The 55792-nt window shown below is 63.5% G+C and carries 58 protein-coding genes (1 of these 58 cut by a window edge); 30 read left to right on the top strand and 28 right to left on the bottom strand.

The features are described 5' to 3' along the window. Together QRN52_RS21865 and QRN52_RS21860 are read left to right on the top strand one after the other, a co-directional pair. Positions 1–975 carry the 3' portion of a serine hydrolase domain-containing protein gene (locus QRN52_RS21865; protein WP_284755786.1) on the top strand. 165 nt of this gene lie to the left of the window's left edge, so the window shows 975 of its 1140 coding nt (coding positions 166–1140); the start codon falls outside the window, past its left edge; its stop codon occupies positions 973–975. A gap of 20 nt (positions 976–995) precedes the next feature. Beyond that, complete coding sequence (locus QRN52_RS21860) at positions 996–1496, top strand: HD domain-containing protein (RefSeq protein ID WP_284755791.1); 501 nt, start codon at positions 996–998, stop codon at positions 1494–1496. Between the two features lie 27 nt (positions 1497–1523). On the opposite strand, the gene QRN52_RS21855 is transcribed toward QRN52_RS21860, so the two are convergent. The 4 genes from QRN52_RS21855 to QRN52_RS21840 all read right to left on the bottom strand — a co-directional run bounded on the left by QRN52_RS21855 (position 1524) and on the right by QRN52_RS21840 (position 3905). Continuing rightward, positions 1524–2066, bottom strand: coding sequence for a DUF1003 domain-containing protein (locus QRN52_RS21855; protein WP_284755785.1), 543 nt, complete (start codon positions 2064–2066; stop codon positions 1524–1526). Positions 2067–2161: 95 nt separating this feature from the next. Further along, positions 2162–2308 carry a lmo0937 family membrane protein gene (locus tag QRN52_RS21850; protein ID WP_284755784.1) on the bottom strand — a complete coding sequence of 49 codons (147 nt, stop codon included), beginning with the start codon at positions 2306–2308 and terminating at the stop codon, positions 2162–2164. 173 nt (positions 2309–2481) lie between these two features. After that, entirely contained in the window at positions 2482–3675 is a 1194-nt protein-coding gene (locus QRN52_RS21845) for a type II toxin-antitoxin system HipA family toxin (RefSeq protein ID WP_284755783.1), read from the bottom strand. Next, entirely contained in the window at positions 3672–3905 is a 234-nt protein-coding gene (locus QRN52_RS21840) for a helix-turn-helix transcriptional regulator (RefSeq protein ID WP_284755782.1), read from the bottom strand. Before QRN52_RS21840 ends, QRN52_RS21845 begins: the two co-directional genes overlap by 4 nt. Positions 3906–4952: 1047 nt before the next feature. Here QRN52_RS21840 and QRN52_RS21835 point away from each other — a divergent pair. Beyond that, entirely contained in the window at positions 4953–5159 is a 207-nt protein-coding gene (locus QRN52_RS21835; RefSeq protein ID WP_284755781.1) for a DUF7336 domain-containing protein, read from the top strand. Positions 5160–5673: 514 nt separating this feature from the next. On the opposite strand, the gene QRN52_RS21830 is transcribed toward QRN52_RS21835, so the two are convergent. From QRN52_RS21830 to QRN52_RS21810, 5 genes are all read right to left on the bottom strand, one after another. Next, positions 5674–6921, bottom strand: a complete 1248-nt coding sequence (locus QRN52_RS21830; RefSeq protein ID WP_284755780.1) for a low temperature requirement protein A — start codon at positions 6919–6921, stop codon at positions 5674–5676. 3 nt (positions 6922–6924) lie between these two features. Then, entirely contained in the window at positions 6925–7584 is a 660-nt protein-coding gene (locus QRN52_RS21825) for a transmembrane-type terpene cyclase (RefSeq protein WP_284755779.1), read from the bottom strand. Between the two features lie 79 nt (positions 7585–7663). Then, positions 7664–8983 (bottom strand): ATP-binding protein, encoded by a 1320-nt coding sequence (locus QRN52_RS21820; RefSeq protein WP_284755778.1) that lies wholly within the window; start codon positions 8981–8983, stop codon positions 7664–7666. Between the two features lie 94 nt (positions 8984–9077). Next, the gene (locus QRN52_RS21815; RefSeq protein WP_284755777.1) at positions 9078–9827 is read right to left on the bottom strand and encodes an SDR family NAD(P)-dependent oxidoreductase; all 750 of its coding nucleotides are present in this window, start codon (positions 9825–9827) and stop codon (positions 9078–9080) included. Further along, entirely contained in the window at positions 9824–10735 is a 912-nt protein-coding gene (locus QRN52_RS21810; protein WP_284755776.1) for a fumarylacetoacetate hydrolase family protein, read from the bottom strand. Before QRN52_RS21810 ends, QRN52_RS21815 begins: the two co-directional genes overlap by 4 nt. A gap of 144 nt (positions 10736–10879) precedes the next feature. On the opposite strand from QRN52_RS21810, the gene QRN52_RS21805 reads away from it, so the two are divergent. From QRN52_RS21805 to QRN52_RS21770, 8 genes are all read left to right on the top strand, one after another. After that, positions 10880–12205: an L-fuconate dehydratase gene (locus QRN52_RS21805; protein ID WP_284755775.1), complete on the top strand. Its 1326-nt coding sequence runs from the start codon at positions 10880–10882 to the stop codon at positions 12203–12205. Positions 12206–12250: 45 nt separating this feature from the next. Then, positions 12251–13501 carry an ABC transporter substrate-binding protein gene (locus QRN52_RS21800; protein ID WP_284755774.1) on the top strand — a complete coding sequence of 417 codons (1251 nt, stop codon included), beginning with the start codon at positions 12251–12253 and terminating at the stop codon, positions 13499–13501. A gap of 73 nt (positions 13502–13574) precedes the next feature. Then, positions 13575–14534, top strand: a complete 960-nt coding sequence (locus QRN52_RS21795) for a carbohydrate ABC transporter permease (protein ID WP_284755773.1) — start codon at positions 13575–13577, stop codon at positions 14532–14534. A 97-nt stretch (positions 14535–14631) separates the two neighbouring features. Next, positions 14632–15426: a carbohydrate ABC transporter permease gene (locus tag QRN52_RS21790; RefSeq protein ID WP_269996623.1), complete on the top strand. Its 795-nt coding sequence runs from the start codon at positions 14632–14634 to the stop codon at positions 15424–15426. Between the two features lie 77 nt (positions 15427–15503). Beyond that, positions 15504–16787 (top strand): alpha-L-fucosidase, encoded by a 1284-nt coding sequence (locus tag QRN52_RS21785; RefSeq protein ID WP_284755771.1) that lies wholly within the window; start codon positions 15504–15506, stop codon positions 16785–16787. Between the two features lies 1 nt (position 16788). Continuing rightward, positions 16789–17103 (top strand): L-rhamnose mutarotase, encoded by a 315-nt coding sequence (locus QRN52_RS21780; protein WP_284755769.1) that lies wholly within the window; start codon positions 16789–16791, stop codon positions 17101–17103. After that, on the top strand, positions 17100–18053 hold the full coding sequence (locus QRN52_RS21775; RefSeq protein WP_284755768.1) for an aldo/keto reductase: 954 nt from the start codon (positions 17100–17102) through the stop codon (positions 18051–18053). The genes QRN52_RS21780 and QRN52_RS21775 overlap by 4 nt, the downstream gene beginning before the upstream one ends. After that, positions 18050–18901 carry an amidohydrolase family protein gene (locus tag QRN52_RS21770; RefSeq protein WP_284755767.1) on the top strand — a complete coding sequence of 284 codons (852 nt, stop codon included), beginning with the start codon at positions 18050–18052 and terminating at the stop codon, positions 18899–18901. The genes QRN52_RS21775 and QRN52_RS21770 overlap by 4 nt, the downstream gene beginning before the upstream one ends. Here QRN52_RS21770 and QRN52_RS21765 read toward each other — a convergent pair. The 5 genes from QRN52_RS21765 to QRN52_RS21745 all read right to left on the bottom strand — a co-directional run bounded on the left by QRN52_RS21765 (position 18898) and on the right by QRN52_RS21745 (position 24661). Next, a complete protein-coding gene (locus QRN52_RS21765; RefSeq protein ID WP_284755765.1) occupies positions 18898–19569 on the bottom strand; it encodes a FadR/GntR family transcriptional regulator in 672 nt (223 codons plus the stop codon). The genes QRN52_RS21770 and QRN52_RS21765 overlap by 4 nt on opposite strands. 117 nt (positions 19570–19686) lie before the next feature. Continuing rightward, positions 19687–21204 (bottom strand): amino acid permease, encoded by a 1518-nt coding sequence (locus tag QRN52_RS21760; protein WP_284755763.1) that lies wholly within the window; start codon positions 21202–21204, stop codon positions 19687–19689. A gap of 123 nt (positions 21205–21327) precedes the next feature. After that, a complete protein-coding gene (gene aspA / locus QRN52_RS21755) occupies positions 21328–22752 on the bottom strand; it encodes an aspartate ammonia-lyase (protein WP_284755762.1) in 1425 nt (474 codons plus the stop codon). 56 nt (positions 22753–22808) lie between these two features. Beyond that, the gene (locus QRN52_RS21750) at positions 22809–23834 is read right to left on the bottom strand and encodes an asparaginase (protein ID WP_502869742.1); all 1026 of its coding nucleotides are present in this window, start codon (positions 23832–23834) and stop codon (positions 22809–22811) included. Between the two features lie 20 nt (positions 23835–23854). Continuing rightward, positions 23855–24661 carry a FadR/GntR family transcriptional regulator gene (locus tag QRN52_RS21745; protein ID WP_459342693.1) on the bottom strand — a complete coding sequence of 269 codons (807 nt, stop codon included), beginning with the start codon at positions 24659–24661 and terminating at the stop codon, positions 23855–23857. Between the two features lie 191 nt (positions 24662–24852). On the opposite strand from QRN52_RS21745, the gene QRN52_RS21740 reads away from it, so the two are divergent. Further along, positions 24853–25917 carry a Fic family protein gene (locus QRN52_RS21740; RefSeq protein ID WP_284755761.1) on the top strand — a complete coding sequence of 355 codons (1065 nt, stop codon included), beginning with the start codon at positions 24853–24855 and terminating at the stop codon, positions 25915–25917. Here QRN52_RS21740 and QRN52_RS21735 read toward each other — a convergent pair. Then, the gene (locus QRN52_RS21735; protein WP_284755760.1) at positions 25905–26165 is read right to left on the bottom strand and encodes a Txe/YoeB family addiction module toxin; all 261 of its coding nucleotides are present in this window, start codon (positions 26163–26165) and stop codon (positions 25905–25907) included. The two genes, QRN52_RS21740 and QRN52_RS21735, sit on opposite strands and share 13 nt — an antisense overlap. Beyond that, positions 26059–26616, bottom strand: coding sequence for a hypothetical protein (locus QRN52_RS21730; RefSeq protein WP_284755792.1), 558 nt, complete (start codon positions 26614–26616; stop codon positions 26059–26061). Before QRN52_RS21730 ends, QRN52_RS21735 begins: the two co-directional genes overlap by 107 nt. 135 nt (positions 26617–26751) lie before the next feature. Between QRN52_RS21730 and QRN52_RS21725 the strand changes: the two genes are divergently transcribed. Then, a complete protein-coding gene (locus QRN52_RS21725) occupies positions 26752–27768 on the top strand; it encodes a glycosyltransferase family 4 protein (protein ID WP_284755758.1) in 1017 nt (338 codons plus the stop codon). A 12-nt stretch (positions 27769–27780) separates the two neighbouring features. Here QRN52_RS21725 and QRN52_RS21720 read toward each other — a convergent pair whose 3' ends face one another. The 3 genes from QRN52_RS21720 to QRN52_RS21710 all read right to left on the bottom strand — a co-directional run bounded on the left by QRN52_RS21720 (position 27781) and on the right by QRN52_RS21710 (position 30024). Then, positions 27781–28398: a uracil-DNA glycosylase family protein gene (locus tag QRN52_RS21720; RefSeq protein ID WP_059388685.1), complete on the bottom strand. Its 618-nt coding sequence runs from the start codon at positions 28396–28398 to the stop codon at positions 27781–27783. Between the two features lie 141 nt (positions 28399–28539). Next, complete coding sequence (locus QRN52_RS21715; RefSeq protein WP_284755756.1) at positions 28540–28935, bottom strand: RNA-binding S4 domain-containing protein; 396 nt, start codon at positions 28933–28935, stop codon at positions 28540–28542. Positions 28936–28989: 54 nt separating this feature from the next. After that, positions 28990–30024 (bottom strand): aldo/keto reductase, encoded by a 1035-nt coding sequence (locus tag QRN52_RS21710; RefSeq protein WP_284755754.1) that lies wholly within the window; start codon positions 30022–30024, stop codon positions 28990–28992. A gap of 245 nt (positions 30025–30269) precedes the next feature. On the opposite strand from QRN52_RS21710, the gene QRN52_RS21705 reads away from it, so the two are divergent. Next, positions 30270–30761: a flavin reductase family protein gene (locus QRN52_RS21705; RefSeq protein WP_284755752.1), complete on the top strand. Its 492-nt coding sequence runs from the start codon at positions 30270–30272 to the stop codon at positions 30759–30761. A 122-nt stretch (positions 30762–30883) separates the two neighbouring features. Here the strand turns inward: QRN52_RS21705 and QRN52_RS21700 are convergent, their stop codons facing one another. Beyond that, positions 30884–31636, bottom strand: a complete 753-nt coding sequence (locus QRN52_RS21700; protein ID WP_284755751.1) for a hypothetical protein — start codon at positions 31634–31636, stop codon at positions 30884–30886. A 192-nt stretch (positions 31637–31828) separates the two neighbouring features. Here QRN52_RS21700 and QRN52_RS21695 point away from each other — a divergent pair, with 192 nt between their 5' ends. Next, the gene (locus QRN52_RS21695; protein ID WP_284755748.1) at positions 31829–32233 is read left to right on the top strand and encodes a YchJ family protein; all 405 of its coding nucleotides are present in this window, start codon (positions 31829–31831) and stop codon (positions 32231–32233) included. Here the strand turns inward: QRN52_RS21695 and QRN52_RS21690 are convergent. Beyond that, a complete protein-coding gene (locus tag QRN52_RS21690; protein ID WP_284755746.1) occupies positions 32230–34182 on the bottom strand; it encodes an acyl-CoA dehydrogenase family protein in 1953 nt (650 codons plus the stop codon). The two genes, QRN52_RS21695 and QRN52_RS21690, sit on opposite strands and share 4 nt — an antisense overlap. Positions 34183–34246: 64 nt before the next feature. Beyond that, complete coding sequence (locus tag QRN52_RS21685; protein WP_284755745.1) at positions 34247–34549, bottom strand: hypothetical protein; 303 nt, start codon at positions 34547–34549, stop codon at positions 34247–34249. 245 nt (positions 34550–34794) lie between these two features. Between QRN52_RS21685 and QRN52_RS21680 the strand changes: the two genes are divergently transcribed. From QRN52_RS21680 to QRN52_RS21670, 3 genes are read left to right on the top strand one after another with little or no spacing between them, the layout of a single operon-like run. Further along, positions 34795–36252: a DUF3375 family protein gene (locus QRN52_RS21680; protein ID WP_284755744.1), complete on the top strand. Its 1458-nt coding sequence runs from the start codon at positions 34795–34797 to the stop codon at positions 36250–36252. Next, positions 36245–37195, top strand: coding sequence for a DUF4194 domain-containing protein (locus QRN52_RS21675; RefSeq protein ID WP_284755742.1), 951 nt, complete (start codon positions 36245–36247; stop codon positions 37193–37195). Before QRN52_RS21680 ends, QRN52_RS21675 begins: the two co-directional genes overlap by 8 nt. Then, positions 37192–40668 (top strand): ATP-binding protein, encoded by a 3477-nt coding sequence (locus QRN52_RS21670; protein ID WP_284755741.1) that lies wholly within the window; start codon positions 37192–37194, stop codon positions 40666–40668. Before QRN52_RS21675 ends, QRN52_RS21670 begins: the two co-directional genes overlap by 4 nt. Positions 40669–40807: 139 nt before the next feature. Here the strand turns inward: QRN52_RS21670 and QRN52_RS21665 are convergent, their stop codons facing one another. Continuing rightward, positions 40808–41302, bottom strand: coding sequence for an FBP domain-containing protein (locus tag QRN52_RS21665; protein ID WP_284755740.1), 495 nt, complete (start codon positions 41300–41302; stop codon positions 40808–40810). Positions 41303–41848: 546 nt separating this feature from the next. Here QRN52_RS21665 and QRN52_RS21660 point away from each other — a divergent pair. The 7 genes from QRN52_RS21660 to QRN52_RS21630 all read left to right on the top strand — a co-directional run bounded on the left by QRN52_RS21660 (position 41849) and on the right by QRN52_RS21630 (position 48920). Then, positions 41849–42919 carry an iron-siderophore ABC transporter substrate-binding protein gene (locus tag QRN52_RS21660; protein ID WP_284755739.1) on the top strand — a complete coding sequence of 357 codons (1071 nt, stop codon included), beginning with the start codon at positions 41849–41851 and terminating at the stop codon, positions 42917–42919. A gap of 13 nt (positions 42920–42932) precedes the next feature. Further along, the gene (locus tag QRN52_RS21655) at positions 42933–44069 is read left to right on the top strand and encodes a FecCD family ABC transporter permease (RefSeq protein ID WP_284755738.1); all 1137 of its coding nucleotides are present in this window, start codon (positions 42933–42935) and stop codon (positions 44067–44069) included. Continuing rightward, positions 44066–45085, top strand: a complete 1020-nt coding sequence (locus QRN52_RS21650) for a FecCD family ABC transporter permease (RefSeq protein WP_284755737.1) — start codon at positions 44066–44068, stop codon at positions 45083–45085. The genes QRN52_RS21655 and QRN52_RS21650 overlap by 4 nt, the downstream gene beginning before the upstream one ends. Before the next feature lies 1 nt (position 45086). Then, positions 45087–45926: an ABC transporter ATP-binding protein gene (locus QRN52_RS21645; RefSeq protein WP_284755736.1), complete on the top strand. Its 840-nt coding sequence runs from the start codon at positions 45087–45089 to the stop codon at positions 45924–45926. Beyond that, the gene (locus tag QRN52_RS21640; protein ID WP_284755734.1) at positions 45923–47050 is read left to right on the top strand and encodes a siderophore-interacting protein; all 1128 of its coding nucleotides are present in this window, start codon (positions 45923–45925) and stop codon (positions 47048–47050) included. The genes QRN52_RS21645 and QRN52_RS21640 overlap by 4 nt, the downstream gene beginning before the upstream one ends. A gap of 158 nt (positions 47051–47208) precedes the next feature. Then, positions 47209–48105, top strand: a complete 897-nt coding sequence (locus QRN52_RS21635; RefSeq protein WP_284755733.1) for an SGNH/GDSL hydrolase family protein — start codon at positions 47209–47211, stop codon at positions 48103–48105. Between the two features lie 2 nt (positions 48106–48107). Further along, on the top strand, positions 48108–48920 hold the full coding sequence (locus QRN52_RS21630) for an SGNH/GDSL hydrolase family protein (protein ID WP_350225173.1): 813 nt from the start codon (positions 48108–48110) through the stop codon (positions 48918–48920). Between the two features lie 73 nt (positions 48921–48993). On the opposite strand, the gene QRN52_RS21625 is transcribed toward QRN52_RS21630, so the two are convergent. Together QRN52_RS21625 and QRN52_RS21620 are read right to left on the bottom strand one after the other, a co-directional pair. Beyond that, positions 48994–49278 (bottom strand): YciI family protein, encoded by a 285-nt coding sequence (locus QRN52_RS21625; protein ID WP_284755731.1) that lies wholly within the window; start codon positions 49276–49278, stop codon positions 48994–48996. A gap of 61 nt (positions 49279–49339) precedes the next feature. Further along, complete coding sequence (locus tag QRN52_RS21620; RefSeq protein ID WP_284755729.1) at positions 49340–49972, bottom strand: NADPH-dependent F420 reductase; 633 nt, start codon at positions 49970–49972, stop codon at positions 49340–49342. Positions 49973–50093: 121 nt separating this feature from the next. On the opposite strand from QRN52_RS21620, the gene QRN52_RS21615 reads away from it, so the two are divergent. Both QRN52_RS21615 and QRN52_RS21610 read left to right on the top strand, forming a co-directional pair. Next, complete coding sequence (locus QRN52_RS21615; protein ID WP_234754501.1) at positions 50094–50573, top strand: MarR family winged helix-turn-helix transcriptional regulator; 480 nt, start codon at positions 50094–50096, stop codon at positions 50571–50573. 132 nt (positions 50574–50705) lie between these two features. Beyond that, a complete protein-coding gene (locus QRN52_RS21610) occupies positions 50706–51467 on the top strand; it encodes an SGNH/GDSL hydrolase family protein (protein WP_284755727.1) in 762 nt (253 codons plus the stop codon). Here the strand turns inward: QRN52_RS21610 and QRN52_RS21605 are convergent. From QRN52_RS21605 to QRN52_RS21595, 3 genes are all read right to left on the bottom strand, one after another. Beyond that, complete coding sequence (locus QRN52_RS21605; protein WP_284755726.1) at positions 51464–52237, bottom strand: FAD:protein FMN transferase; 774 nt, start codon at positions 52235–52237, stop codon at positions 51464–51466. The two genes, QRN52_RS21610 and QRN52_RS21605, sit on opposite strands and share 4 nt — an antisense overlap. Positions 52238–52298: 61 nt before the next feature. Further along, a complete protein-coding gene (locus tag QRN52_RS21600) occupies positions 52299–52865 on the bottom strand; it encodes an FMN-binding protein (RefSeq protein WP_284755725.1) in 567 nt (188 codons plus the stop codon). Further along, positions 52862–54352, bottom strand: a complete 1491-nt coding sequence (locus QRN52_RS21595) for a ferredoxin reductase family protein (protein ID WP_284755724.1) — start codon at positions 54350–54352, stop codon at positions 52862–52864. Before QRN52_RS21595 ends, QRN52_RS21600 begins: the two co-directional genes overlap by 4 nt. 428 nt (positions 54353–54780) lie before the next feature. On the opposite strand from QRN52_RS21595, the gene rpmB reads away from it, so the two are divergent. The 3 genes from rpmB to rpsN are packed head-to-tail and all read left to right on the top strand — an operon-like array spanning position 54781 to position 55492. Beyond that, positions 54781–55017, top strand: a complete 237-nt coding sequence (gene rpmB / locus QRN52_RS21590) for a 50S ribosomal protein L28 (protein WP_078107326.1) — start codon at positions 54781–54783, stop codon at positions 55015–55017. After that, positions 55017–55184, top strand: a complete 168-nt coding sequence (gene rpmG, locus QRN52_RS21585; RefSeq protein ID WP_003798558.1) for a 50S ribosomal protein L33 — start codon at positions 55017–55019, stop codon at positions 55182–55184. Before rpmB ends, rpmG begins: the two co-directional genes overlap by 1 nt. A gap of 2 nt (positions 55185–55186) precedes the next feature. Beyond that, positions 55187–55492: a 30S ribosomal protein S14 gene (gene rpsN / locus QRN52_RS21580; RefSeq protein WP_028267656.1), complete on the top strand. Its 306-nt coding sequence runs from the start codon at positions 55187–55189 to the stop codon at positions 55490–55492. The last annotated feature ends 300 nt before the right edge of the window (positions 55493–55792 follow it).

Raw genomic sequence — 55792 nt, 5'->3', positions numbered from 1 at the left:
GGTGTCTTCTCCTGCTCCAAGGGAGTGTCCGGGCTGGTCATCGCACTTTTGATCCAGGACGGCTTCCTGGACCTCGACGCCGAAGTGGTCAAGTATTGGCCGGAATTCGGCGCCGAAGGAAAGGCCACGATTACCGTGGCCCAGCTGCTCTCCCACCAGGCCGGGCTTCTGGGAGTTGAAGGCGGACTCACCCTGGCGGAGTACAACAACTCCGAGCTGGCCGCCGCCAAACTCGCGCAGATGCGGCCGCTCTGGAAGCCCGGGGCCGCCTTCGGATACCACGCCCTGACCATCGGCGTCTTCATGGAGGAGCTTTGCCGCAGGATCACCGGGTCCACCCTCCAGGAAATCTACGAACAACGCATCCGCTCGGTCACGGGCGCCCAGTTCTTCCTGGGGCTGCCTGAGTCAGAGGAGCCTCGCTACGCCACCCTCCGTTGGGCCGAGGACCCCTCCCAGCCGTGGATTGATCCCGCGAGCCATTTCGGCCTTTCGGCAAACTCTGCGGTGGGGGACATCCTTGACCTGCCTAATATCCGCGAGGTCCGCGCAGCCGGCCTGAGTTCCGCCGCCGGGGTCGCCAGCGCCGAAGGCATGGCCCGCGTCTACGCTGCGGCACTCACCGGACTTGCCCCCGACGGCGACCGACCCGCCGTCGCGCCCCTCCTGAGCGAAGAGACCATCCAGGCCGTCTCGGCCGAGCAGGTCTTCGGCATCGACCGCGTGTTCGGCGAGACCAGTTGCTTTGGGACGGTGTTCATGAAATCGCATGCACGCTCGCCTTACGGCAGCTACCGGGCGTTCGGGCACGACGGCGCCAGCGCATCTTTGGGGTTCGCTGACCCTGTGTATGAACTCGCCTTCGGATACGTGCCGCAACAGGCCGAGCCGGGTGGAGCAGGATGCCGCAACCTCGAGCTGAGCGCCGCCGTGCGGAAGGCAGTCACCGAACTGGCGCAGAAGGATGAAAAGTGACCTTCACTGTTGAAACAGCCATGGTCCTTGCCGGGGTGGCGCACAACCGCCAGAAGGACAAACTGAAACGGCCGCACAGTGAGCACGTGATGGCGGTCGGAGATGCGCTTGCCGATTTCGATGACGATATCCGGATCGCCGGCTACCTGCACGACATCGCCAAGGACACGCCCATCACCAAACAAGCATTGCTGGACATGGGCGTTTCCGAACGCGCCGTAGAAATCATCGAACGCGTGACGCGCCGCTTCCAGGACGACCCGGCTAACGATGAGGCCGTCATTCTGCATATCGCGCAGGACCACGATGCCACCTTGGTCAAGATCGCCTGCAATGCCCACAACTCCTTGCCGGAGCGCGTACAGGCATTTGCGGAGAAGTGGCCAGACAAAGTGTCGCCCACGCGCTACGCGGACGCCCGGAAAGTGCTCTACAAGGCGGTGCCCCGGGGCGAAAGCCACTTGATCGTGGAGCGCATCAACACGGATCTGCTGTACGAGCTGGATCAGTTGGCGGACTAGCAGTTCGACCCGGCAGGTCCCACCTGCCTACGGTTTCGTCGGGTCATCCGGCCGCGGGTTGGCAGCGGCAACCGCCTCTCGCGCGGTGGGCGCGGTGACCTCCGCGAGGACCCGCTGGTGGATCTGGGCAGTGAGCTCGTGAATCGCACGCGTCAGCTCGGTGTTCTCCTCGAGCAGCTGCTCCTGGGCGTTGTAGTCATGGTCCGCCTTCACTTGCTGGAAAGCCGCTTGACGGTTCTGTCCGATCATGACGAAGGTCGAGAGGAAGATCGCTTCGAGCGAGACGATCAGGGTCAACGTCGGCCACGGACTCTGCTCGAACACGAGCATCCACACAGCGAAAAGCAAAATGTGCAGGTAGACGAAGTTCATCGATCCGGCGAAGGCCGTGATTGCATCCGCGACTCGAAGCTGAATGCTTGCGGCCCGGCGCTCGGCCTCTGCCAGGACCGATGGGTGGAGCTTTGAGCGCTCGCTTTGGGAGAGCAACCGCGTAGGTCTCAGATAAGAGCGCGAATGCGGAAGAGCGCCCGTCGTGGATGTCGATTGGTGTCCGGCCTGCTGTGCCATACGTTCAATCCCTTGGCTCGCGGCGAGCCCGTCTCGCCTCTGAGAGCGAGCCTAGCGTCGCCATGCGGGTGAACCTTGGATTGAACGGTTGATACTTACACGCGGGATCTTCCACGGAGGAAGTGGAAAATCAGGACGATCACCGCAACAACCAAAAGCAGGTGGATGAACCCGCCGCCGATGTTGCCAATCAATCCGAGAAGCCAGAGAACAGCGATAATGATGGCTATCCAAAGCAACATGAGGGTCTCCCTTGTTAGTCTGCGGATGCAAATGCTGATTCTGCGCCAGGCCGCTCCGCGACCCACGCAGATATCGTTTGGTGCCCTTACTTTATGCCACGATCGGGCTGGTGTTAACGGGTACACAATAAGCGATAGTTCAACTGCCGCTTTGACGCCCGGTGCAGGGAAAGCTACCCACCCATCAGCCTTCGCCGATGCTTTAGCTCCTTGATCCAGTCCCTTGTCTGCAGCGGCCCGAAAGGTGAGGCGCCGGCGTCGAGCTCTGCGATGAGCGGCCCCGAAGCCTTGAGCGCGAGTCCCAGGACTCCCTCCGCTGCGCGCTCCGCCAGTCCGAGCTTCCCGGCCCAGGCAAGGAAGTGCTTTCGGGAGATTCCGCTCTTCTTGCCGCCGATTCCGAGCGCGAGCGTCTTGTCCCCATAGACCACCGTGGAGGGGATGTCGTAGACCGGGGCGATGGTGTACTCGCCCTGCGGCGACTGAAGCATGGACACGTTTTTCGCGTGGAGGTCGCCGTTGCCGCTGAGCCAAGCGAAAGCCAGTTGGATGGCCAGGTTCCGCAAGGCCGGCAGCGGCGCGGAACAATGCGCCGCCAAAGCCGCGCAAACCTCGCCGAACGGCACGCTGTACTTGTCCGCAGGATAGAGTCCCAACACTTGGGCGCCGTCCTCGACGGCGAGACGCACGGGAGTGCCGTCGGCTCCGGTGAGGCGATCGAAACGCTCGACGAGCAGCCCGGCCCGCCCGCCGACGTCGTGCACCAACTGCACACTACTCACCGGGATCCGGAGCTTGCGCGCAAAACGGAACATGAGGAACTCGTTTTCCACCACGAACGGGAACTCGGGCGCATTGAGTTTGAGGATGAAGCGCTTGCCCGCTTGCGCCACCGGAAGCGAAATCATCCCGGCCGATAGCTTGTCCTGCACACCCGCCAATGCCACAGGATCGATAAGGCCCGAATCGCCGAGCAGAGCGTCGAAGTCGAGCGGCAGCTTCGAGTCGAGCACGACGGCGGAGCCTCCTTCCGTGGGCGGCTCGCCGTGGGGGACCGTCTGGACATCGCCCACGGCGTCCCCGCCCGCGCCCATGAGGAGCGCGAGCTCGTCGTCGGCGCTGGCCTTGACCGCCCGGCGCAGGGAATTCAGGCGGCGGCCTTCCGGGAGGAGACCCGTGAAGTAGGGCGGAACCGCGCCGCTCGGGGTGAACACTGCTTCATTTGTCAATGGGAGCGTAGTGGCAACGGCCGGACCGCCTGATTCGAGGTACCGCGGCAAGTAGCTGAACTTGGTGCCGCCTTCATGCCGCTCGATGCGCGCCGCCAGGACGCCCTGCTTGTAAACGTCGGCGATGCGGTGGAAGGTCATGACTGGCTGGATTGCTTGCCCGCGGGTTGCACTTTGAGCTCAAGGCCCAGTGTGCCGAGGACCGCGAGGAGTGGTTCCAATTGGACCGTGGTCTTCCCCTGCTCCACGAAGCGGACGAATCGTTCCGAGACTCCTGCGAGGTCTGCGAGGTCGGACTGGCTCAGGCTGAGGGAAACGCGGCGGGCACGGACCTTGGCTCCGAGGGACTCGGTAAATTCCCTGGGGGACATGTCCATCCTTCGTTGTGTTCTGTGGGCATCCGCGTTGTGCGTGTCCGGTACGTTCGTGCCGGTTTCATCATTTTCCGCTTACTTGGGAGGCGAATCAAGGATTGGCGGCCGGGAATCGGTACGTTCGTGCCGGTGAGCCCGTCGCGGCGTCGTGGGTGCGGGGCGTGCGCTGGGTGCGGGTATAGCGATTTGGGGCCAGGACCCACGAATTCGCCTAGGTGACCGGCACCGTCCGGTGCTTGGCCCGGGCGCGAGGCGGCTGCCTGCTGGCATGTGGCTGTTTAGGCTTGGGGCTTACGGATTAGTTGGTCCCGCACCTCAAGTTAACCCCTTCCTCCCAAGCGCTGGCTGATCCCAATGCCCTTGTCGGGAAGGTCCCGGTGCTGCGGACGAACATCCTGAATGTCGTTTCGCGAAGGTCCGCGCACACTACCTGAGGAGATGTCTGGGTCAAGGATGCTTGTCCCTGGTTGAAGCTATTGAATGGCCCTGCCACTCGCTGGAGTCCCCACCAAACGGTCTTATACAGGGTTGTTGTCTGGGAGATGCTTATCATGAAGACGTTGCACGTCGTCTTTGGGTGACCGCCAACAGTTCCATACGGATAGATGCTCCCGGACGTCCGTTTATAGACGTTTCCCGTATCGATGGTGCAACGCTGGCCGCTTGTGCCGGTGATCGGCGAGACACTGGCAGGGGATACGGCTTCCTTAGACGTCTTGTTCTTTGGCGTCTCTTCCGTGAAGGTCTCCGAGCTCTGCCCGAGTGTTGCCGCCTCGGCCCAGGTCAGATCACCAGGTTTCGGGGCCGGGATGTTTGGATCATAGGCCGGAGCGTTGGCCGGGGCGTCCGGCGCCTTCGGCGGGTTTTCAGTTGCCTTTGATGACCCCGCTGTGAACAACGGGACTAGCAACAGCGCTGACGTGGCAAGTGCGGATATTTTATTCATTGTGTCCCTCGGTATTTGCTGTGCGAAAAATGGTCCGCGGAGGACCATCGAGTCTTATTAGTAAGGTCAATGCCCTTGTTTTCGGGTACCCTGTCAGCATGGCTGCGGTGTGGATCGTCCAACATGATGAAGAGGAATCCTTCAATGCCGTGCTTGGCGTCTTCGCATCTCAAGACGAGGCGGAAGGGTTCGCCGAGGAAATCAAACTCGAGTATGCCAGGGGTGTTATTTACTCCCGCTATGAGATCGGATACCGCTACAACAGGGGACCCGGACACGTGAGTTTCGGCCCCGGCGACCGATAACCTCGTCAATCTCCGGTCTGGTTCACGGCCGTTGGCCGCGCTGGCAACGACTTCGGCATTGTGGCGGCGCGAACTGCACTCTTCAAGGTTCTCGGCTCTAGATTCACTTGTCCTCCTGCGAGTGATATCGGGTGGGTGCGCGTTGAAACAAGTAAGTCAGGATCAAGTTATGCAAGAAAGGCAAATTAAGCAAGACCTTTTAATAAACAGGTCAGAGGACTTTATCTTAGAATTTATAAGACCGGAACCCTGCTAATTGTTGGTTGCCATGGATATGCGCCTAAACACTCAATCCTCATCACGGTTACCACTCAATTCACAGCTTTCGAGTACTCAATTTGGCGCGTCCATCACTCAATAGGAGCAAAACACTTGACACTGTTGTATGAGGTGCGCTTGCGGGGCGCCAATGACTCTTATCCCGTGCCGGTGAGCCCGCCGCGACATCGTGGGTGCGGGCCGTTCGCTGCGTGCCGCCGGTACAGCGGTCCCGAGCCCAGACCCACGAATTCGCCTAGGTGGCCGGGTGTGCCCTCAGCCTTTCCAGGGCTGCTTCCCGGCGTGCGGTCCCGCGCCGTTCGTCGATCACGATCGAGATAGCCAACGCCGCCACAATCACCATCATGCAGACAGGAACAGAGACGTCCAGGGCGGCCAAGCCCACACTGCCGCAGAGCAACACGACCACGAGAGCCGTGACTCCGAGGAGCGCGCGGTCGAAACCCAACAGGTAGCCGTACAGCGAACTCAGGGCTACCTTGAACAGAGCCACGGGTACGGCGATGGTGGCCACTACAACGGTGGCGCTGATGTGGGCAGAATGATCGATGAAGAGGGCCGCGACGTGAAGTCCGCCGCCGGTGGCTGCGATCGACCCGAAGATGAACATGTGGCCGTATCCGAAGGCGAATGCCCGGTGCCGCTGGTGATGCAGGGCGTGGCCGGACGGAAGGATGAAGTAGATCCACCACATTCCAAAGGCCAGCCCCGTACCGCCGAGGCCAACGAGGGCGGCGTCAACGGACCAGCCATGAAGGGCCACGATCGCCCGAAGGGATTCAATGGCTCCAATCAAACACTCGCCCAGGGCGATGATGGCCAGAAGTCCGTAGCGTTCCGCGATGTGGTGTGCGTGCCACGGTGTCTTGGCTTTGCGCTCGGCGATTGTCGGCGTCGCCATTTCCAGCAGGAAAAGCGGGGCGGCCATGAGGAAGTTCGTCAGGATGTCGGCGTGGACAATCAGCACCACCACCCAGCCGATCTGCGCCACCACCAGGAACTTCGCGTAGGTGAGGCAAGCACTTCGGCGCTCCGGATCCTGCTTCGCGGCGCGCAGCCACTGGAACACCAACGCCAACCGCATGATGATGTAGCCCAGCACCATGGTGGAGTTGTCCACGCGGTGGCCCTCATCAAGGGATTGGAACATCGGTTCGATGCCCATGGCAAGGATGAGTACACCCACCATCTGCACCATGGTGACAACGCGGAACACCCAGTCGTCAGTGTCGTAGGCGCTGGCAAACCACGAGAAATTGATCCAGGCCCACATGACGGCGAACATTGCGAAGGTGAAGCCCATCAACCCGGAGCCGAAACGGGCCTCGGCCAGCTCATGCGCGAACTGGCTGCCGGCAACCCCAAAGGCGATAACGAACGTCAAATCAAAGAAGAGTTCCAAGGGCGTGGCTGTGCGATTCAGCTCCAAGGGATCGCGCCCGCCCATGCGCGACAGTGCATGGCGCAATGGATTCATGGACATGGTTCAGGGTACCGCCGGTAGGCCCCCCGAGTCCCGATCCCGCGAGAGGGCGCCCGGGTTTCTCTTCGCCCATAACAGCAGCCCGATATAGCTCAGGTCGAAAATGCTGCAGAGGACGCCGATGCCCAGGATGAACAGTGAATTCTCGAGGACCCCGAAGGTGATGGTGGGCGCAAGGGTTCCGATCCATTTCGCCACGGCGATCACCATGGATTGGCCTCGCAAGCCCCGCCGGGCCGCGAACATGGCAATGAATAGCCCGGACATCAGGAGATTCTGCAGAAAAGCCGCGTACCGGGATGCGGGATCCCAATCGAACTCGGTGATGAAGAGCCACTGCACAGCGAACGAGGCCAGGCCCAGCAGAACCGCCCATCCGATGAACAGGGGCCGCGTGACAAATCCGGGAAGTTCCCGCCTGCCGAACGCGAAGAACGTGTAGACAATCGCGACGTCGGCCAACGCCCAGGCAATGTTGATGACGCCCTGCACGGAGAGCCTCGTGCTGAGCGAATGTACCGAGTAGATGACCTCCCACGCGAAGTTCAGGCCCAGCGCCGCCGCCGGGATGGCATATGTCTTGTCGCGAAACCCGATCCGGATCGCGCAAATGTAGACCGTCGTCCAGGCGACCCCGCTCAGGATTGTCAGAAACAGGTTCACGGTTCCTCCTTTTCCAACGCGGGGTCACTTAGCGCCCATCCCGGGGCCGAACATGGGCCGTAAGTGACCCCGCGTTGCTCTAAACGCGGCCTAGTACGTCGATGTCTTCGAGGAAGTCCTGGTGGACTTCGTCGCTGACGGTAGTGCGGGTATCGGCGATGGCGTCGAGGTAGTCCTGCGTGACCGGTCCCTTGCGGGCATTCGACGCCGGTGCGGCGCCCCCGGCGGAGGCGTCGGGAGCGCCGGACGTGTAGACGGCTTTTTCCAAAGCACGCTGTGAGGCGCTGCGTGCCGCGTACTCAATGTCCGCGGGGGAGAAGCCCTCCGTCCGGGAAACCAACAGCGCCACGTCGACCGAGTCCACCACGCTGGCCGGGATGAAGCGCTGCCACATGGCCTCGCGGGCATGGACGTCGGGCAGGCCGATGGGGATGACGTAGTCGAAGCGGCCGTGGCGCAGGAAGGCGGTGTCCAGGGCCCGGATGAAGTTGGTGGCGCAAACCAGCAAGCGGCCCGGCTGTTCGCGGAAAGCCGGGATGATCTTGAGGAGCTCGTTGGTGACGCCCTGCAGAGGCGACGGAGGCTCGCCCGACCGCTGGGACGCGATTTCCTCCACCTCGTCGATGAACACAACCGCGTGCTCGAGTTCGGCGATTTCCAGGAACGTCTCGCGCAGCGCCCCGGCCAGGCCCTTGGGATCAGAGGCCAGGCGGGAGGGGAAGACCTCCACGAACGGCCACTCGAGCCGGGACGCGATCGCCTTGGCGAACGTCGTCTTGCCCGTCCCAGGCGGGCCGAAGAGCACGACGGCGCGAGGCGGCACCACGCCGAACTCATCGGCGAGATCGGCCTCAGCGAGGGGAAGGACCAGGCGTCGTTCCAGCAGTTCCTTTTCGCGGCGCATGCCGGCGACGTTTTCCCACAGGTCACGGGCTAGAATGCGGCCGCCGAGCTGGCTCAACGGCTCGAGTTCCTGGCGCTGCACCGGAATGGTCCGCTCGAAGTAGTGCAGGTTCTGCTTGAGCAGGAAGCCGCGGCCCAGGAACGCTTCGACACGGGTCTCGGACTCCGGCATGAGCGCCGAGAGCTTGTTGAGGCCGTGCGGAGTCATCCGGTTCTCGACGGCGGCCAGCAGCGAGGTGCCGATCCCGCGGCCACGGAACTCTGGCAGAGTGGCCAGGAAAACGATCCAGCCTTGGTCATGGGCCGCGCGTCCGACGGCGGCACCCACCACCTGCTCGCCCTGCACCGCCACCACGGCGTGGTCTTTCTCGCACGACGCGAGGACCTCGGAGAGCGCATAGACCGGCTCGACATTGTCCGCTTTGAGCGACTCCCAAAGGTGCAGGATGCCGTCCATGTCAGACGAGTGGAAGTCCCTGATGCGCCAATTGCTCATGCCCTGCTCCTTGGTGGATCGCCATCGATTGCCTGGTGTTGAGCATAGGCGAACCGGCCGTGGAGAGGGGTTGCGCGGGCGTTGCGTTACGCGGCTACCCCACCGGGCGCAACCGCAGCCCCTGCATCCCGCCGTCGATCGCCAGCGACGTGCCCGACGTCGAGCCGGACAGCGGGCTCGCGAGGTAGGCGACGGCGCCCGCTACCTCTGCGGCCTCCACCAGGCGGCCGTGTGGCTGGCGGGCGTTGAGCGCGGCGCGTTCGGCGGCGGGGTCGGCGGAGGAATCCAGTAGCCTGCCCACCCACGGCGTGTCCACCGTGCCCGGGTTGACGCAGTTGACGCGGATCCCTTCGCGAACATGGTCGGCCGCCATGGCCAGAGTCAGGGACAATACGGCGCCCTTCGACGCCGAATACAAGGCCCTTTGCGGTAGCCCGGCGGTCGCGGCGATGGAACACGTGTTGACGATCGCGGCCGCCGGCGATTCGCGCAAATACGGGAGGGCCGCACGGCTGACGCGGGCGATGCCCACCACGTTGATGTCCAGCACACGGTGCCATTCGTCGTCGTCGTTCGCCGAAATATCACCTTGGGCGCCGATCCCCGCGTTGTTGACCACCACGTCAAGGCGGCCGAACTTCCGGGCGACAGTGTCGACGGCGGCACGCACCGAGGCGTCGTCGGCCACGTTGCATTCGACGCCGAAGTGCGGGGTCCCGGACGGGTTGAGGTCGAGCACCGCGACCTGCGCCCCGCCTGCGGCGAGCCGGTCCGCGATAGCCGCGCCGATGCCCGACGCCCCGCCGGTGACCAGCGCTACGAGGCCCTCGAACTCGGTGCTCACCGCGTTGCCTTGTCTGTGCCTACTGCTGCAAGCGAACCAGAGCGGGCCCTGTAGAACTCCTGCCGCTGACGGCCGAGCCCCTCTACCTCAAGCTCCACCACGTCGCCGGGCTGAATGTACGGGAAACGGCCGGAGAGCGCCACGCCTTCGGGAGTGCCCGTGAGGATCACGTCGCCGGGCTCCAGGACCATGTACTGGCTGAGGTGGTGGACCACGGTAAGCGCGTCGAAGATCATGTCCGAGGTGTCCGAGGACTGGCGGATCTCGCCGTTGACCCAGGTGCGCAACGCGAGGTGTCCGGCGTCGAGCTGGTCTGCTGGAACCAGCCACGGGCCCAGGGGAGTGGACTGCGGAAGGGACTTGCCCTTGGTCCACTGGCCAGCGGCGCCGGGCAGTTGGTAGTCGCGTTCGGAGAGGTCGTTGGCGACGACGTAGCCCGCGATGCAGTCTGCGGCCTCGTCGGTGCCTGAAAGGTATGACGCTTCACGGCCGATGACGATTCCGAGTTCCACCTCCCAGTCGTACTTTTCGGACGACGGCGGGATGGGCGCGGCGTCGAACGGTCCACTGACCGTGTTGCTGGGTTTCAGGAACACCACGGGTGATTCCGGGGGCGTTGCTCCGGATTCGGCTGCGTGCGCGGTGTAGTTGAGGCCGATGCAGACGACGTTTCCGGGCCGGGCGATGGGTGAACCGATCCGGAGTCCCTCGGCTGGAATCTCGGGCAAAATGCCTGCTGCAAGGGCTTCTTGGGTGCGTGCGATGCCGTCCGCGGCGAGGAACTCTCCGTTGATGTCCTTCGTCAGCGGGTCAAGGCTGAAGTACTTTTCGGTGCCGTTGGCGTCTTGGGCGATGACAACCGGCTTTTCATTTCCGGCAGCGCCCAGCCGGGCGAATTTCATGTTCATGCATTCCTCCGTGCTCTGGCTCTAACATCCGAGCTCTAGTCTGCTGTTGCTCTCCATAATACGGAAATGTGACCCATTGACAATGCAGACATCGGATGTTTACGCTCTTCCCAGCAAACTACCTGCTGCCAAGCAAGGAGCACAATGAGCGTCATCACCGCAGTGGATACCTTCGATATCCGCTTTCCCACCTCCCAGGAACTGGACGGATCGGATGCCATGAATCCGGATCCGGACTATTCGGCGGCATATTTGGTGATCAAGACCGATGCCGCTGACGGTCACGAGGGCCACGGTTTCGTCTTCACCATCGGGCGCGGCAATGAGGTGGAAGCCGTGGCGATCGAGGCCCTCCGCCACCACATCCTGGGCCGCAACGTCGAGGAGTTGCTCGGCGACATGGGCGGCACCTGGAAGCTCCTGGCCCACGATTCCCAACTCCGCTGGCTCGGCCCCGAAAAGGGCGTGATGCACATGGCGATCGGCGCCGTCGTGAACGCCCTCTGGGACCTCAAAGCCAAGCGGGCCGGGCTACCTCTCTGGGAGCTGCTCTCCGGGATGAACCCCGAGGAGATCGTGGCACTCGTGGACTTCCGGTACCTCAGCGATGCCCTCACACCCGAAGAGGCGCTGGGAATATTGCGGACGGCGGAGCCGGGGCGCGCCGCCCGCAGGTTAGCGCTTCTCGCGGAGGGATACCCCGCATACACCACGACGCCGGGCTGGTTGGGTTACAGCGACGACAAACTCGTGCGTCTGGCCAAGGAAGCCGTTGCGGACGGTTTCGGGCAGATCAAGCTCAAGGTGGGGGCCTCGCTGGACGACGACATCAGGCGCGTCCGCACGGCCCGCGATACGGTGGGGCCGGACATCAAGATCGCCGTGGATGCGAACCAACGCTGGGACGTCCAGGAAGCGATTGACTGGATGGCGCATTTGGCTCCCTATGACATTGCCTGGATTGAGGAACCCACCAGTCCGGATGATGTCCTCGGCCATGCCGCGATTGCCCGGGGCGTGGCGCCGATCCCCGTGGCCACGGGTGAGCATGTCCAAAATCGCGTGATGTTCAAGCAGATGCTGCAGGCCGGATCCCTGCAGGTCTTGCAACTGGATGCGGCGAGGGTGGCGGGAGTGAACGAGAACATCGCCATCCTCCTGCTCGCGGCGAAGTTCGGCGTCCGCGTCTGCCCACATGCAGGTGGAGTTGGCCTCTGCGAGGCCGTCCAACACTTGTCGATGTTCGATTTCGTGGCGGTATCCGCCGACAAGAATGGTCGGATGATTGAGTTCGTCGACCATCTGCACGAGCACTTTGTCACTCCGGTGGATGTCCACGACGGCTCGTACTGGCCGCCGTCGGCACCCGGTGCCGGCAGTGAAATGGTCGGCGGCACGTTGGCCGGCTACGGCTTTCCCGATGGCCCTGTGTGGGCCGCGGGATCCCCTCCTTTGACTCCCCAGCAATAACCTTTATCGAAATTCCTCGAAAGCACAGTTCCCTACTGAAAGCACGTGGTGAAAGATATGCGCAAAGAAGCGTTGGTGGCAGGTGCCTTGGCACTGAGCCTCATTGGACTCACAGGCTGCGGGGGCAGCTCGTCCGGCAGTACCGCAGACGGCAAGACCGCCATGACGTGGGCCATGTGGGTCGGCGGCACGGAAGACCAGAAGAACTGGGAGAAAGTTGCCGATGACGTCAGCAACACGTTGGGCGATGTGAAGATCACCCTGCAGGGTTCTACCTTCCAGGACTACTTCACCAAGATGAGCACCCAGCTCAGCTCGAACACAGCCCCGTGCCTGGTGGCGGTCCAGAGCCTGCGGACAGCGCAGCTCAAGGATGGCATGCTGCCGCTCGATGACCTGGTGAAAAAGAACAACCTGGATTTGAGCGCCTTCGACTCCTCCATGATCAAGGGGCTCAGCGCCGACAACAATCTGTACGCCCTGCCGTATGACGTGGGCCCGGTGATGATGTTCTACAACAAGGACATGTTCGACGCCGCGGGCGTGCCGGTCCCGAAGGCGGGCTGGACGGCCGACGAGTTCGTGGCAGCCGCGAAGAAGCTGACGGCCAACGGCAAACATGCGATCGCACCGAACACGGCCGATCTCTTGGTTGAATCGCAAGTCCTCGCCTACAACGGCGGACGCGTCTTGAAGGAAGACGGCACCATGGACGCGAGCGATCCGACCTTCGCCAAGGGACTCCAGTGGGTTTCCGACCTGACAAGCAAGGAGAAGGTCTCCCCCGAACTGCCCGGCGGCGACACGGCATTCAGCGCCAATGAATACATGGCCGGCAATACCGCGATGAGTATCGACGGTCCGTGGTCCCTGCTGGACGTCAAGGCCAAAGCGAAGTTCAAAGTCGGCGTCACCACCCTTCCCGCCGGCCCTGGCGGCGGGAAGACGTTCAGCGCCGGCTCCGGCTGGGGCATCTCCAAGCAATGCGCTACTCCGGACAAGGCCTTTGCCGCCCTCAAGGAAATGACCGGCGACAAGGTCCTGGGGAATCTGGCGGCAGCCGGGCGCGCACTGGCCGCACGCACCGCCCAGCAGACAAAGTGGATTGACAACGCGGGCATTCCCGGAGTCGCGGAGACCCTTAAGAGCGCCGAGGCCACGGCAGTGCCGATGCCAAGCAACACCAACAGCGACCAACTGGGCCAGCTTTTCAACCAGTACCTCGTCAAATCCATCAATGGACAGCAGAGCGCAGCGGATGTCATGAAAGACATTGCGGCCCAGCTGCCCCGATGATCAGTGTGATGCCTGCCTGGCAGTGCCCGAGCAACAGCCGGGCAGGCACGCACTCTTCGCAAAGGAATGAGAAATGACACTACTCAAGCCCGCAAAGGCGCCGCTTCCTGAAGTAACGGCTGCCACCGCCAGTGGGAAGGCGAAGGCCGAGACGGATGCACAGCTCGGCCGGAGGACAATGTGGGGACCGGCCTTTGCCCTGCCGCATGGCCTCGGTCTCGCGATCTTCACGCTGCTGCCGATCGTTGTTTCCCTCGTCATCAGCTTCTTCCGCTGGCCGCTCCTGGGAACCCCGAGTTTCCTCGGCCTGGGCAACTACGAGAAGCTGTTCAGCGATCCGATCTTCGGGCAGGTTGTCGGGAACACCGTGCTCTTCGTGGTCCTCTATGTGCCCCTGAACCTGGTTGTTTCCCTCGGCCTTGCCGCGTGGTTGACTCCGCGCATCAAGGGGCGCCACATCTTCCGGGTCATCTTCTTCATTCCTTCGATCACCCCGGTGGTGGCCAACGTCGTCGTCTGGAGGATGCTGTACCAACCCGGTGGATTCATCGACGGCACCCTGCAAAGCGCCACGGGAATTTCAGCGCCGAACTTCCTCGGAGACGAACACTGGGCAATGATGGCCATTGTCGTCATGAGCGTGTGGCAGGGGTTCGGCTACAACATGCTGGTGTTCTCCGCCGCCTTGGACGCAGTTCCTGAGAACCTCACCGAAGCGGCCGCAATCGATGGCGCCAACGCCTGGACCATCTTCTGGCGCATCAAGCTCAAGCTCATTTCGCCGTCCATCTTCTTTGGCACGATGATGACCCTCATTACCTCGTTCCAGGTCTTCGCCCAGCCGTTCATCCTCACCAAGGGAGGGCCGGGTTCGGCCACCTCGACGATCGTCCTCTATATCTACAACCAGGGTTTCCAGTTCCACCAGCTCGGCCTGGCATCCGCGGCTGCTTGGATCCTGTTCGTCATCATCCTCGGCGTGACGGCAGTCCAGTTCCTCGGACAAAAGAAGTGGGTCCACTACGATGCTTGAGACAACCAGCCGGATACGCCCTCTCACAGCCCGTCCCCGTGGCTCCGGAGCGCCCGGAAGACGATGGACCACGTGGATCCGGCCCGCCATCGGATACGTGATCCTTTGCCTTATCGCGCTGCTCTTCCTGTCGCCGCTCATCTACATGTTTGCGACATCGTTCAAACCCCCTGCTGAGATCTTCAGCGTCCCGCCGAAGTTGTTCGGCTCGGAATTCCGGTGGCAGAACTACCAGGAGGCCCTGAACTACATGCCGTTCCTGCGCTTCATGGGCAACGGACTCTTGGTTTCGGCCGCTGGAACGGCACTCACCCTGGTGGTTTCCGCTTTCTCCGGCTACGCCTTCTCCCGGCAGCGCTGGCGGGGACGGAACCTGGTTTTCATGGTGTTCCTCGCAACGCTGATGATCCCCCAAGAAGTCCTGATTGTCCCGATGTTCGTCATGATGCAGAAGGTGGGCTGGGTGAACACCTTCCAGGCGCTCATTGTGCCCTGGGCGTTCACGGCATTCGGTGCCTTCCTGCTCCGGCAGTTCTTCCTTGGCGTACCCCAAGAACTCGACGACGCGGCCAGGGTGGACGGCGCAGGAACCCTGAGGACCTTCCTGTTGGTCATGCTTCCACTGGCTAGGCCCACCATGGCCGTCCTGGCGGTCTTCAGCTTCATCAGCTACTGGAACTCGTTCCTCTGGCCATTGGTAGTGATCAACGACGTCAACAACCTCGGCACCATCCCGCTGGGGCTCCAGATGTTCTTCGGCCAACAGGGCAATCAGTGGCACCTGGTCATGGCCGCCTCCGTGATCTCAATGGCTCCCACCCTTCTGCTGCTGATCCTCCTGCAGAAACACCTCGTCAAAGGCATCGTCACGAGCGGCTTTGGCGGCCGCTGACCCCACTTAGACCACGCAACGCTCAACGACCCCAAGACCCCATTTACGGCAGAACTACTTTGAAGGAGTAACTACCAATGATCGCCCAAGCACCTTGGTTTACGGAGTCCCGGTTCGGCATGTTCGTCCACTGGGGCTTGTACGCCCTGCCGGCCCGGCACGAGTGGGTCATGAACCGCGAACGCATTCCTGCCGAGGAATATGAAAAGTACTTCCAGCACTTCAACCCGGATCTCTATGATCCGCGGGAATGGGCCCGTGCTGCGAAGGACGCCGGCATGAAGTACGTCGTGCTGACCACCAAGCACCACGAGGGCTTCTGCCTGTGGGATTCCGCCCTTACTGACTACAAATCCACCAAGACTCCGTCCGGCCAGGACCTGGTGGCCCAGTACGTTGAGGCATTGCGGGAATTCGGCCTGAAGGTGGGTTTCTACCATTCACTTATTGACTGGCACCACCCGGATTTCACCATCGACGGGTTCCACCCCGAACGCGACAATCCCGAGGCCGAAAAGCTCAACGAGGGCCGCGATATGGCCCGCTACCGCGAATACCTCCATGGCCAGGTGCGAGAACTGCTGAGCAACTACGGCCAGATCGACTACCTCTTCTTCGACTTCTCCTACACCAGCGAGGACCACAAGGACATTTGGGGCGGCAAAGGCCGCGAGGCGTGGGGTTCAGTGGAACTCCTGAAGATGGTCCGGGAACTTCAGCCGGGCATCATCGTCAACGATCGCCTGGACATTCCCGGCGACTTCGCCACGCCCGAGCAGTACCAGCCTTCCGGGCCTATGGTGGTGGACGGCGTCGAGGTGCCTTGGGAGGCGTGCCAGACCCTGAACGGCAGCTGGGGCTATGACCGGGACAACCTGGACTACAAGTCCGTGGACCTGCTGGTGCGCATGCTTGTGGATGGAGTGTCCAAGGACGGAAACCTGCTCCTCAACGTCGGCCCCACTGGCCGCGGAAATTTCGATCCCCGGGCCGTGGAGTCCCTCCGCGGCATCGGCGACTGGATGAAACTGCACGCCCGGGCCATCTACGGGGCCGGCCCTGCGGCCTGGACCCCGCCAGCCGACACCCGGTATACGCGCCGCGGTGACCGCCTCTACGTCCACTTGTTCGCGTGGCCGTTCGAATACGTCCACCTCCCCGAACTCGCCGGCAAGGTGGAATACGCCCAACTGCTCAACGACGCTTCCGAAGTCGCCATGCTGGAGATCGCCCCGGACCGGGAAGCAATCAACACCACCCCTGGAGGACAGCCAGCAGGTACCCTGACACTGAAGCTGCCTGTCCAGCGACCGGACGTGGCGGTGCCCGTCGTCGAACTCTTCCTGAAGCCCGGGGTATAGCGTGCCGGAAACCATCGCTCTTCACACCCGGCTCAAACCGGGTGCCGAGCAGGACTATGCGGATGCCCATGCGGGGATCCCTGCCGAACTCGTCGCTGCCCTGAAAGAGGCCGGCGTGGGCAATTGGAGGATTTGGCGCAGCGGCCAGGATCTCTTCCATCTTGTTGAGGTGGCGGACTACCGGGCCATGCGCCGGGCGCTCGCGGACCACCCCGCCAATGTTCCGTGGCAAGCCCGCATGGCGGAGCTGCTCGAAGTCCAGGATGACTATTCGGGCAACGACTCGGGTATCGAGTTGGTATGGGAGCTGGAATGAGCGGGACAACGTGGACCGAGCAACTGGGCAAGCTCGGCTTCGGCGCCGCTGGCATCGGCAACCTGTACCGTGCCATGCCGGACTCCCGGGCCGCCGCCACCGTAACGGCCGCCTGGGACTCCGGGGTCCGCTACTTCGACACCGCCCCGCACTACGGCTTGGGGCTGTCCGAGCGAAGGCTCGGTGCCGTGCTTGGAGACAAGCCGCGCGGTGAATTCACCGTGTCTACCAAAGTAGGCCGGCTCTTGGTGCCCAACACTGCCGGGACCAACGCGAAAGACGACGAAGGCTTCGACGTCCCGGCGACGAGCAAACGCCAATGGGACTTCTCAGAAGCAGGGATCCGGCGGAGCATCGAGGAATCGCTTGAACGTCTCGGCCTGGACCACGTGGACATCGCCTACCTGCACGATCCTGATGTCCACGATCTTGCCAGGGGAATCGGCGAAGCGCTGCCGGCCTTGGAAAAGCTGCGTGCGGACGGCGTGGTGAAGGCGATCGGCGTCGGGACCAACTCGGCGGAAGCCGCCCTCGAATGCGTCGAAGCGGCGGATCTGGATCTGGTGATGCTCGCCGGCCGTTACACCTTGCTCGAGCAGCCCGGCGTTCCCTTCCTGGACCGCTGTGTGGCGCGCGGTACCGGCGTCGTGAACGTGGGCGTGTTCAACTCCGGCCTGCTGGCGCGACCCGAAGTACCCGAGGACGCGCATTACAACTATGCGCGTGCCCCGCGGGCGCTGGTGGAGCGTGCCCGGGCGCTCGCCGGCGTGTGCCGGGACTTCGGGGTGGAGCTCCCGACGGCGGCACTCCAGTTCAGCCTGCGGCATCCCGCCGTCGTGAACGTGACGGTGGGGGCGAGCACCCCGGAGCAAGTGTCCACCAATGCTGCGAGGATGCGTGAGGACGTGCCCGAAGAGCTGTGGGCGGCTTTGGCAGGTGTGTCGGGGTGATTGATTCCCACCTGCATCTGTGGGAGCTCGGGCCGGGGGCTTATTCGTGGCTTGGCCCGCAGCATGGCGGACTCTTCCGCAGTTACCGCGAGGCTGAGGCCCAGGAAACCTTGGACGCGGCCGGAGTCAGGGGAGCGGTGCTCGTCCAGGCTGACGACACCGTTGCGGACACTGAGTTCATGCTCGCCGTCGCCGACCGCAACTCCTGGGTACTCGGCGTCGTGGGCTGGATTCCCCTCGAAAAGCCGGCCGAGGCGGAGAAAGAACTGGAACGGTTCCTCCGGAATCCTGCGTTCCGGGGTGTCCGGCACTTGGTCCACGACGATCCGCGGGACGACTTCCTCGAATTGCCCGTGGTCCGCGATTCCTTGCGTATGCTCGCTGGCCACGGATTGGCGTTCGACGTCCCGGACGCCTTTCCGAGGCACCTCGGGGGTGCGGTCCGGCTTGCGAGGGAACTGCCGGAGCTGACGGTTGTCCTGGACCATCTCGGGAAGCCGCCGTTGGCCGACGCTGCGGCGATGGACTTGTGGCGAACGGAATTCCGGGCCTTGGCCGAGCTGCCCAACACTGTGGCCAAGGTGTCAGGCCTGCACTTGCCGGGCGTCCCCTATACGGCCGAGGCCTTGCGCCCACTCTGGGACGAGGCCCTGGAGGCTTTCGGTCCTGGACGGCTCATGTTCGGTGGCGATTGGCCTGTCAGTACCTTGGGTGCGCCATACGGACGCACTCTCGAGGGGCTGCTCGAACTGGCCGCGGAGCTCACTTTGGCCGAGCGCAGGGAGTTCCTTGAAGGGACCGCCGTGCGGACGTATGGGCTTCAGAAACGAAGCATGGACGCCAGCTAGAGCGCCTGGCGCAACCAGCTTTCGACGCCGCTGATGTGGACCGTGACGAGCGCCCGGACCAGCTCGGCGTCGCCGCGTTCCAAGGCGTCCGCGATGGCCTTGTGCTCGGCGAGGGTATGCGCCACGGCCTTTTCCTGGGTCAACCCGCGCCAAATGCGTGCCCGGACGGTGCTGCTGGAGAGGGCTTCGAGCAGGCCGGCGAGGTAGTCGTTGCCGGCGGCCTGGGTGATGATCCCGTGGAATTCGAGGTCGTGGGCAACGAGTTCCTCGACGTCGGTGTTCTCGTCGATCCCGTCCATCGTGGCGCGCAGCTCCGTGAGTGCCGTGGGAGTGATCTTGCCTGTGGCGATGAATGCGGTGGCGGGCTCAAGGATCCGTCGGACCTCAAAGAGTTCCAGGATGGAACGGTCCTGATGCAGATCAACGACGAACGCCACGGCTTCGTTGAGCAACTTGGCGTCAAGGCTCGTGACGTAGGTGCCGTCCCCACGCCGGACGTCCAGGACACGGATGAGCTCGAGGGCTTTGACGGCCTCGCGCAAGGAGCTTCGCGAGAGGCCGAGCCGTTCACTCAGTTCCTTCTCCGGCGGGAGGCGGTCCCCGGCCTTGAGTTCGCCGCGGATCAGCATGTCCTTGATCTTGCCGATCGCTTCATCTGTGACAGCCATGGCTACATCCTAACGGCGAATGATCCGATGTCTGGCACCCAACTGACTCGCATTTGTTGTCGTTTAGAGGCCTCATAACGACAACAAATGCGAGTCAGTTGGGCAGTACTGCAGGGCCTAGATCTTGTCCTCGGCTCCGGCAACCGGCAGGTTGGCGATCACGGGGGAGCTGCCGGTGTAACCGTCCCGGGCCGCAGCGATCTCGTGGATTTGCTTGCGGCACATGTACCAACCAACCACGATGAGCGCACAGGCGATGGCCGTGACCAGCATGGTGAGTGGAGAGTCGATGAACACCATTACCAGCACACCCGCGAGGAACAGCAACGAGAGGTAGCCGGTGTACGGGGCGCCGAACATCCGGAAGGATGGACGTTTCAGCCAGCCTTTGTCCGCCCAGCGCTTGAGCTGCATCTGGCACAAGACGATCGTGGCCCACGTGACGATGATGCCCACGGAGGCGACGTTGAGGACGATCTCGAAGGCGTCGGACGGTACGAGGTAGTTCAGCGGGACACCGAGCAGGGAGACGCCGGCCGTGATGGCGATGCCGCCGTAGGGGACGCCGGCTTTGTTCATGCGCTGGGCGAACTTTGGAGCGGATCCGGCCACGGACATGGAGCGCAGGATGCGGCCGGTGGAGTACAGGCCGGCGTTCAGGGAGGACAGGGCAGCCGTGAGGACCACAAGGTTCATGATCACGTCTACGCCCTGCACGCCGATGTGCCCGAAGAAGGTCACAAACGGGCTGACACCCTTGACATAGGAGGTGTACGGCAGCAGCAGCGCCAACAGGATGACGGAACCGACGTAGAAGACGGCGATGCGGAAGACCACGGAATTGATGGCCTTGGGCATGATCTTCTCGGGGTTCTCCGTTTCGCCCGCTGCGGTACCCACGAGCTCAATCGAGGCATAGGCGAACAGCACACCCTGCATGAGGATGATCATGGGCAGGATCCCGTTGGGGAAGATTCCGCCGTGGTCCGAGAGGAGGCTGAAGCCGACTTCCTGGCCCGGTACCGGCGTGCCGAAGACGACGAAGTAGGTACCGACGAACAGGAAGGCCACCAGCGCGGCCACCTTGATGAGCGCGAAGTAGAACTCCATTTCACCGAAGACCTTGACCGAGACCAGGTTCAGGCCAAGCACCACCAGAAGCGCGATCAGTGCCCAGGCCCATTGCGGGACGACGCCGATCCAAGGGACGTATTTGCCGAAGAAGTTCATGTAGAGGGCCGCGGCCGTGGTGTCCACGATGGTGGTGGTTGCCCAGTTGATCCAGTAGAACCAGCCGGAGACAAACGCAGCCTTCTCGCCGAAGAACTCGCGGGCGTAGGAGACGAAGGAGCCCGACGACGGGCGGTGCAGCACGAGTTCGCCGAGGGCGCGCAGGATCAGGAAGGCAAAGAAGCCGCAGACCGCATACGCGATGACGAGGGAAGGGCCCGCAGCGTTGAGGCGGCCGCCGGCACCCAGGAACAGGCCGGTGCCGATGGCGCCGCCGATTGCGATCATCTGGATCTGACGCGGCTTCAGGCTCTTGTGATAGCCCTTGTCCTCGGCGTGGAGGAGCTTTTCAGTGGAGTGCGCCTGCGGAGGGACCGTGTGGTCCGTGATGGGTGCATTGGTCATGGGAATCCTTAGGGGTGTCCTGTTGGGGGTCCGGATCTTGCCGTCCGGCCTGTTTCTTCGCGCGCTCAGGCCCGACGGCGGCTGGTGGGTGCCGCCGTCGTCGGACGCTCTGCGCGGCTCAGCTTAATTGCTGAGGTTGGCCAGGCGTTCGGGGCGGAGGAGCTCATCGAGCTGCTCCGAGGTCAGCAAGCCGTGTTCGAGAACGAGCTCGGCGACGCCCTTGCCGCTTGCCAGCGCTTCTTGGGCAATGGCAGTGGCGGAGGCGTAGCCAATGTGCGGATTGAGTGCCGTGACGAGTCCGATCGACTGCTCTACCGTGAGGCGCAGGTGTTCGGTATTCGCGGTGATGCCCCGGATACAGCGCGACGTGAGTGTGCGGCACGCGGCTTCCAGGTGGGAGATGCTCTTGTGGAGGCTGTGGACGATAATCGGTTCGAAGGCGTTCAGCTGGAGCTGTCCGGCTTCGGCTGCCATGGTGACTGTGACATCGTTGCCGATGACTTCATAGGCCACTTGGCTGACCACTTCCGGGATCACCGGATTGATCTTGCCTGGCATGATGGACGATCCCGACTGCACAGCCGGGAGGTTGATCTCGCCCAGTCCCGCACGCGGTCCGGAGGACAGCAAGCGGAGATCGTTGCAAATCTTGGAAAGCTTGACGGCGACGCGCTTGAGCACGCCGGAGAGGTGGACGAACGCGCCTACGTCCTGGGTGGCCTCGATGAGGTCCACCGAGGTGACGAGGGGCAAGCCGGTGATCTCGGCCAAGTGCCTGCAGGCTGCTGCGGCGTATCCAACGGGGGCGTTCAGGCCGGTCCCGATGGCGGTGGCGCCGAGGTTGATCTCGTGTATGAGCAGCTGGGACTCGGCCAGTCGCGCCCGGTCCTCGCCCACGGTCACTGCGTAGCCACCGAATTCCTGGCCGAGGGTCATGGGGACGGCGTCCTGCAACTGCGTGCGGCCCATCTTGACCACCGCGCGGAATTCCTGGCCCTTCTCCGCGAAGGCGACCTGGAGTTCCTGAAGAGCCTCCAGAAGGCCCTGGACCGAGAAAATGGTGGCCAGGTTGACGGCGGTGGGGTAGACATCGTTGGTGGATTGGCTCAAGTTGACGTGGTCGTTCGGGTGCAGCCTGGCGTAGTCGCCCTTGGGGTGGCCAAGGATTTCAAGGGCCCGGTTGGCAATGACCTCGTTGGCGTTCATGTTGGAGCTGGTGCCGGCGCCGCCCTGGATGACGTCCACCATGAACTGCTCGTGAAGCTTGCCGTCCAAGATGTCCTGGCAAGCCTGCTCGATCGCGTCCGCCCGTTCGTCGTCCAGGAGGCCGAGCTCGCGGTTGGTGCGGGCGGCGGCGAGCTTGACTGCGGCGAGGCCTTTGACGAGGTTGGCGTTGCTGGCCAAGGGGTGGCCGGTGATGGGGAAGTTCTCGATGGCACGCAGCGTGTGCACGCCCCAGTAGGCATCAGCAGGGACGTCGCGGTCACCGAGGAGATCGTGTTCCGAGCGGAACCGTGGAATTGTCGTGGTGGGCACGGCAGATGTCATTGCTGTCCTTAGGTCTTTTGTGCTTGTTTGGCTGCGTCAGTTGGACTCAGTCGAAGTCAGTTGGATGCGAGGAAGTTCGCGGCACGGAGCACGCCAACAGGGTGGCCGCCGCCCAACACGGGCGCGCTGGCAAGCGTGGCGAGCTGGCCGCCGTCGAGCCCTAGTTCCTCAAGGACGCGGACGGTGACGGGCATGCGGGCTCGATCGCCGCCGTCGGAGATCTTGATGGCGACGCCGGTGCCGTTCCCCAGGCCGATGAGCTGGAGGCCTTCGAAGCCGTCCTTGGCAAGCAGCCCGGGAATCGTGCGCATGATCGCTGTGACGTCGCGACCCTCGCCGGCCACCATCTCGGGGAAAGCGCGCATCGCGTGGGCTACTTGGCCTTCTGCTTGCGTGTTGTCCGCCGCCGCCATGCGGCCATAGGCCCGCGCCATGCCGTGCAGGCTGTGGGCAAAGAGCGGGGTGCCGCAACCGTCCGTGCTGATGGCCGCTGCGTCTTCGCCCGTGAGTTCGGTAATGGTGTCCTTCACGAGCACCTGCAGGGGATGTTCGGGATGCAGGTAGCCCTGGACAGGCCAGCCGTTGATCACGCACGTGGCGGCCATGGACGCGTGCTTGCCGGAACAGTTCTGTGCGAGCTGGGTGGGCTTGCCGCCGGCGCGGAGCCATTCTTCACGCTCGGCGGTGCCATAAGGGAGGTCGGTGCTGTTTTCCAACGCGCTTTTGTCCAGGCCGTGCATTTCGAGGATGCGTGCGGCACCGTCAAGGTGCATAGTGGCGCCGGAGTGGCTTGCAGCGGTGAGGGCGAGGAGGTTCTCCGGAAGCTTGAGCCCCGCGCGGACCATGGCGACCGCCTGCAGCGGTTTGAGGGAGGACCGCGGGTAGAACGCGGCGTCGGGCTCGCCCGCTTCGAGGAGGGTTTCACCGTCAGGCCCGACGGCGATCAGGGAGCCGTAGTGGACGCTCTCGACCAGGCCGTCGCGGGTCTGTTCCGCGAGGGGGACGTGGCGCGGGGTTGGCGGAATCGTCCCTGCCGGGGTGGTTTCGGGCATAGCGGTGCGCGTTGCATGCGGGGTGGGCATGACTTCCTTCAGTTGGTGGATCATTTGCTGAGGATGGTGTCCAACGCAACGCTGACGGCGCTGAGATGGTCGGCCATGGCGGCTTCGGCGGCTGAGGCGTCACCGGCTTCGATGGCTTCGACGATGCGGAGGTGTTCATCGTCTGAAACATGCTGGCGGTCGGCCACCATGTTCAAGGTTTCGGATTGGTGGGCAAGGGCTTCGCGGATGTCTGCGACGACGCTTTCGAAGACCTTGTTGCCGCTTGCGCGGGCAATGGCAGAATGGAAACTGGCGTCGAGGCTGACCCAGGTCTCAGGGTCGGTCTCGACTGCCATTGAACTGACGATTTCCTTGAGGTGTTCAAGTTCTTCCGGGCTGCGGCGTTTCGCCGCCAGGCCGGCTGCCGGGACTTCGATGTGCGGGCGTGCCTCGTTGAGGTCCCGTGCCGAGTACTGGCCGAGTGTGAGGTCATTGGCTACCCGGTCGGCGACGACGAACGTGCCTTTGCCGGTCTTGGTGACCGTCAGCCCGAGCGCAGTGCAGGAGCGGAGCGCCTCACGGATCACCGAGCGGCTTACCCCGTACTGCGCTGCCAGGGTGGCCTCAGAACTGAGTTTGGCCCCCACTTCGACGTTTCCGTCTTCGATGTCCTGGCGGATGGCGCTGAACACAGCTTCCGCGGCACTGAAGCGGGCGAGGGGCCGGGGGCTTGATGGCTGGGCCACTTGGGCCGGCCGGGGGACGGCGCCGCTTGTGGCGGTGCGCTGGCCAGCCGCAGCTTTCTGGCTGACGGCTGGCTGTCCAGTGGCGGCCTGTCCGGCTGTCCGGCTGTCTGACAGGTTCACTCTACGAATATGGCACGGGTCACAGGGTGGTGTCAAGATTCGCTGGCTTGTCGGGTGGCCCTCGACTTAAAAGCTGAATGCCCCAGACTTAATTGTCTGACGCTCTTATGGCGGCGAGTTGGTTGATTTCTAGGGGCTGGACCGGGCGCTAACTTAATTGTTATGACTACCCTGGCGAAAATCTCGGTGCGATGAAGCCCATCGAATTTCCCGACTTCCTGTTCAGCTCTCCGCTCGCCAAGGCCATCATCGAGCTTGAACGGATACGTAGCGACATGGGCGAGGGAACGGCTCATCCTGCGATCTTTTCGCAGTTGAAGGACCTCTTCCAGCTGATGTCGAACATCATGAGTGCGCGCATCGAAGGAAACCGCACATCGATTGTCGACGCGGTGGCGGGCGTGGAACGGGCCGATCGCTATGGCGACGTGCAGCAGAATGATGGTGTTCAAGAGATCGTCCAGTTGCAACATGCAACGGCCTTCGTCGATGCATCGGTTAGCCCGGGAACTACGCTGACATACGGACTTGTTCCAGATGGGATTCCTGCCCCAGATATTGAGAGAGCCTCAATAGGCCAGTCGGTCGAACCGGCATTCGTGAGGCGGACGAACTGCTGCCGGAGCATAATTACTCCCATGGCCGACCGTCCGCGCGGGGGATGGGATTCAACGACACAGACAGCACCGCCCATCACAGTGGAGGTGCCGGTCCTCGGTGTCGGGGCAGGGCCTGCGGACTATGAGGAGTTGGCGCGGTACGTGTTTGCCTTGCGCAGGCAGCGGGGATTGCACATGACGCTATTGCATTTGGGCGTCCTGGATGACTTTTGCCGGGACGTGGCTGATTGGACCAAAGGCAACACCAGCGCCGATTCGGCCCTGCTCAGGACTGTTGCGTGGCTTGAGGCGCTGCCGGTACTGGAGGCCTTCTCCGGCAGCGCCGAAAGGCTGATCGTCCTGGGCAGCGGCGGAGTGTGCGGACTGGAAGTAGATGTGCCCGCCTCGGTGCATGACTTTCAGGTCTCCCTTGTACACGCGCTTCATGAACTCCTGGATGAACTGCTTGTCGACAACATCGACGACTTCATCCTCAGCTCCCCTGCCCTTGGATTCCGCTCGCCTCGCTGGGTACCCCATGTGGCTGTGGGCAGGCCATTGCACCGGGGACGCGGGCCTTGGGAGATCGGCCGGGTGGGAGTTGACTTCGGCGAATCACGGATCAGGAACCGCCAGCATTTCCCTCAATTGCCGTAGTGGTACCTGCAAGCGGCGATAAGCACTTCGACGCCATCGTCAGTTTCGACGAACTTGTACACCAGGCGATGTTCGTCCGTGGTGCGCCGTGACCAATACCCGTGGAAACCATGTTTCAGGGGTTCAGGCTTGCCGATGCCCTCATTGCCGTGCCGGGCTATGTCCTGTAGCAACCCGTTGATTCTCTTTAGCGTCTTGCGATCTTGGGATTGCCACCAAACGTAGTTGTCCCACGCCGGCCAGCGCAATCGCGCTGGCGGTGAGCCGGAGGGCGTGGACCCTGTACCACCGCTTCAACAGGGGCTTGCGTTGCGTCTCGTCAAGCGGCTGGGGGCTGAAGAACAGCTTGGGGTTGACGGACCGAAGCAGGTACGCCGTAGCGGCCGCCCCCGTGGCGGAGCTCGCGGCACCCACCATCAGCCAAGCCCGATTGTCGGAATGCTTCCACCCGGCGACAAGGGCAGCGACGGCGGCAGGGGCGCTGAGAGGCGCGATCGGCGCGTAGTAGCGCCCGGGGCTTCCCGCTCCGAAGGGGGTTCGAGGGACTTCCCTGCTCGCTTCCGAGGACGCGACCCGGTCCGGGATTTTGACGATGGCCTCATAGAGATTGCCGAAGAACCAGTGTGCATGGGTGAACTCCGCGACACCCAAGATCCAATCAGCGAACACATCCCGACGGTCTGAAGAAGTCTGTCCCATGCCCACAATCTACCGCCGATGCCCCGCGCCGGACATGCAGTTCACCTTCCCCGTCACCCGCCCGGGTTATATGGTCAACACCACGGTCTGAGGACTGTGAGGCCAAACAGCCGGCACGATGGAAGGGAGCAGCCCGTGGTCAAGATCCGCATGATTTTGCCCGCGAATGTGCGCCATCGTTCCGGGGGAAACATCTACAATTCGAGGCTGGCTGCAGCCCTTCGGGGCCTGGGCGCGGAGGTCTCGGTCTGCAAGCTCGACGGCGACTGGCCTTCGGGGAGTGCCGGAGCCCGGAACCGCTTTGCAGCTGCACTTGCCGGAAGCGGTCTCGCCATCTACATTGTCGACGGCCTGATTGCCTCGGGTGCACCCGCGGAAATCGAGACCGCAACCGCTGCCGGGTGCCGTGTCTGGGTGCTGCTCCACATGCCCCCTTCCGGGGAGGAACCAGTGGAAACGAGCGCGCTGCGCGCTGCAACAGGTCTTCTCTGCACTGGTTCCCGGACTGCCGAAACGGCCAGAACCCTAGGCCTGGGCAACGTGCACTTGGCGACCCCGGGGGTAGATCTCCCATCGAAAGCACGCCCGAGTCCACGAGCGACAGCGGCGCCGCATTTCATCATGGTGGGCGCCCTACTGCCCAATAAGGACCAGATCTTCTTTGTCGACGCGCTGGCCCGGATCAAGGATCTGGCGTGGACCGCAGCGCTGGTCGGATCCACCAAAGCAGACTCCTCGTACGCCGCCGCTGTGCAAGAGCGCATCCTCCGGAACGGACTAGAAAAACGGGTGGAAACAACAGGCGAGCTCTCCGGCCCGGCCCTGGAGGAGCAGTGGAACCGAGCTGACCTCAGTCTGTTGATCTCACACTCGGAGGCCTTCGGCATCGTGGTCCAGGAGTCCCTGGTTCACGGCATACCGGTGATGGTCCGAAAAGGAACCGGCGCCGTCGAAGCGCTCGGAGCCCACGGTGCCGGTGAGGCGATCGATCTCACCACAGGAATCGGATCGTTGGAGAAGTTCCTGCGGAGATGGCTCAGCGACCCTGCCCTACGGGAGGGATGGCAGTCAGCAGCCGAGGCGGCCAGCAGTGAGTTGCCACGATGGGAAGACACTGCAAGGGAAGTCCTTCGCGCCGTGGTGGCGGCCTAGTGGCTTCCCCAGCTATAGGTGCTGGATGCCTGCCCGCTGCATGGCGTCCCTGTAAGTTTCGATGTTCTTTGCCAGGAGTTCCTGCTGCTTCGCTTCAGACAGGGCAAATGCCCGTCCGCCGAGCGCGCTGGCCTTGTAGACCTTGATCCCGTGCTGCCGGAGCGGTGAGTGGTAGGTCTTCTCAAAGAGCGCCAGGAAGGCGGCGGCCTCAGCACCGTGCGCGACGACGGCGGAGACTCTCTTGTTGATCTTCAGGAACTGGCGGAAGGGGCGGAGCCCGTCGGTCTTCTCCTGTGCGCTCAGCGCCGGCGGCAGTTCCGGGTCGCGGACCCAAGGGTAGCAGTTCCATGGCATGACATAGCGGACGTCCAAGTCGGCCGAGTCATAGATCAGCTGCGCACGTCGGGCGGCGTCGTCGTCGTTGAGGTGCGATACGAATCCCGAGGTGGGGGCGCGCCCGGGACTGGTCTGGAGGGTGACGATCCGGCATTCATCTTCGTCATGCACTGGATCGATGTAAGGCACGGTGGAACCGGGCCGTTTGGCCATCAGTTCGTCGCACAGCTGCGTCACGGCAGCAATGTTGGGCTCCTGTAGCAAGGCCCTTTTTTCGTCCCAGTCAATGGTCACGTTCTCTCCTTCGGCAGCGCGGCGTCCAGAATCGGCGTCCCTTGCCACTTTACGCGTCGCTCACGCTCCTGCAGAGCCGAGGGACAAAACTGCCCGACGACGGGCCGAACAGTGAGCCTCCCGCCCCGCCTGTCGGGCGGGCTACTGTCCCTTGAGCTTCTGCATGTCGCGCCGGTCCTTCTTGGTGGGCCGACCTGCGCCGCGATCCCGCTGCGGCAGCCCGAGGGCCGGTGCTGCGGGGCGCTCGGGAGTGTGGTCAGTAAAGCAGTGGGATGCTGCTTCGGCCCCCACCCTCTTCGCAATGAGCCTCCGGACCTCAAGGATGCGCTCGAAGCCAGGCTGCCTTACACGGATGGTGTCGCCGATAATCACGGACTGGGACGCCTTGACCGGGTTGCCGTTGATTCGCACATGCCCCGCCCTGCAAGCGGTTGTGGCGGCGGAACGGGTCTTGTAAGCGCGGATCGCCCAGAGCCAGGCGTCAATGCGCACATTGCCGGCTTTTGATGTTTGGGCGGAAGTTGGAAGGCTAGTCATGATTGCGAACGAGTATAGTCGGCGCGCGAACCTGCGGCTCCAACGAAAAGCCGATTACCGGCGTCGAAGTTCCGCGTATTCAAGGTGCGGGACGACCGTCCCAGCGTCCCGCTCCAGGAAGTTGGTGCCGGGCGCCACGATCTCGTCAATGGCATCCAGGACGGCGTCGTTAAGCACAACATCGGCGGCCTTGAGGTAATCGACCAGATGGTCCTCCGTGCGTGGACCGATAACCACGCTGCTGACGGCCGGATGATTCAGGGCGAAGCCGACAGCAAGCTGAATAAGGGTGAGCCCATGCCGTTCGGCGACGCGGCCCAAGGCATCGGCTGCCAGGAGTTTGTTCCTGTTGAAAGGTGCCGAGACGTCGAAGCGCCCGGGAACGGCCGCCGCACGGGAGCTTGCGGGCTGGGGGACTCCCACGCGGTAGTTCCCGGAGAGCCAGCCGCCGTCGAGCGGTCCATAGCTGAGCACGCCAAGGTTGTATTGCTGCGTGATCGCGAAGACGTCCCGCTCATTCGCGCGGACCAACAAGGAATAGGGCACCTGGTCCACCACTGGCGGAATGAGGTGGTTGGTGGTGGCGATCCACTGTGCCTCCACAAGCTGCGACGGCGTGAATACCGACGTTCCGTAGTAGAGGATCTTGCCCTGCCGGATGAGGTCGTTAAGGGCCGTGATGGTTTCCAGGACGTCTGTGTTGTAGTCCGGACGGTGCGCCTGGTAAAGGTCGATCCTGTCCGTCTGCAAGCGGTGCAGGCTGCCTTCCACGGCTTTCATGATCCAGCGCCGGGAATTGCCTGCATGCGCGGGATTCGGCCCCATTTGTCCGTGGAACTTGGTCGAAAGGAAAACGTCATCCCGCCTGCCTTGGAGGGCCCGGCCTACGATGGCCTCTGCCTCGCCTTGCGAATAGATGTCGGCGGTGTCGACGCTAGTGATGCCGGCGTCGAGGGCCGCATGGATAATGCGGATGCTCTCTTCGGCGCCCGTGGGCGCCGAGCCTGTCCCGAGGTTAAGGGTTCCCAGGGTAAGGGGGCTGATCAGGGCGCCTGTGCGTCCCAGGGTTCGAAGCTCGCTGAGGCTCATCTCCGGCTTCCTCCGTGAAGAATCAAGGCTGTGCAATGGATTGACACGACGCTACACATATCGTGGCCGGGGCACTCGAAAAACGTACAAATTCTTCGCTTTTCGTATTACGGGGTAATGAAAACAAGGAATGACGAATTATGAATTGACTTCATTCGACACGCGAATACACAAATATTGCCGTTATCGGCGTCGAGTGAATTAGTAGAAAGGCAGGCACGAAACCACAGAGAAAGGAACCCGCCATGACCCAGGTAACGGTGGATGGAGCCGCTTCGATCAAGCAGGCATTCGCGCAATTTCCCTCAGGCGTGGCGGCCTTCAGTGCCATGGTCGGCTTCGCGCCGGAGGCCCTGGTGGCATCGAGCTTCACAGTGGGAGTCTCGCTCGAACCACCGCTGGTCATGTTTGCGGTGCAGAACTCCTCCACCACGTGGCCCAAGCTCCGGCGCGCCCCTCGACTGGGTGTTTCCGTCTTGGCCCAAGGTCAGGAAGCCTTGTGCCTGCAGCTCTCCTCGCGGACCCAGGACCGATTCGCCGGCCTTGCGACCTCAACGAGCGACGCGGGCGCAGTGTTGATCGACGGCGCGGCGCTGGTGCTTGAATGCGAAGTGGTCTCAGAAACCCCCGCGGGTGACCACGCGATCGTCGTCCTCGAAGTGAAGTCCGTGGAGATCAACCACGACGCCGAGCCCCTCATCTACCACGGGGCCGGGTTCAGGCAACTGGCCGCCTGAGGCTGGACACACCCCAACTGACTCGCAGTTGTTGTCGTTATGAGCCTCCAAAACGACAACAAATGCTAGTCAGTTGGGTCAGCCGGGCACTGCGGATTGGGTCAGCCGGGCACTGCGGGGCGCTAGGCCCGGGGGCGGGACCCTGCTGAGGCCGTCACACGGCCGGAAGATACGGGTTTGCCGCCATGTGGTTCTCCCCGGTGTTCGCGTACCGGCACGCCAGTTCCGGATGACTCCGCTACATTCCCTTCTGCGGGTTCCTCGGAAGTCGGCGGTTCAGGGTCTGAAGCTGACGCTTCCCCGGCCCGTTCAGCTTCGCGTGCCGCAGCCCGGGCATCGGCCTCGGCGACGGCGGCAGCCCACTGGCTGTTCAGGACCGGAGGATCCTGCTTTATCGCGACCACAAAAGGATGTTCCTTCGCCTGGGTTGTGGCTGTGGCTGCGATACCGTCCTTGATCTGGGCAGGCTTGGGCCACGTCCGTGGGTTGACCAGCGACTTCCAAGGGACGTTCCGGACGGCTGACCACGACGCCGACCACAGCAGCTTGGTGGTCCCAACAAACCCAGGACGCGGTTTCCCGGGGACGAAGGGACCTGCGCCCAGCAAGCCGTCGTCCGCCGTCGTCGATTCCTCGGAATCCGAAAGCGGGACGGGCGCGCGCCGAGGCCGCGGGGGCAGGTGCACAACCGGCACGGCATCGCGTTTCGGGAAGATCCCGAACATCGCGAGCAGGATAATCGAAACCAGCTTCGCAACGCCGGCCAGCACCAAGGTGACAACCATCAGGAAGCCCAAACCAAGGAACATCAGCAAGGCCAGCCCGAGCGTTCCAAAAAAGGTCAGATTGAGGCCAAGTGTTGTTGGATCCTCCACGTAGCCTCCCCGAGCCAGAGTTGTGAGGTGAGCGCCGCAACCGAAGGTCTGCGGGCATGTCTTCTAGCCTAAGGGCGAAATGTGAATGAATCATCCGCCAAAGTCCGGCTCGCCGAGGTTGTTTCGAAGCTGTTATCTGCTGTGACAGAATTTGTTGCCTAGCTCTCACCTTCTCTTCCAGATAGGGCTTCAATGCCACTCGATCCGGCTCGCCTCCGACTCGGCGCTTGCCCTTGTGTGTCCGGGGAGCAGTACACCGAGTGCTGTGGACGCTTCCACCGCGGAGACGCCGACGCGCCTACGGCAGAACAGCTCATGCGTTCGCGTTACTCGGCCTTTGTAGTCCTCGACAGCGATTACCTTTTGCGCACGTGGCACCCGGACACCAGGCCTGCCGTGCTGGACCTGGACCCGGACATTGAATGGCGCCGGCTGGACATTCTGGCGACGCGCCAAGGCGGTCCCTTGGACACGGACGGGACGGTCGAGTTCGCGGCGCACTACCGGTCCGGCGGCGAACGTGGAGTCCAACGCGAAAACAGCCGCTTCCAGCGGATCGACCGGCGCTGGTACTACGTCGACGGCGACGTCGGCTAGCGGTACTTCCTGTGAAGGCTCTCCTTCGACGAGGCGCCGGGGGTGGCGTCGGCGATCCACGGGCCCGTCCCTTCGGATTGGTCAAGGATTCCGGCCTCAAGCCACGCATAGTCACCTGCGAGGACGTTCGAGGACAACTCATGATCGACGTCGTCGGTGTTCCGCCATAACTGATCGAAGTATCCGTCCACGCGAATCCGGGCCTGCTCGCAGTAGGCCTCGGCAAGTTCGTACGCCGCCGCACCTTGTTCCGGTGCGGTCTGCAGCAGCATCTCAGCCCGCGAGCAGCACGCTGCCATGGCAAACAACTCGGCCCCGATATCCACAATCCTGCCGAGGAACGCTTGTTTGTATTCAAGCTTCGCCTGCCAGCGGCCCATCGCGTAGAACGTCTGCCGGGCGAGCCGGCGCGAAGCCCGCTCGACATACCTCAGTTGTTTCGCGAGACGCCCGAACTCACTGTAGGACCGGGGGTCCAGGCCTGCTCCGGCCACGAGCTTAGGGAGCCATTTGGCGTAGAAACCTGAGGCGCCGACGGCGGCACGCGCCTTCTCCTGCAGCGTTGCGTCCGCTGAAGCGAGCTCGCCCGCGGCCGAAAGGTGGGCGTCGACGGCTTCGCGGGCGATGAGCAGGCGCATGATCTCGGACGAGCCTTCGAAGATCCGGTTGATGCGCATGTCCCTCAGCAGTTGCTCGGCGGCCACCGCCCGCTCCCCGCGGGCCTCCAAGGAATCCGCCGTCTCAAAGCCACGACCACCACGGATCTGCACCAACTCATCGGCCACCGTGTAGCTCAGCTCAGTGGACCAAAGCTTGGCCAGCGCAGCCTCGATTCGCACGTCCTTCTGACCGGCATCGGCCATCTCGGCAGAAAGTTCAAAGACGGCTTCAAGGGCAAAGGTGGTGGCGGCGATAAAAGCGATCTTCTTGCCGACGGCCTCGTGTTTTCCGACCGGACGGCCCCATTGGGTGCGGGCGTTGGACCATTCCCGGGCGATCTTCAATGACCATTTGCCCGCAGCCACGCACAGTCCGGGGATGGAGAGACGGCCAGTGTTGAGGGTGGTGAGCGCGATCTTGAGCCCTTGGCCCTCCCGGCCGAGCCTGTTGGCTGCCGGTACGCGGACCTGGTGGAACCGCGTCACGCCGTTCTCGATGCCGCGCAGGCCCATGAAGGCGTTGCGGTTCTCCACGGTGATGCCGGGCGAGTTCATCTCCACAACGAACGCCGTGATCCCGCCCTTGAGTAACGTGCCGTCGGATGCGGTGCGGGCAGGAACAACCGCCATGACCACCACCAGTTCGGCGATCACGCCGTTGGTAGTCCAAAGTTTGACGCCGTCCAAAAGGTAAGACTCGCCGTCGTCGCTTGGCACTGCGGTGCAGCCCATCCGGGCGGGGTCGCTGCCGACGTCGGGCTCTGTCAGCAAGAAGGCCGTAATGGCGCCGGCGGCGCAACGCGGCAAGTACTCCTGCTTTTGCTCGGGCGTGCCGAACACTTTGACCGGCTCCGGGACGCCGATGGACTGGTGGGCCGAAAGCAACGCGCCAAGGCTCGGATGGACTGATCCCAAAAGCGCCAGCGCCCTGCCGTAATACACCAGCGACAGGCCCAAACCGCCGTACTCGCGCGGAATCTTCATGCCGAAAACGCCTAATTCGGTGAGGCCCGCGAGGTATTCGTCCGGGATCTTGGCGTCGCGTTCGATCATACGGCCGGACATGGTGCCGCAGAACTCCGTCAGCTTCGCCATGAACTCTTCGCCGCGCTCGACGTCTTCAGCCCTTGCCTGGGGCCAGGGATGGATCAGTCCAAGATCGAAGTCTCCCAGATACAGCCCCTTGGCGAAACTCGGGCGGTTCCATTCGGTGTCGCGGGCGGCCTCTGCGACGGCGCGGGCTTCTGCGGCCGTGACGCCGTTGCTCTTGTTGTCAGTGGCGGAGGTCATGGGAGGACTCCTCTTGCCGGTTGTGCCGGTTTGAGCCCAGGATCCGCCTCGGGTGGCGGACCCTTCAGCTGTCCCTCAATGCTACCCGCGGGTAGGTACCCGTGCTAGGGGCCGTTTGCGATGGGAATTCCATCGGCAGTTCCACTTTTCCGGCCTGGTGCACCAACTGATCCCACGCAAAATTGATGCCGTGGACCAGCCCACCCAACACGTTCTTCACGGTGTACCAAGCGAGGCTTCCCGCTCCGATCAACGCAAGCGTGGCCATGGCGGCTACCGCGATGAAGGCTGCCAGAACCAGCCCAAGGATCAGTGTTCCCACGAAGACATAGATGCTGGTGTCTAAGGTCGTTAAGTCGAACTGCATTGGGTCCCCTCCGCAACGCTGCCAAAGCCGACGTCGGAGCGTCGACGTCGTTGGTGTCGACATTAGGGTCGGCACCGGCGGTTCAGCCAGCAACAACACCGGCGTCGGGCCTGTTGATACGCGATCGAAACCCTACCGGCAGGTAGATCACGGAAGGGTTGCGGCGCACCCTGCGTTAACCTTGTACGGGGCAGTTTTCGGGATTTCCGCTGCCAGAAGGTTCCGCGGCAGCTGAAGGAGAGTAAGTGTCCCGCTCAGCAATGTCCTCAGCCGACGCCATCAGTGCGCGGCTCAGGGACCTCGAACTCTTGACCAAAGGCCCTGCGTGGGCCCTCACTCGCTCGGCACCCTGGGTCATCGCGGTGCTCCAGGCATCCTTTACCCGAACAAGACCGCAGCTTCCGCTCGAGGAGTTCCATGCCGACGTCGACGCTTTCCTCGAGCAGCTCCGCAGGCAGGATCCCGGGCTTGGCGGCCAGGGGAGCGGCAAGGCCTTCGCCGACGAATGGACCCGCAAGCAGTTCCTGACCCGTCGCGGCCAGTCCGGACAGATCGTCTACGAAATCACCGAGGCCGCCGCACGCGTCCTGGCTTTCCTGGACAGCCTGTCCAGCGAACGCTCCACGCTCAATGGTTCCCGGCTCGGAACGCTGCTGGGCGACGTCGAAAAGCTCGCCAACGAGACGAACCCGGACCAAAGCGCCCGTTTGGAATCCCTTGAAGAGGAGATCCAAGAGCGCCAGCAGTTGATCGAAGACATCAGTTCCGGCGACTTCGACGGTCTTTTGGACGATGAGCAAGCCGTCGAAGCAGCCGGGAACATCCTCGACCTTGCGGCGAGCCTGCCGGCAGACTACAAGAAGATGCGCGACCGCATCGAGGAACTGGTCGGCGAGCTCCGCAACCAGATCATCGAGGAGTCGCTCAGCAAGGGCGCCACCATGGCGCAGGTCCTTGAGGCGGACAAGCGCCTGCGGCAGAGCCCTGAAGGCCGCACGTTCCGCTCCTTCACGGCGTTCCTTGAGGACCCGCAGCAACAGTTGCGGTTCCGTTCGGCAATCGGTGACGTGTTGAGCCGCCAATTCGCCGACGAACTCAGCCATGAGGACCGGGAAACCCTCAAGAACCTCGTGGCGGAACTGCGCACCCAGCACAGCCAGATCCAGCGGATCTACGGCCGGTTGTCCGAGAGCCTGAATAACTACATCCAGAGCGACGACATCCGCCAGTCCGTCAGGCTGCGGGAGGTCCTGCGCGAAGCCGAACAGGCTATCCGTTCCATGCCCTACGAACGCGACCGTCCCGGCCTGGTCCGCGGTCCGGTGTTGTTCAATGCGGGATTCGAATCGCTCGCCATGGTCAAGCTCTTCGATCCGGATGAGTTTGCGGCACCGCCAAAGCTGGCCGACCCCATCGCCTTCAGCGATTCGGACCGCGTGCGTTCGCTGCGCTCCGCAAAGGCAAGACCCGACGCCGTCCGCTCGGCAATGGCGGGTGCCTCGACGCTGGCGGGGGCTTGGGCGAACCTCCCGGAGGAAGAACGGCACATCAACACGGTCCGGGCCCTCCTGTCCGAAGCGCTGCACGGTGGTGCGGCGTTCGACCGGGCCACCTGGGAAAACATCGACTTCGAACAAATCGATGGCAGCACACGCACCGCGTACCTGCCGCTCGTGACCCTGACTAAGGATTCCGATGACTGACGCCCACCCCACCGAGCATGCCCCCTCTTCGGAACAAAGAGTGGACATAGCGCAGCATGTCCACTCCGATCCCTTCCGCGTCACGCCGCGCGACACATTCGTAGACGGCGCGGCGTTGTTCCCGGGCGACACCGGCGTGCTGCCTATGAAGGTTCGCCAGGCGCTCGTGCGGCTGCTCAAGGGTCCGTATGTCGACGGCGGCCGCGACGAAAAGCTCTGGACCACCCTTCTGGACAACCAAGTGATCCTCCGCAGCCGGCTTTCGGAGCTTTTCCTGAGCATGCAGCTCGACCACGAACGCAAGATCGCGGTGCTCCGGCCCGTCGATCCCGAAGCTATCGGAGGAAGCGCCCGCTCAAGCATCCTTCGCCAACAACGCGCGTTGAGCCGTGTGGAAACCATCGTGCTACTGCGCCTGAGGCTCCTTCTCGACCGCCATGTCACGGCCCAGACGGACCCGGTGATCTCTCGCGAAGAAATCGCCGAACTCGTGGCGCACTACCAACCATCCGGCCAACAAGATGCCCTCCGCGACACCGACGTCGTGAACCGCACCATAACGAAACTCCTGGCCCGCCAACTCCTCCTGGCCACGGGCATCGAAGACACGTTCGCGATCTCCAAGGCCCTCCCCCTGGCTCTCCCCTTCGAAAACATCGGCGACATCCCAGCCCAAATCGAAGCCCTGATCGCCGTAGCGGCCGACGAATCAGGCACGGAACCCCTCATCGAACTAACAGAAACAGACGACGACGGCGACCCGTCCGACGAACTGCCCGACGTCGTGGTGGATGACGACGGGGAAGAGGACGGCTCGGTGACTGACCGCAGCGGCGATGAACACGCCGCAGCATCCACCGCGGAGGCAAACGCAACCGCGGCAAACGCAACCACAACTGACGCAACCACAACACCCAAGACCATCAAGGAGGCAGCCAAATGACCATTGCGACGATGCTTCCGATCGGCGAACTCACCAACCCGGGCCAGATGCGCCTAGCCTTGGTCCAGGTGGTCAACTGGGGCACGTTCCATGGCGCCCACACGATGCACGTGGACCGCAACGGCACGCTGCTGACAGGAAATTCGGGAGTCGGCAAGTCGACGTTGTTCGATGCGATGTTGCGCGTCTTCGATGCCCGTCCGCGCTCCAATGAGGCTGCCGCGCAGCGCGCTGGCGGGGCTGTGGAGGACAAGAGGACCACGTTCACGTACATGCGTGGAAAAGTGGGCGACAAGGCCGTGGGCGAGGGTTCGGCCAGTGCCTTCCAGCGCCCGGGTGCCACGTGGTCCGCCGTCGCCCTGACGTTCGACAATGCGGTCGGCACCAAGATCACCATCTCGGCCCTCTTCGACCTGCCCAAGAACGGCACGGAGTCCAGCGTCGGCCGGTTCTACGTCATTGACAACAAGCCCTTGGATCTCGGCGCCATTGAGGGCATCGCGGAGAAGCGCTTCACGAAGGGCGCGCTGGAGACCATATTCCCGGACGCCCAGATCTTCGATGTGCACAAGGCCTTTGCGGAGCGTTTCCGCCGGCTTCTCGGCATCAACTCGGACCAGGCGCTCCCGCTTTTGCGTGTGATCCAGGCCGGTAAGGGGCTCGGCGGCAGCGTCAACACGTTCTTCCGCGACCAGGTGCTCGACGCGCCCGCGACGCTCACTGCTGCGGACGACGTCGTCGAGGAATTCAGCAACCTCATGTCCATCAGGCAGCGGCTGGAGGACGTCCGCCAGCAGCGCGACCAGCTGGCCCCCGTGCCCGGGATGAACAAGGAGTATGCCCAGTCGTTGCTGGAGGCCAACCGGCTCCGGGAGCTCAGCGGCGAGGAATTCGACGCGTACAAGCAGCAGCTCTCGGTCACGGTCCACGCCAAGACCTTGGCCCGTTTCAAGGACCTTGCCCAGGCGAAAGCCAAGGAACTCAGCGCCGAGCGGGGCGTCCGGGACGCGCTCGCCAAGGAGCTTCGCGAGCTCGAATCGGATTACAACAACCAGGGCGGGAACGCGATTTCGGCGATCGAGCAGTCGCTTGAAAACGCCCGGGTCGGCCTCAAGCTCCGGCAGCAGGTGGAGGAGTCGGCCCGCCAAGCATTGGCCGACGCCGGACTCAACCTTGAGTGGACGGCTGAGGGGTGGGAGCAGGCCCACGAGCAGGCAGCGAGCCGCTCTACCGAGCTCAAGGACGATTCCGAAGCGCTGCGGGAACTCCGCTTCGAAGCTTTCGACGGCCACGCGACCAAGAAACGCGAACTCGCCGCGGCCCAGCAGGAGCTCGTCTCGCTGAAGACGCGCAAGTCTTTGCTGCCGCCGTCGAGCATTGAAAACCGCGCCGCGATCGCCGCAGCCACTGGCGTTCCCGAGGACCGCATGCCCTTTGGAGGCGAGCTGATAGACCTCGCCGAGGGGGAGGAACAGTGGCGGCCCGCGGCCGAGCGCGCCTTGCGGAACCTCGCCACGACGCTGCTGGTTCCAGGCGAGCACTTCGCCGCCGTCACGCGCTACCTGAACGACAACACCGTCCGCGGCGCGCTGCGGGCAGTGGACGTCTCCAAACCGCTCGCGGGCGGCGCTTTGGCTGTGGAGGACGTGTCCGACGGCGACCTGCTGACCAAGCTGAACATCCTCACCTTGGGGGCGAGGGGCGACTCCGTCGTAGAGGCAGCTGAATGGATCCGCGAGCGGATCGCCCTCGATTTCGCCTACCCGTGCGTGGAAGATCCGGACGAGCTCGCGAAGCTGGACAAGGGCCTGAGCCTGGGCGGTGTGGTCAAGCGCAACAGGCACACAGTGGAGAAGGACGATCGCTTCACGAGCCGGCAGGACTACGTTCTCGGTTTCGACAATGCTTCCAAGCTGGAGCTTGTGGCCGCGAAGGTCGGCGAGCTCGAAAACGAGCTTCTGAAGGCCGCCGAACTCGCCCAAAGCCGCGAGGATTCGCACCAAGGCATGACTCGGCAGCTCGAAGCGTTGCGCCGCATCGCCGACGACGAACGTGGCTGGGAACAGGTCTCCGCAGCGGTGGCGGCCGAGGAGCTCGCGAAGATCGAACAGCGGCTCAAGGACGCCTTGGCCGCGCAGGCCGACTTGGAACCCTTGCGTGCAAACATCGAGGCCGTACGCGAAAGGCACCAGTCCTCCACAGGGTCGGCGGCGGTTTTGCAGAGCGAATACAAGACGCTCGACCAGCAGATGACCACGGCTGACGCCCTGCTCGATGCCGCGCGCAAGCGCCTTGACCAGGCGCCGCCGTCGGGCGCTACTGTCACCGCCCTCGAGCCGTACTTCAGCGCATTCGGCGAGGTGGGCGAGCTCCACGAACTCGACACCCTGGCTGCCGAAGTTCGGAGCAAGCTCTTGGCGGAACTGCATGCCGCCGAGTCGCGCGGTCAGGCGTTGGCCGAGCGGCTGACGCGGATGTTCGAAGGATTCGTGCGCGAATGGGGCACCGCCATTTCCGCGGACCACGGCACCTCGATCGGTGCTGCGGGGGAGTTCGAGTCCCGTTACCACCAGATCGTCAGCGAAGGGTTGCCCGCGCAGGAAGCCGAATTCCGGCAGTTCTTCAACCAACGCACGCACGAATCGTTCAGCACCTTGCTGCACTTGCTCGACGAGGAACGTCGCGCGATCACGAGCCGCATCCTGCCGCTCAACGGCATTTTGTCCGAGGTCAACTTCCATGAGGGCAGCTTCCTCGAACTCGATATCAAGCAGACCCTGCCCGGCACTGCGAAGCAGTTCAAGGACGCTATCCACAACGCGTTGAAGACCCGACACACCCGGCCCTCGCGTGCGGCGGGTGCCGCTTCGGGTGCCGGAGCCTCGACGGAGGCGGACGACGACGTCGAACTCACCAACCGTTACAAGTCGCTCGAAACCCTGGTCAAGCGGCTCGGCTCGCAGACCCCTGAGGACCGGCGCTGGCGTGCTGAGGTGCTGGATGTCCGCGGGCACCTTTTCATCCAGTGCAAGGAGCACCGCTCCGTCCAAGGCCCGCGGGGTGGCAAGAAGACCGAGGTGTACATGCACGCAGACACCGGATCGATGTCCGGTGGCGAGCGGCAGCGCTTCACGGCGTTCATCATGGCGGCGGCCCTGAGTTACCAGTTGGGCATCGCCGAGCAAGGTTTCACGACTTACGGAACGGTGATGATGGACGAGGCGTTCGTCCTGGCCTCGGAGGAGTTCGCCGGTGCAGGCATCAAGGCGCTGCACGAGTTCGGCTTCCAGTTGTTGCTGGCCGCGCCCGAAAACGTGATCGACCTTTCCCGTCATCTTGGTTCGGTTACGGAAATCCTGCGCGATAAGAGAACAAACCGCTCCGGCGTGCTCACGGCTCCGGTGATCGGCACCCCGGGCCTGCCGGGTGAATGGCGTTCCGAGGCCAACCCCGTGGACATCGTGCTCCGCTAGCCCCGACGCCCGCTCACCTATGTCGGGTTTCCCCCCGGACGCTCGCTCACCTATGTCGGGTTTCCCCGGGACGCTCGCTCACCTATCGCCGGTTTCCGGCTGACGCTCGCTCACCTATGTCCGGTTTCCGGCGGACCGGCTACTTTCCTTGGACCCGCCCCAGGAACTTGGCGGTCCGGGACTGTAGCCCGGCGATTTGGCGAATGACGACGGCGGCCGGGTCGGGATTGATCTCATTCGCCGGGGGCTCCTTCCGGACGTTGGCGCAGCAGCCGAATTCTGCACAGATCAACGTCCCCACGGTGTTGCCGTCGCGACCCGATTGGCCCGCGCGCTTGGCAACCCAAAGATAGACATCGTCCTTGGAAAACACGTCGCGGCACAGTTCGCAAAGGACCGAGCGCTTCCTGCCGGAGCCTCCCTCGGGTGCGCGCAGCATGATGCCAGTGAGGGAATCATCGTTCGGGAGGACGAGGTAGCCCCGCATGGGCATCTTTTCGTCGCGCCAGCCAAGGAATTCGAGGTTGGCCCAGTCGAGGGAATCAAAGTCCTTCGGGAGGCTGAGTTTGGCGGCCTCCGAGCGGCTCGCATTGATGAATGAGGAACGGATTTGTTGAGCGGTGATTTTCTGCACGGCAAAGTTCTTTCAGATCGTGTGGGCTCCGAAGAGCAAGGACGCTGGCGTCTGGCGATCCGAGGGCACGGCAAAGGAACCTTAGCGTGCTTCTAGTGCAGGGACGGCGGGGTTAGTTCCCCTGACCGCCGAGCGGGATGGCCGACGTAGAGGGGGCTGCAAAGCAGGCCAAAACGGCCACCTCGCCAACCATGGCAGTGCCAACGTGTGTAGTGCGCATGCTCATCCTCTCGATCTTCGCCGCTTTCACGGCCCTGGCCAGTTCGTTGAATCAACCGGCTCTGTCATCTTTGCAAATGCGGTACCCGGTGTCCAAAGGATCCCGTGCGTTCTAGTCGCGGCGAGCCCTGACGTCCGCTCACTTTTGGGGCATTTACTGACGACGGTCGCTCACTAGATGTGAGGGAGCGTCCGCGTTTTGGCCGCGATACGTGAGCGAGCATCGGGGGGTCCAAGCGAAGCGAATTAAGCGACGCAAACGTTTCGTAATTATTCGAAGGGTAGGCTAGCCTTACTTAGGTTTGCATCACTTACCTAAGGAGTCCCGTGGCTTCCCGCCCCTCACGCCGTGCCCTGCTGAAGACCGCAGGTGCAGCGACCGCAGCCCTTGCCGCCGTCGCACTGTCACTCACCGCTTGCTCGACCGGCTCAACAACCGCCAGTTCTGCGACAACGCCGGCCTCCAGCGGCCAGTTCCCGGTCACTATCAAGAACGTCTTCGGTGAGACCACCATCAAGTCGCAACCGCAACGCGTGGTAACCGTCTCGTGGGTCAACGACGACGTCGCCTTGGCTCTCGGCGTCGTGCCCGTCGGGGTCCCGAAAAACGAATGGGGCAACAACGGCAAGGGTTCCACCCCCTGGAAGGACGCCGCGCTTGAGAAGTTGGGTGCCGGCTTTGGCACCGCGAAGGCGCCAGCCCAGTTCTCCGAGGCCGACGGCATCAACTTCACGGAGATCGCCAAGCTGGCACCGGACGTCATCCTTGCCGCCTATTCCGGCCTGACCGAGGCGGACTACAAGAAGCTCTCCGAAATTGCCCCCGTGGTGGCGCAGCCCGAACTCGCGTATGGCACGTCGTGGCAGGATGCGACCACCATCATCGGCAAGGCCCTCGGAAAAACCCCGGAGGCAGCCAAGCTCGTCTCGGACACTGAAGCCACCATCAAGAACAAGGTTTCGGCGTTCCCGCAGCTCGCCGGCAAGTCCTTCATCTACGGCAACCTTGAGCCTGCGAAGGGCGACGGCGTCAACGTCTACACAGCCAACGACAACCGACCGCGTTTCCTCTCCGAAATCGGCATGACGCTCGCCCCCGTGGTGCAGAACGCCAGCAAGGGCTCCAAGGAATTTTTCGTTCCGTGGTCCGCCGAAAAGGCCAACGAGCTTTTCTCGGACGTCTTCGTGACCTGGGTGCCGGATTCCAAAACCACTGACCAAATCATGCAGGACCCCCTGCTGGGCCAGATCCCCGCCATCAAGAAGGGCGCCCTGGTCGCCGACTCCGACAACACCCTCACCCTGGCGATCTCCGCATCCTCGCCCCTGAGCCTGCCGTGGGCACTGGACATGTTCCTGCCCCAGCTCGCCAAGGGCGCCGACGCGGCCGCCAAGTAGCGATACGCCTGACATGACACAGAGCACGACGACGGCGGGCCCACCTTCCGCGGGCGGAACTGCGCGCGAACTGGCAGCTCATGACCGTCAAATCGCCTCCAAAGGGCAACACCTGCCAGTTCGCGCGAAGGCCGGGCCCGACGTCGGGGGCCGGGGACGCGGCAACCGCGCCACCTGGCTGGTGGCCGCCGTCGTCGTGCTTGCGCTTGTCTGTGCGGCCTCGCTCGCGATCGGTGCCAGGGACATGTCCATTGAAACCGTCTGGCAGGCACTCACACAGTTCAATCCCGATGACGGCAACCACGCGGTGGTCCACACCCGCATTCCACGCACGGTGCTCGGCCTCGTCGCGGGAGCTGCCCTCGGCCTTGCGGGCGCCGCGATGCAGGGAGTCTCCCGGAACCCCCTGGCCGACCCGGGCATCATGGGCGTCAACGCGGGGGCGGCACTGGCTGTGGTCGCCGGGATCTACCTTTTCGGTATCTCGGGGGCGAGCGGCTACATCTGGTTCGCTTTCGTCGGTGCCGCGGCGGCCGCCGTCGTCGTCTATCTGATTGCGTTGATGGGACGGGACGGTGCGACGCCGGTGAAGCTCGCTTTAGCGGGGGCGGCGCTGAGCGCGGGACTCTACTCGTTGATGAACGTCATCCTGGTTTCGAGCCAGGACACCCTGGACCGCTTCCGTTTCTGGCAGGTGGGTGGAATCGCCGGCAACGACTGGTCGGTGGTGTTGACCGGGCTGCCGTTCCTGCTGCTTGGGGCGTTGATCGTGCTGGGCAGCGGCCGGATCCTCAACAGCCTGGCCCTCGGTGACGACGTTGCCCGCGGACTCGGCCAGAATGTGGTGCTGGCCAGGGGCGTCACCGCGCTCGGAATCGTGCTGCTCTGCGGATCGGCCACGGCGTTGGCTGGTCCCATCGGATTCGTCGGACTCGTGGTTCCACATGCCGTGCGCTTCTTTACGGGCCCGGACTACCGCTGGATCCTGCCGTTCTCGATGGTTCTCGCACCGGCACTCCTGCTGGTTTCGGACGTGATCGGCCGCGTGGTGCTGCTGCCGGGCGAAGTTCCCGCGGGCATCATGACGGCCATCGTCGGTGCTCCCGTCTTCGTGTGGCTCGTCCGCCGGGGCAAGGGGGCCTCGCTATGAACCCCCGCAGCAGGACCGCACTCCTGGGCGCCGGCGTCGTCATCCTCTTTGCGGTGACCGTGCTCCTTGGCAGCTACACGGTCACCATCCCCGATTTCTTCAGGATAATTGCGGTCCAGCTGGCGGGCGGCGAGAAGATCCCGGGCGCAAGCTTCATCGTCATGGAGAACAAACTGCCAAGGGCCGTGCTCGGAATCTTGATCGGTGTCGCGTTTGGCCTCTCGGGCGGGCTCTTCCAGACCATGCTCCGCAACCCGCTCGCAAGCCCCGACGTCATCGGCATCAGTTACGGTGCGAGCGCTGCGGCGGTCCTGGCCATTGTCGTGTTCGGCGCATCCGGTGCCGCCGTGTCCGCAGCCGCGCTCGCTGGTGCGATCGGCGTCGCTGTTGTCATCTACGCCATTTCGCGCGGCGGCTCGGGCAGCCGGCGCACGAACGCGGCAGGCAATCGACTGATCCTCGCCGGAGTAGGTATCGCCGCCGCATTGGGGGCGGTGGTGAACTTCCTCATGACCTGGGCGGACATCCGGACAGCCTCCGAGGCCCTCATTTGGCTCAACGGTTCCCTGAATTCAGCCAATTGGGAGCGCGTGGGCGTCCTCCTCGCTTCGCTCGCGGTGCTCGTTCCCGCCCTAGCCCTCCTCGCCGGACCGCTGCGCATGCTCGAACTCGGGGACGACGCCGCGGCCGGACTGGGAATCCGCGTGAACGCCGTACGTTTCGGACTGGTGATCACCGCCGTCGCGCTCGCAGCAGTGGCGACGGCGGCTGCCGGGCCGGTTGCCTTCGTCGCCTTCCTTGCCGGGCCGATCGCGCGGCGGGTTGTCGGGTGGCCCAGCCTCCCGGCGTCGGCGTTCACTGGCGCCTTGATCGTCCTCGCGGCCGACTATTTCGCGTACAACGTGGCACCCCTGATTCTGGCCGGTACCGTCCTGCCGGTCGGCGTCATTACCGGCGCCCTCGGTGCTCCATTCCTGCTGTGGCTCCTGGCCACGTCCAACCGAAAGGAAGCCTGACATGGCACAACTGAGCGCACGCGGCTTGACGCTCCAATACGAGCAGCGAAGGGTGGTCGAAGGACTCTCGACGCATATCCCCGAAGGCAAAGTGACCATGATCGTGGGCGCCAACGCCTGCGGAAAATCCACCTTGCTCCGAGGGCTCTCCAGGCTCTTGAAGCCGAGCACCGGCGTCGTCACCTTGGATGGCAAGGACATCCACTCCCGCCCGGCCCGCGAACTCGCCCGCACGCTCGGCCTCCTTCCGCAACACCCCCTTGCCCCGGACGGCATCACCGTCCGCGAACTCGTGGGCCGCGGACGGTATCCGCACCAAGGATTCTTCCGCAGTTGGAGGACTGGTGACCTGTCGTTGCATGATCTCGCGGTACAGCGCGCACTCGAGACCACTTCTACTCTTGAGCTTGCTGAACGGAACATCGATGAATTGTCCGGCGGGCAACGCCAAAGGGTATGGATCGCCATGGCCCTGGCACAAGAGACGGACGTCCTGCTCCTCGACGAGCCCACCACCTACCTTGACCTGGCACACCAAGTGGAGGTGCTGGACCTGGTCACCGATCTTAACCGCAGCCGCGGAACCACCGTGGCCATCGTGTTGCACGACCTCAACCTGGCCGCGCGCTACGCGGACCACGTCATCGCCATGAAGGCAGGGGCAATCGTCGCCGAAGGGCCCGCACTCGCAGTGGTCACCGAGGACCTGGTTCGCGAAGTTTTTGGCTTGGAGGCCCGGGTGGTTCCGGATCCAATTTCGGGCACCCCGCTCATTCTCCCGATCGGCCGCCACCACACCGCCGCTCCCGCAACACCCCTCGAATTGGAGTTCGCATCATGAACGCAGACGCCGCTGTGCGGAACGCCATCACGGAGCCGATGACCCTGGCCTTCGACGTCACTGTCACCGCCGTCGAGGATCTAGGGCCCAATTTCCGGCGCATCACCTTCGGGGGATATTGCCTGCGCGGATTCGGGGTTTCGGGGAACACCCTGGACCTGCGCATCAAACTCATGATTCCCTCGCTCGACGGCGACAGTCGCCCACTGCCGTTGCCCGCCTTCAACACGGGCGACGCCGGTTGGTACCAAGAGTGGTTGGCGATGGATTCCGCGGTGCGCGGATCGATGCGGACCTACACGGTGCGGAACGAGAGGCTCGACGCCGTTTACCCGGAAATCGACGTCGACTTCGTGATGCACTTCGACGACGACGACGGCGGCGGTGGTGGTGGCACCCGCGGCGCTAGCGGCGGCGCGGCGCGGCCCGGCGTCGACGGCGGTGCGGCTCACCTGACAGGCGGCCCTGCGGCCAACTGGGCGCTCGCCGCGAAACCGGGGGATTCGATCACCATCATCGGCCCTAACAACCGGGCAGCCCACTGCGTCACCGCCGAAACATACTCCGGCATCGAATGGCGTCCCGGCTTGGCGCAACGGGTCCTCCTTGCCGGCGACGAAACAGCAGTCCCCGCCATCGGCGCGATCCTGGAGTCCCTGCCCGCGGAAATCACAGGGCATGCCTTCCTTGAGGTGCCCGAGGCCGGCGATTTCCAAGACCTCGCCACAGACGCCGACATCCAAATCACCTGGCTCGCGCGCGGCGCGGCGCTCGGCCGGTCCCGACCCCACGGTGAGTTGCTCAAGGAAGCCGTCCGCGGAGCTGTACCCGTCCCGGGGTGGGTTGGCATCGTCTCGCTCGACGGCGCCGCCGGCCCTGAACCCGAAGACGTCAACGTTGACCAGGACATCTTGTGGGAAACGCCGCTGCGGATGGACACGGCCGCGATCGAAGCGAGCCGCAACCCGGGCCTTCCCGCTGGCGCTTTGCCGTTCTACGCCTGGATAGCAGGCGAGGCAGGGGTCATCAAAGAGCTACGCCGGTATCTTGTCCGGGATGTGGGGATCGACCGGAAGCAGGTGGCGTTCATGGGCTACTGGCGCAAGGGGAAAGCTGAACTCTGACCCGCCCCTCCGACGCTCGCTCACGTATGCGGCCGAAAGCGGGAACGCTCCCTCATCACAGGTGAGCGAGCGTCCGGCCGAAAGGCGCTACAGGTGAGCGAGCGTCGAATTAACCTGGGCTTTGCCGGCGGGCAACCGGGCGGGGCTACGCTGGCGTCGTGGCTGGGAACGTGCTTGATGCAGACCAGAACGGACGACGGCGGTTTGTTGCCTTGGGCGATTCCTTCACCGAGGGCGTGGGGGACCGGAACGAGGCCCTACCGAACGGCGTCCGGGGCTGGGCCGACCGCGTCGCCGAGAAACTGGCCAAGGCCGAACCGGGCTGGGAGTACGCCAATCTTGCCGTGCGGAGCAAGCGGCTCCGCCATATCGTCGAAGAGCAATTGGACCGCGCGTTGGCCATGGAACCCACTCTCATCACGCTTTACGCTGGCGGCAACGACATCCTGGACTTCGGCACGGACATGGACCTGCTCATGGCCGAGTACGAAAGACTCGTGGCCCGCCTCGCAGCCACGGGAGCCACCTTGGTCTTGTTCACGGGGTACGACGTCAAGGTCTCGGCCGTGCTGGAACCCTTCAAGAAGCGGAATGCCCTCTACAACGAGCGCGTCCGCGAACTGGCCGCCAAGTACGGGGCCGTGCTGGTGGATTATTGGTGCCTTGACGCTTACCACGACCGCCGGATGTGGGCCTCGGACCGCCTCCACATGTCCAAAGCCGGGCACAAATACATGGCGGCGCAGGTACTTGATCACCTCGGCGTACCGCATAAGTTCTCGCCCAAGGACTGGGAACCGCCGCAACGGCTCAGGTTGCGCGATTGGGTACGGCGTCAACGCCGCTGGGTGAACGACTGGGTGCTGCCCTTGTTCGGCCGGAAGCTTCGCGGTGTCACGCTCGGGGACAGCCTTGGCCCACGCTGGCCGGAGCCCGTGAAAGTGCCACGGAAGGCCGGGCTGCGAAAACTCGCGGAACGCCAAGCCGCCGCTGCGGGCTCGGCTCACGCCGGAAGCAACGCACAAGGCAAGGCTCAAAACAACGGGGGGACATGACCATGGCCATGCATACACCGCTGCGATTCGTCGCCGTCGGAGATTCGTTCACTGAAGGTGTCGGCGACACCGACCTTCGTCTGCCCAACGACTGCCGCGGCTGGGCCGACCGTGTGGCCGAGGAACTGGCCAGGCACCGGCCGCAGACGCAGTACGCCAACCTGGCCCTCCGGGGCCGTCGCCTCAAGCAGATCGTGGCTGAACAACTTGAGCCGGGACTCGCGATGGCTCCCACGCTGGTCAGTTTCCACGCCGGCGGCAACGATCTCCTCGGCGCACGGCTGGACATGCGCACACTGGTCCGTGGATTCGAGGACGCCGTTGCCCGGATCGCCCAAAGTGGTTCCCAGGTCCTCCTGTTCACCGAGTACAACGTGCCGCTCTCGCCGGTGTTGGAGCCGCTCAAGCTGCGCACGGCGGTTTTCAACAAGCACATCCGGCGCATTTCCGCAGCCTACGGAACGCTTCTGGTGGACCATTGGTGCTTCGAAAAGTACCAGGACCGCCGGATGTGGGCTCTGGACCGGCTGCACATGTCCGGCATCGGACACGAATACATGGCCAAGAAAGTCCTGGAGGTGTTGGGTGCCGCGCACTCGCTGGGCTCTCCGGGGCTCGGGCCGCTGCAGCCGCGGGGCCGCGCCGAGAAAATGGCCGACGACGCCGCGTGGCTCAGGCGCGACGTGGCGCCGTGGCTTTCGCGTCGCTTCAGGGGAGTGTCGAGCGGGGATCACCTGAGCGCCCGCTGGCCGGCCCTTATGCCGGTGGTCTTGCCGGAGCGACTGGGCGCGTCCCCTGAGCCAGCCAGGCTTTGAAGGGGTCAGCGTCACGCCTGACAACTTTTTGGCGGCGGTGTGCTCTGCGTGACGCCCCGGAGCTGTAACCCGACTAGTCCAGCAGGTTTTCGAACCCCGCAGATGCGCTGGTGACCGTGAATTCGATGATCTCGAAGTCGGCTACCCCGTTGACGTAGAACGGATCCGTCGCCAGGGAAGCGTCCAGTGTCGCACGATCGACGTTGGACAACAGCACACCCCCGATGGCTGGAACGCGACGTCCGGATGCAAGGAAAGTGCCGGCGTCGAACGCTTCTTTGACCCAATCCATGTGTGCGGGGCGGTGGAAATCGACGATCTCGTCAGGAACTTTGTATGTCAGCGAAACGACGAACATGCCGCCCAGCCTACAACGCGGAGGGCGGCCGCAACGGGCCGCCCTCCGAAACCAGAAGACCTTACGGCAGCAGCTTGACTGCAGAGTTCCAGTTGAAGTCGGGGTGAGTGTCGCTGATCTGGAGCGTCATGACGAGCAACTGGAAGGCTTCCAGCTCACGCGATCGGCGCAGCGGTCCGACGTTCACCGGACGCAGCCCGGCACCTTTGACGAAGTCGACGACGGCGGCCGTCGCCTCGGCGTCGTCGCCCGCCACGAGTACATCGAGGGTCTGGCCGTCCACTTCGCCCTCCGCGAGCGTGGCGGCGAAGACGGTGTTGAAGGCCTTCACTACCGATGCGCCGGGGACCAAGGCCTGCAGTTCTTCGGCGGCCGAGGTCCCGGCGGGAACGGTGAGGGAATCGAAGGTCTCGAAGTTCACGGGGTTGGAGATGTCCACGATCGTCTTGCCGTTGAGCGCTGAGCCATAGGAAGAAAGGACTTCTTTGGAGGCCTCGAACGGAGTGGCCAGAACCACGATGCTGCCTTCCACCGGAGACCCCGTGATGCCGGAGGTTCCGTTGACCGTCGCCGCCAGTGCAGCAGCAGAGCCGGCGTCGCGGCTCAGGACCTGGACGCTTTTGCCTGCCGTCGCCGCGCGGGCCGCAATGCCGGACGCCATGTTGCCGGTACCGATGATGGTGATGTCAGCCATTGTTGTTTCCTTTGCTCGAGTGCCCATGATTAGTTCATGTTCATTTAGTTGAAGCTTCAACTAAAACAGTAATGATCTTAAGTTGAAGTGTCAAGCATTGATTTCCTTCTAAGATGAATCCATGACCGAACCGCGCTGGCTCAATGCCGACGAACGCCGTGCCTGGCTGGCCCTCCTGAGCATCAACACCCTTCTGCCCGCAGCCCTGGACACCCAACTGCAAGCGGCCGGCAAATTGTCGCTGTTCGACTACAACGTGCTCGCCATGCTGTCCGAAGCGGAGGGGCGTTTCCTGCCGATGAGTGAGCTTGCCGCCCGCACCAGTGCTTCCTTGTCGAGGTTGTCGCACGTCGTCACCAAGCTGCAGAGACGCGGTTGGGTGGAGCGTGAGGCCCATCCGGGCGATGCACGCGTCACTGTGGCGCACCTGACGGAGGCAGGCATGGACACCATCGTGTCCCTCGCCCCGGGGCATGTGGATGCGGTCCGTGCCTTGATGTTGGACGCCATGACCGACGACGACGTTGCGGACCTCGCGCGGATCGGCGAGAAGATCGTGGCCCGGCTGGACGACGACCACTGGATCCTGCGCGAACGCTAAGCCTCGCGCCGGCCGCCAAACCGCGGGCGGGCGGCTGCGGGCGCCGGCTGGCGGCGACGCTTACGATGGCCGCGCCCTGAGCAGCCGCCACCGCGCGTGACGGCCGCCCCGCACGGATGAAAGACTGGCGCCATGGATTTTTCTGCCCGGTATGTGGCATTGGGTGACTCTTTCACCGAAGGACTTGGCGACGCTGACCCATCGCGCCCCAACGGAGTCAGGGGATGGGCGGACCTCGTCGCCCATCAATTGGCACAAAGCAACGACAATTTCGGCTACGCCAACCTGGCCATCCGCGGCAAGAAGCTCCGGCAAGTCATGGCAGAACAGGTGGACTCCGCTGTCGCGCTTCAACCGACGCTGGTGACCCTGTACGCGGGAGCGAACGACATCTTCCGACCCAAAGTCGATATCGACAGGCTCATGGAGGACTACGAAGCCGGCATCGAGAAGCTAAGCGCTACCGGCGCCACGTTGCTTCTCTTTACCGGTTTCGACGCCCGCAGTTCCAAGGTTTTCGGCACCATGCGCGGACGCACCGCGATCTACAACGAGCTGGTGCGGGAAATCGCTGAAAACCACGGTGCGCTGCTGGTGGACTATTGGCGCTTCAGCGAATACCACGACTGGCACATGTGGGCGCAGGACCGGATGCACATGTCCACTGCTGGCCACATCAACATGGCCAACCGTGTCCTGGCCGTCCTGGAGCACGAAGGTTCCCTTGAAGTCCCTCCTCCTGTCACGCAACCCCAGCTTGCTCGGGCGGAAGCGTTGTGGGCCAACGCGCGTTGGGCCCGTGAACATGCCGCCCCGTGGGTGGTCCGCCGCGTTACGGGCAAGTCTTCAGGTGACGGCCTTAGCCCGAAGTACCCGCAGCTCACCCGGCCCTAACTGGGCTGAGCGGCAAGTTTCCGGAAACCCGGCGTAGCGAGCAGTCCGCCGTCGTTCTTCACCGCGAGCACGTCAACGTCCCAGCGCGACGCAGTCAGCGTGAGCGTTCCGGCACCGCCCGCCATGATGGCCGTGGCCAGGACGTCGGCCGTGATGATGTCGGCCGCTGCCACTGAAACCTGGCGGAACCCCTGGTCCCGCGCCGATTGGAGGCCCGCGGACCAAATGTGGTGGCCGCGTTCGCTCGTTCCCGAGGTCGCCAGCGCGTGCTTGCCCTTGCTGCCGAGCGGAAACGCAGTCAGGAGCGTCGTCCGATCCTCCGGGTCAATAATCCCTGCCAGCCACGGCCGCGCAGTGCCCGGCGTCGGCGAACCGGCCACAAGGACATCCCCGCCCGCGTTGAGGCACCAATCCTTCAGCCCCAGCGCGAGCAGCGACGTTCCGGCTTCCCGTATCGCATGTCCCTTGACGATCCCGGCCAAGTCCACGACGCCGTCGGGCCGTTCCGCCGTGAACGCACCTTCCGTGAGGCTGCGCCAGTGGACAGCCTCGACATACAGCCGGCGCATGTCCACGGAGGCGTCCCTCAGGGCCAGCTCGCCCCGCGCCATCGCGCTCGCCTCCGAGTCGGGACGGTAGAGGCTAAACGTCCGGTCCAACCCCGTGAACAACTGCTCGACGACGGCGGTGGCCGCCTCGAGTTCCTCCACCGCGGCTTGGGGAGCCGTCCTTGTAGCAGCTGGGATGGCGAGGCTCACCACGGTGCCCATGCTCGTGAACGTTCGGGAGCGAAGACGGGGCTCCGCAGCGTCTTGTCCGGGCCCGTTGGGCTTAGAAATGGGCTGCATCGAGGGCCGCCTGGAGGGATGTCAAATATGCCTCGCTGGTATAGGTGGCCCCGCCGATGGTCTGCACGTTCGCCGACTGGGCGCTCAGCACTTCGGAGCGGAGCAGGGGTGCTGCCCTGGCGCTGATCTGGACGGATCGTTGCTCTTGGTCGGTCAGATGCAGGGCTGTGACATCCGTGATCACGCCGGCCTTGATGGTTACCTGGACCTGGACCGTTCCGAATCGGGTCTCCACCGCCGTGCCCGCGTAGGTGCCGCCTGCCTTGGCCGAGGCCCCCAGAGTGGAACTGGAACTCGACCCCGTGCTGGAACTCGACCCCGTGCTGGAACTGGAGCCGGCTCCGGTTCCCGAGGACGATCCTGAAGCGCTGCTCCCGGTGGTTCCATTCGCCGTCGAGCCCGTGCCTGAAGCGGTACCGCCTGTGTCTCCCGTGGAGGAGGTCGTGACGGCCGATGCGTTCGAGTCCGCCACGTGCGCCCCTGCCTGCCAACCGACCAGGAGGATGGCGGCCGACGCCAGCGCTGCTGAAATTCCTGCCCTGAGTCTCACCAGTCAAACCTTTCGTAGTGGAGTTGTTCCTCCCGGACGCCGGACCTTTTTGCCTCAGCCAGCACCTGGCGGGCCCAAGTAGATGGGCCGCAAATGTACACATCCGCGTCGGTGATGGCCGGTACGAAGTCGCGCAGCCGCGAGGTGCCGGCAGAGGCTGGCAACCAGGCGCTTTGAGGATTCCCGGACCGCGGGCCAGTCAGATGGAAGAGCGTGGCACCACGCTTCCGGCACAATTCAAGGATCTCGTCGCCAAGGAATAGCTCTTCCTTGCTGCTGCCGCGCAACAGGACGGTCGCCTGGCCGGGAGCGAAGGGTGTGGATTCCAGGAGCGCCCGGAGGGGCGTGATTCCGATTCCTGCGCCGATCATCACGACGTGTTCCCGGCTCCGGGCTGCCGTGCTGAAGACCCCGTACGGACCTTCGATGGCTACCTTCGTTCCCGGTTTGAGCGAAGCCAGCCGGGCCGAACCCGCACCCAGGTTCCGGACGGTGATCCGCAAGGTGGGCTGTTGGGCGGGCCGCCCATATGACGTGCCCGACGGCGGCATGATCGGTTCCGCCGACAGGCTGAACGGATGCGCCTGCCACCACATGCCGGGGGCAAGGAAGCGCCAGACGAAGAACCGGCCGCCGTTTCCCGACAACTTATTCAATCGCAGGCCACTCATTTCGATGCTGAAGACGCCAGGCGCAAGGGGTACCACGCGCCGCACGGTCAGTTGGTGCCGGTAGGTAGCTAACACGGGCTGGGCAATACGGAACCAAGCCAGCGCCGAGCCTGTTCCTATGTAAAGCAGCAGCCAGTACCAGCGCTGCCAGGTGCCTTCGGCGAACAAACCGCCCACACTGAATTGGTGCGGTAAGGCGACGGCTACTGCCAAATACGTGAGCAGGTGGACGAAGTACCAGAATTCGTAGGGAAAGCGGCGCCGAACAGCCACAAGCGAGGTGACCACTACGGCAATGAACAAGGCCATGGAGACGAACGCCAACCACATATCGGGTACCAACACCCAGAGCGAAACGGCCTCGCTCACGGGGTTCAGGCCCTCGGCCATGCCGTAGCCGGTTGCCACGAGAAGTCCATGCGCCAGCAACAGGTACAGTGCCGGTTTGCCTAGCTTCCGGTGGAATTCCAACGCCCTGTCATGCCCCACCGCGCCGTCCACGAAAGGCAGGCGCGCCGCGAGCAGAAGCATCAGGAAGACCAGGTCCATGCCGGCAAGCCCGGCCAGGATCCCGATGGCGGTGACCGCTTGGGTGAGGTTCCCGACCGACGACATCCCGCCGTCGGCGAGCCACAAAGCCAGCGCCGCTGCGAGGGAAGCCCACAGCGCAACGGTGAGCATGTCCGTCCGGAACATGCGTCGGCGATGCTGCGCAGCGAACCTTCCCTTGGCGGAATTGCGCCGCTCGGGCGCTGGAGGCTGACCCGGGGACGTACCCACACGTTGGCCTGGGGAGGCGAGGAGTTGTGACTTCATGTCTCAAGATTGAACTCTCAACCTTTCGATCTCCTGTGAGGGGACTAGCCTCCGCTTATGATTTGAGGAACTGGTTCTTATACACGCGATTGGTCTTAATTTCCCCCAGCCCCTAGACTTATTAGGCGTTAGGTGGCGCGGAGCGTGTGCAATTGCTCCGGTTGGCGGTGACTGTTGGCAACAACAGGAGATCCGCGGGCCGGTAGTTAGGGGCTCAAGTTGCGTGCATTCCAGTATTCGCCCAGTATTCCGGCCTGTTGTCCGGACCCACTACCTTCGCCGCAGCGGTGATCATTGGCTGATTTCAGTCGAGGGATGCACCCTGTGGGAACTACCGAAAACGGTGTGGACTGGTTGCGGACGTCGCCTATTGCACGGGAAGTAGGAACTCTGCTTGCCGTTTCATTTTATTTTTTAGGAGAGTCGTCATGGCAGCAAACTGCCAGGTGACCGGAGCCGAGCCGGGCTTTGGACACAGCATTTCGCACTCGCACCGCCGCAACAAGCGTCGGTTCGACCCCAACATCCAGAAGAAGCGCTACTGGGTTCCGTCCCTGCGCCGTAATGTCACGCTGACCCTGTCGGCCAAGGGCATCAAGACCATCGACGTTCGCGGCATCGACGCAGTCGTCGCCGAAGTTCTGGCTCGTGGGGTGAAGCTCTAGTGGCAAAGGACAAGGACGTACGTCCGATCATCAAGCTGAAGTCGACTGCGGGAACCGGTTACACCTACGTGACCCGCAAGAACCGTCGTAACGACCCGGACCGCCTGGTCCTGAAGAAGTACGACCCCAAGATCCGCCAGCACGTCGAATTCCGAGAGGAGCGCTAAACATGGCTAAGAAGTCCAAGATTGCTCGCAACGAGCAGCGCAAGGTCATCGTTGAGCGTTACGCTGCCAAGCGTCTCGAACTGAAGAAGACCCTGGTTGACGCCAACGCGACTGACGAAGCACGCGAAGAGGCTCGCCTCGGCCTGCAGAAGCTGCCCCGCAACGCCTCCCCGATCCGTCTGCGTAACCGCGACATCATCGACGGCCGCCCGCGCGGTACCTTCCAGAAGTTCGGTATCTCCCGTGTTCGCTTCCGCGACATGGCTCACCGTGGTGAGCTCCCGGGCATCACCAAGTCTTCCTGGTAATCCAGAAGCACTAGAAGGGCCGGCGACCGTTTGGTTGCCGGCCCTTCTTGCGTTTAAGGCGACGGGTTCCGGGCTCCGATGCGTCGGGTGTCCGGATTCGGCGGGTTTCGAGGCTTGGCGATTAGTGGTGCAGCGCACAGTGCCGAATTACGACGCCGGCGGCTTCCTTTTGCGCTCGACCGACTGTTTTGTCCCGGATTACCGCGGTTCTTGCTCGCCTGAGGCGTGATTTGCGTGGGGTCTTTGGGGTGTGTAAAGTAGATCGAGTCGCCGCCGCTGATGCGGAAAAATTGCGACGGA

This window comes from Arthrobacter sp. efr-133-R2A-120 (assembly GCF_030209835.1).
Lineage (GTDB): Bacteria > Actinomycetota > Actinomycetes > Actinomycetales > Micrococcaceae > Arthrobacter.
This window is presented reverse-complemented; position numbering and strand designations above follow the sequence as displayed.

Bases quoted from the DNA above. Each gene is read 5' to 3' on its own strand.
- QRN52_RS21650 (WP_284755737.1), top strand. From the start codon at position 44,066: ATGAACCCCCGCAGCAGGACCGCACTCCTGGGCGCCGGCGTCGTCATC.
- rpmB (WP_078107326.1), top strand. From the start codon at position 54,781: ATGGCAGCAAACTGCCAGGTGACCGGAGCCGAGCCGGGCTTTGGACAC.
- QRN52_RS21715 (WP_284755756.1), bottom strand. From the start codon at position 28,935: ATGACTAGCCTTCCAACTTCCGCCCAAACATCAAAAGCCGGCAATGTG.
- QRN52_RS21765 (WP_284755765.1), bottom strand. From the start codon at position 19,569: ATGGCTGTCACAGATGAAGCGATCGGCAAGATCAAGGACATGCTGATC.
- QRN52_RS21730 (WP_284755792.1), bottom strand. From the start codon at position 26,616: ATGGGACAGACTTCTTCAGACCGTCGGGATGTGTTCGCTGATTGGATC.
- QRN52_RS21610 (WP_284755727.1), top strand. From the start codon at position 50,706: ATGGATTTTTCTGCCCGGTATGTGGCATTGGGTGACTCTTTCACCGAA.
- QRN52_RS21595 (WP_284755724.1), bottom strand. From the start codon at position 54,352: ATGAAGTCACAACTCCTCGCCTCCCCAGGCCAACGTGTGGGTACGTCC.
- QRN52_RS21690 (WP_284755746.1), bottom strand. From the start codon at position 34,182: ATGACCTCCGCCACTGACAACAAGAGCAACGGCGTCACGGCCGCAGAA.
- QRN52_RS21705 (WP_284755752.1), top strand. From the start codon at position 30,270: ATGACCCAGGTAACGGTGGATGGAGCCGCTTCGATCAAGCAGGCATTC.
- QRN52_RS21750 (WP_502869742.1), bottom strand. From the start codon at position 23,834: ATGCCCACCCCGCATGCAACGCGCACCGCTATGCCCGAAACCACCCCG.
- QRN52_RS21640 (WP_284755734.1), top strand. From the start codon at position 45,923: ATGAACGCAGACGCCGCTGTGCGGAACGCCATCACGGAGCCGATGACC.
- QRN52_RS21670 (WP_284755741.1), top strand. From the start codon at position 37,192: ATGACCATTGCGACGATGCTTCCGATCGGCGAACTCACCAACCCGGGC.
- QRN52_RS21760 (WP_284755763.1), bottom strand. From the start codon at position 21,204: ATGACCAATGCACCCATCACGGACCACACGGTCCCTCCGCAGGCGCAC.
- QRN52_RS21655 (WP_284755738.1), top strand. From the start codon at position 42,933: ATGACACAGAGCACGACGACGGCGGGCCCACCTTCCGCGGGCGGAACT.
- QRN52_RS21850 (WP_284755784.1), bottom strand. From the start codon at position 2,308: ATGTTGCTTTGGATAGCCATCATTATCGCTGTTCTCTGGCTTCTCGGA.
- QRN52_RS21855 (WP_284755785.1), bottom strand. From the start codon at position 2,066: ATGGCACAGCAGGCCGGACACCAATCGACATCCACGACGGGCGCTCTT.
- QRN52_RS21675 (WP_284755742.1), top strand. From the start codon at position 36,245: ATGACTGACGCCCACCCCACCGAGCATGCCCCCTCTTCGGAACAAAGA.
- QRN52_RS21625 (WP_284755731.1), bottom strand. From the start codon at position 49,278: ATGTTCGTCGTTTCGCTGACATACAAAGTTCCTGACGAGATCGTCGAT.
- QRN52_RS21860 (WP_284755791.1), top strand. From the start codon at position 996: ATGGTCCTTGCCGGGGTGGCGCACAACCGCCAGAAGGACAAACTGAAA.
- QRN52_RS21805 (WP_284755775.1), top strand. From the start codon at position 10,880: ATGAGCGTCATCACCGCAGTGGATACCTTCGATATCCGCTTTCCCACC.
- QRN52_RS21775 (WP_284755768.1), top strand. From the start codon at position 17,100: ATGAGCGGGACAACGTGGACCGAGCAACTGGGCAAGCTCGGCTTCGGC.
- QRN52_RS21620 (WP_284755729.1), bottom strand. From the start codon at position 49,972: ATGGCTGACATCACCATCATCGGTACCGGCAACATGGCGTCCGGCATT.
- QRN52_RS21685 (WP_284755745.1), bottom strand. From the start codon at position 34,549: ATGCAGTTCGACTTAACGACCTTAGACACCAGCATCTATGTCTTCGTG.
- QRN52_RS21830 (WP_284755780.1), bottom strand. From the start codon at position 6,921: ATGTCCATGAATCCATTGCGCCATGCACTGTCGCGCATGGGCGGGCGC.
- QRN52_RS21630 (WP_350225173.1), top strand. From the start codon at position 48,108: ATGGCCATGCATACACCGCTGCGATTCGTCGCCGTCGGAGATTCGTTC.
- QRN52_RS21710 (WP_284755754.1), bottom strand. From the start codon at position 30,024: ATGAGCCTCAGCGAGCTTCGAACCCTGGGACGCACAGGCGCCCTGATC.
- QRN52_RS21740 (WP_284755761.1), top strand. From the start codon at position 24,853: ATGAAGCCCATCGAATTTCCCGACTTCCTGTTCAGCTCTCCGCTCGCC.
- rpsN (WP_028267656.1), top strand. From the start codon at position 55,187: ATGGCTAAGAAGTCCAAGATTGCTCGCAACGAGCAGCGCAAGGTCATC.
- QRN52_RS21820 (WP_284755778.1), bottom strand. From the start codon at position 8,983: ATGAGCAATTGGCGCATCAGGGACTTCCACTCGTCTGACATGGACGGC.
- QRN52_RS21810 (WP_284755776.1), bottom strand. From the start codon at position 10,735: ATGAACATGAAATTCGCCCGGCTGGGCGCTGCCGGAAATGAAAAGCCG.
- QRN52_RS21795 (WP_284755773.1), top strand. From the start codon at position 13,575: ATGACACTACTCAAGCCCGCAAAGGCGCCGCTTCCTGAAGTAACGGCT.
- aspA (WP_284755762.1), bottom strand. From the start codon at position 22,752: ATGACATCTGCCGTGCCCACCACGACAATTCCACGGTTCCGCTCGGAA.
- QRN52_RS21785 (WP_284755771.1), top strand. From the start codon at position 15,504: ATGATCGCCCAAGCACCTTGGTTTACGGAGTCCCGGTTCGGCATGTTC.
- QRN52_RS21695 (WP_284755748.1), top strand. From the start codon at position 31,829: ATGCCACTCGATCCGGCTCGCCTCCGACTCGGCGCTTGCCCTTGTGTG.
- QRN52_RS21645 (WP_284755736.1), top strand. From the start codon at position 45,087: ATGGCACAACTGAGCGCACGCGGCTTGACGCTCCAATACGAGCAGCGA.
- QRN52_RS21615 (WP_234754501.1), top strand. From the start codon at position 50,094: ATGACCGAACCGCGCTGGCTCAATGCCGACGAACGCCGTGCCTGGCTG.
- QRN52_RS21845 (WP_284755783.1), bottom strand. From the start codon at position 3,675: ATGACCTTCCACCGCATCGCCGACGTTTACAAGCAGGGCGTCCTGGCG.
- QRN52_RS21605 (WP_284755726.1), bottom strand. From the start codon at position 52,237: ATGGGCACCGTGGTGAGCCTCGCCATCCCAGCTGCTACAAGGACGGCT.
- QRN52_RS21840 (WP_284755782.1), bottom strand. From the start codon at position 3,905: ATGTCCCCCAGGGAATTTACCGAGTCCCTCGGAGCCAAGGTCCGTGCC.
- QRN52_RS21835 (WP_284755781.1), top strand. From the start codon at position 4,953: ATGGCTGCGGTGTGGATCGTCCAACATGATGAAGAGGAATCCTTCAAT.